The organism is Streptomyces sp. NPDC045967 (assembly GCF_056430495.1).
The window spans coordinates 113179-170140 of sequence record NZ_JBWKLE010000003.1; the positions used below are offsets into that span (position 1 = coordinate 113179).

Below are 56962 nucleotides of genomic sequence, written 5' to 3' on the forward strand. Positions count from 1 at the left end.
GCCTTCGTCACGTTCCGCGGGGAACAGCCGCCGCTCGTCGATCTCCTTGATCAGGTCCTGGAACTCCGATCTGATCCAGTCGCGCGTCGCCACCTCGCCCAGGCCCATCCGCAGCGCCGCGATCTCGCGCGTCAGGTACTCCGTGTCGGCGATGGACCGCTCGTTCTGCTTGCGGTCCTGCTCCAGGTTGACCCGGTCCCGGTCGTCCTGCCGGTTCTGCGCGAGCAGGATCAGCGGGGCCGCGTAGGAGGCCTGGAGCGACAGCATCAGCGTCAGGAAGATGAACGGGTACTCGTCCCAGCGCAGGTCCGGCGGCGCGAAGATGTTCCACAGCACCCAGACGATGATGACGACCGTCATCCAGACGATGAACCGGCCGGTGCCGAGGAACCGCGCCACCCGCTCCGACAGCCGCCCGAACGCCTCCGGGTCGTACACCGGGAGCAGCCGCCGCCGGTCGGCCCGCGGCTGGTCCAGCCGCGCCCGCCCCGACCGCGTCAGCGCGCTCGACCCGGTGGCGGAGGCGGCCGACCGGGCCCGCAGCCGCTCGGCGACCTCTTCCTCACGCCCCGACAGCCCGTGCTCGCGCGCGGTCTCGCGGCTGTGCTCGCGGGCCAGCTCGCGCCGCACGCGGCTCTGTTCCCGGCGCTGGTCGCGCTCCGGGTCCCGCCGCCGCTCAGCGGCCATCGGAGACCTCCTCGGAGTGGAAGTCCGTCTCCCGCCAGTCGTCCGGGAGCAGGTGGTCCAGTACGTCGTCCACGGTCACCGCGCCCAGCAGCGAGCCGCTCTCGTCGACGACGGGCACCGCCACCATGTTGTAGGCGGCCAGGTAGCTGGTCACCACCGGGAGCGAGGAGTCCGGCCGCAGCGGCGGCAGGTCCGTGTCCACGATGGAGCTGACGAGCGTGAACGGCGGGTCGCGCAGCAGCCGCTGGAAGTGCACGGTGCCCAGGTACTTGCCGGTCGGCGTCTCGTCCGGCGGCCGGCACACGTACACCTGCGCGGCCAGCGCCGGCGACAGGTCCGCCTGCCGCACGCGGGCCAGCGCGTCCGCGACGGTGGCGTCCGGCCGCAGCACGATCGGCTCGGTGGTCATCAGGCCGCCCGCGGTGTTCTCCTCGTAGGACATCAGGCGCCGCACGTCGGCCGCGTCGTCGGGCCGCATCAGCGTCAGCAGCCGCTCCTTGTCGTCCTCCGGCAGCTCGGAGAGCAGGTCGGCCGCGTCGTCGGGGTCCATCGCCTCCAGTACGTCGGCGGCCCGCTCCTCCTTCAGCTTGCCGAGGATCTCCACCTGCTCGTCCTCGGGCAGCTCCTCCATGACGTCCGCGAGCCGGTCGTCGTCGAGGGCGCTCGCCACCTCGGCGCGCCGCTTCGGCGACAGGTGGTGCAGGACGTTCGCCACGTCCGCCGGGCGCATCTGCTCGAAGGTGGCGACCAGGTTCTCGGCGCCCTGACCCTCCTCCTCCAGGGAGAAGCCGGTCACCGCCGACCACTCCACCGTCAGCGTCTCGCCGCGCCGGCGCAGCGCCCCGGCCTTGCCCTTCCGTACGAAGATCTTGTCGATCTCCCAGTCCCGGCGGGCCGGCAGCTGCTGGATGGCCACGTCCAGGACGGTGGCCTCCTCGCCGGTGGCGGTCAGCCGGACCCGCCGGTCCAGCAGCTCGCCGAGGACCAGCCGCTCGGTGGGCCGCTGCTCGAAGCGCCGCATGTTGACCACGCCGGTGGTGATGACCTGACCGGACTCCACGCCCGTGACCCGGGTCATCGGCAGGAAGATCCGGCGCCGGCTGACCACCTCGACCACCAGGCCCAGCAACCGCGGCGGGCGGCCGCCGACGCGCAGCATCGCGACGAGGTCGCGGACGCGGCCGACCTGGTCGCCGTTGGGGTCGAAGACGGGCACACCCGACAGATGCGAAACGAAGATCCGCGGGGCGCCTGCAGCCATCCGAGCGCCTCCTAGAACGTGAACCGACAGTCGTGCCGCCCCTCAGGCTAGCCCGTGCCCCGCGACACCGTCCTGGTGGGGCGGTCCGCACGGGTCCCGGGGGGTGGCGGCGGCCCGGCCACGGCCGGGTACGCTGCCTGCTGCTGCCCCCGCCACCGCTGGGCTGGGGTGCCCCCGGCCGAAGACGACGAGAGGCACGCGCACGTGACCGCCTACTTCCCTGCCGCGCGGCTGCGCCGGGCCGCCCTCATCGGTGCGTTGTGCGCGGGCCTCGCCGTCACCGGTACGGGCTGCGGGGAGGACCCCGACGAGGGGACCAACGGGGTCGGCAAGCTGTCCGCCGACAAGATCGAGGCGAAGGCGAAGGCGGCGGCCACCGAGGCCGACTCCGTCCACCTGTCCGGCACGCTCGTGACCGGCGGCAAGTCCTTCACCCTCGACATGCGGCTGAAGTCCGACGGCGGCTCCGGCGAGGTGAAGTCCGCGGACGACACCTTCCAGCTGCTGCGCGTGGGGGAGCAGCTCTACCTGAAGGCGAGCGCGGCGTTCTGGGGCCAGTCCGACTCGGCCGGGAAGCTCGGCGACAAGTACGTGAAGGTCCCCGAGGGCGACCCGTCCTACAAGCAGTTCCGCGGGTTCACCGACATGGACGTCCTGCTGGACGGCCTGCTGGGCCTGGAGGGCAAGCTCGCCAAGGGCTCCTACACGAAGGTCGGGCACACCCGCGCGGTCCAGGTCACCGCCGACGCGGGCAAGGGCGGCAAGCTCACCGTCTCCCTGGAGGGCACCCCGTACCCGCTGCTCCTGGAGCGCGCCGGGGGCGCCGGCCGGGTCGAACTGGCGGAGTGGGGCCAGACCTTCCCACTCGATCCGCCCGCCCAGGACCAGACCGTGGACTACGGCTCCCAGCTGCCGACGACCAAGGACAGCGAGAGCAAGGGCGCCGGGCAGGGCTCGAACCCCGCCAAGCCGTAGCCCGGCCCGCCCGTCGCGCCTCGTCGGCGGCGGCGCTCCCGCCTGGTCTGCTGGAGACCCCGGTCCGGCGAGCCGGCTTCCGCATACCGGCGGTGGGCAGGGGCAGGCGTTGACCGATCGGTGAACAGCACGACGAGGCGATGGGCTGCTGCATGCGAAGCGTGGGCGTGGAGGAAGAACTGCTGCTGGCGGACGCGGAGACCGGGGAGCCGCGAGCCGTGGCGGGAGCCGTTCTCGCCGCGGCCGACCGGGCCGGAGCCGGCCCGGACCGGGCCGCGGAAGAGGGGAAGGAGCCGAGCCACACCTTCGAGGCGGAGCTCCAGGAAGAGCAGGTGGAGTTCGCCACGAAGCCGGTGACGGAGATGGGCGAGCTCCACGAGGAGATCGTCCGGTGGCGCGCGGAGGCCGCCAAGCACGCGGCGACGGCCGGCGCGGTCGTGGCGGCGCTCGGCACCTCCCCGCTGGCCGTCCGGCCGTCCCTCTCCCCGGGCCACCGCTACGACTGGGTGTCGCGGCAGTTCGGCATGACCGCCCAGGAGCAGCTGACCTGCGGCTGCCACGTCCACGTGTCGGTGGAGTCGGACGAGGAGGGCGTCGCCGTACTGGACCGCATCCGCCCCTGGCTCGCCGTACTGACGGCGATGAGCGCGAACTCCCCCTTCTGGCAGGGCGAGGACACCCGCTACGGGAGCTACCGCAGCCGGGTGTGGAACAGGCTGCCCGCCGCCGGCCCCGTGGACGTCTTCGGTTCCGCGGACCGCTACCACGCCGAGGTGAAGGCCATGGTGGACTCCGGTGTGCTGCGCGACAAGGGCATGATCTGGTTCGACGCACGGCTCTCCGCCTCCTACCCCACGGTGGAGGTCAGGGTGGCGGACGTCTGCCTCGACGCGTCCACGCCGGTCCTGCTGGCCGCTCTCGTACGGGGTCTGGTGGAGACCGCGGCGAGGTCCTGGAAAGCCGGCGAGCCCGCGCCGCGGGTGAGTACGGGACTGCTCCGGCTCGCCTCCTGGCAGGCCGGCCGCTCGGGCCTCGACGGCCCGCTGCTGCATCCCGAGACCATGCGGGAGACCGCGCCCGCGACCGCCGTCGAGGCGCTGTACCGGCACGTCGGCGACGCGCTGGCCGACGCCGGTGACGAGGAGTTCGTACGGGCCGGCATCGCGGGCCTCCTGGAGCGCGGCAACGGAGCGCGCGTCCAGCGGGCCCTGCTCGGCTCGGAGGGGGACCTGGCCTCGGTCGTCCGGCACTGTGCACGGCGGACCACGCAGGGGTGACCCGCGCCGGGCGGGACTTCGACGGCAGGGCCTAGCGGGACGAGGACTTCTTCCGCCTCAGCAGCAGCTTCGGCAGGTGCGCCGGGATCGGCTCGCGGGTGATCGCCGGGGACGCCGGCGGGGCGGCGGCCAGGGAACCGGTGGGCAGGGCGGTGTGCACCTCCGCCGGCTCCAGCCGCAGCAGCCGGCACTCCCGCGCCCACCGCCGCGTCATCTCCTCGGAGTCCGGCGCGTTCAGCCGCTTGCCCTTGAGCTCGGCGACCGCGGACGTCCACTCCTCGCCGCCCGGCGCGAGTTCCCGTACGGTCGCGGTCCAGGCCACGAGCCGGCCGCCCTTGTCCTTGCTGCGCACGGTCACTTCGGCGCTCTCGCCGTCGGCGAGCCCCGGGAACGGCTGTTCGCCGGGCCCGTCGCCCAGGACGTGCGCCGCGCCGTCCACCCAGGCGTGCCACAGGGCGCGGTCGGCGCCCGTCCCGCGGACCCAGATCAGGCCGGACTTCTTGGTGGCCTCCTCGACGAGGGCCAGGTCGAGCGCGCTGAGAGTCATGCGCACCAGAGTAGGGGAGGCCCCCGCGGGCCTCAGAGCCAGCCGTGGCGGCGCAGCGTCCGGTGGATGGTGAAGCAGGTGCCGACGATCGAGGCCATCACCATCGGGTAGCCGTACTGCCACCGGAGCTCGGGCATGTGCTCGAAGTTCATGCCGTAGACCCCGCAGATCATCGTCGGTACGGCGATGATCGCCGCCCAGGAGGTGATCTTGCGCATGTCCTCGTTCTGGGCGACCGTCGCCTGCGCCAGGTTGGCCTGGAGGATCGAGTTCAGCAGCTCGTCGAAGCCCACCACCTGCTCGTGCACCCGCGCCAGGTGGTCGGCGACGTCCCGGAAGTACTTCTGGATGTCCGGGTCCACCAGCCGCATCGGCCGCTCGCTCAGCAGCTCCATGGGACGCAGCAGCGGGGAGACGGCCCGCTTGAACTCCATCACCTCGCGCTTGAGCTGGTAGATGCGCCCCGCGTCACCGCCGCGCGCGGCGCCCTTCTCGGGGGCGGCGAACACCTCGCTCTCCACCTCGTCGATGTCGTCCTGGACGGCCGCCGCGACCGCGATGTACCCGTCCACGACGTGGTCGGCAATGGAGTGGAGGACCGAGGAGGGGCCCTTGGCGAGCAGGTCGGGATCGTCCTGGAGGCGGTGGCGCAGCCCCTTGAGGGAGCCCTGGCCGCCGTGCCGGACGGTGATGACGAAGTCCGGGCCGGTGAAGCACATCACCTCGCCGGTCTCCACCACCTCGCTGGTGGCGGTCAGTTGGGCGTGCTCGACGTAGTGGATGGTCTTGAAGACGGTGAAGAGCGTGTCGTCGTACCGCTCCAGCTTCGGCCGCTGGTGCGCGTGCACGGCGTCCTCGACCGCCAGCGGGTGCAGGCCGAACACGGCCGCGATCTCCGCGAACTCCTCCGCGGTCGGCTCGTGCAGACCGATCCAGACGAAGCCGCCGACGAAGCCGCCGTCCTCGCGGACCCCGCGGATCGCCTCACGGGGCGTCAGGCGCACCGGCCCCAGCACGCGCCGGCCTTCGCGGTACACGGCGCAGTCGACCACCGCGCTGCTCACCGACGGGTCGCGGGTGGTGTCGTACCCGGACTGGGCCGGCGTGGACTTGCGCAGGGACGGGCGGACGGCCGCACGCAGGTAGGGCAGCATCGACATGGCAGGCTCCTTCGCACGCACGGCTGCGGGCCGTGCGGGTGGGAGACCCTCACCGCTGCGGCGGGGCGGGCAGGCCCGGGCAGGGGGGAGGGAACAGGACGGGAGGACAGACGTTCTGCCGTCGCTCTTCTACTGATCAGGAGATCAAAGGGGGCGGAATGCGCCCGTCACAGAAGCGGAAGAGCGATTGGTACTGCACGATCGACTTCGATCCATCGCAGCCCCACCTCCTCCGGCCGGTCCCCCGTGAGGGACGTCCTGTCGCCGGGGCGCGCCCTCAGCGCTTCGTCAGCGCGGCCCCGACCAGCTGTCAACACTATCAGCCGACGGATGGTCAAGACGCGTCCTTTACCCGCCTGATACGAGTTCTATGCTCGCCCCATGGCAGAAATTCTGGCCCTCGTGGAGGCTCGGCTGCGCACCGCGTTCGGCGTACCCGACGCACGCGCCGCCGTCACCTTCCTGGGCACCGACCGCATCGAAGTACTCCGATTCACCGAGGGCGACCTCGTGCGGTACGCGACCCTCGGCATGTCCGCGCACCCGATGACCGATCCGACGGCCGTGGTCGCCGACCCCGTACGCGGACCGCGCGCCGAGCTGGTCCTCACCGTACGGGCGGGACGCGCGCCCACCGACAAACTGCTCAGGCCCCTCGCGGTCCTGGCCGCCTCTCCGCAGGTCGAGGGGCTGATCGTGGCCCCCGGCGCCTCGCTGGACGTCGGCGAACCCCTCTGGGACGGGGCTCCGTTCAGCTCCGTCCTGGTCGCGGAGCCGGGCGGCCTGGTGCAGGACCTGGAGCTGGACGAGCCCATGGAACCGGTGCGGTTCCTGCCGCTGCTGCCGATGACGGCCAACGAGGCCGCGTGGAAGCGGGTCCACGGGGCAGCCGCCCTCCAGGAACGCTGGCTCGCGCGCGGCACGGATCTGCGGGATCCTCTGCGTACCGCAGTCGCACTGGACTGAGCCCGGACGGGTGATCGCGTCTTGACGGCGCGCCGGGCGGGGAGGAGCGTGGCTTCTTATGAGGGGCGAACCGAGTTGCCCGAAGTGCGGTGGCCGGGTGAGAGCGCCCGGTCTCTTCTCCGACTCCTGGCAGTGCACGGTCCACGGCGCCGTCTACCCCCTGCAACCCGTGATCCCGCCCAGCGTCGAGGGGCTGAGCGTGGTCGCGCACCGCACGCGGGTGCCGGTGTGGATGCCGTGGCCGCTGCCCGTGGGGTGGCTGTTCACCGGCGTCGCCTCCGCCGGCGACGACCGCAGCGGGGGACGGGCGACGGCCGTGGCCTGCTCAGGCCCCGGGCCGCTGGGCGGAATGGGTGAGCTGCTGCTGGTCGCGGAGGAACTGGGCGTCGGGCTCGGCGCGCGGTTCGCGGGCATCGACGGCCCCGACCCCGGCTCGCACCTCGACATCTCGGCGCCGCCGCACGCCAAGGTGGTCGCGGCCGGCCGGCCGACCCCGCTGTGGCACCTGGGCGGGGCCCCCGACGACCGGGCCGTCTTCGCGGGCGAGGCCCGCGGCCTGTGGCTCTGGGCGATCGTCTGGCCGGAGCAGTCCGGGCTGCTGATGTACGACGAACTCGTGCTCACCGATCTCCGCGACGCGGGCGCCGAGATCGAACTCCTGCCGTGCGGGGCCCTGAGCCCGCGCATCCTCGGGTCGGGTTAGAGCGCGGGATCCCACTGGCGCGCGGGAGCTTCGGCCCGGTTATCCTGGACTGTCCCCTTTCCCGTACCACCACCCTGGAGCCCGGCTGTGCGCATCGACCTGCACACCCACTCCACGGCTTCCGACGGTACGGACACTCCCGCCGAGCTGGTGCGCCGGGCCGCCGCGGCGGGGCTGGACGTGGTCGCGCTGACCGACCACGACACCGTGGGCGGGTACGCCGAGGCCGTGGCCGCGCTGCCCGCCGGGCTGACGCTGGTGACCGGGGCCGAGCTGTCCTGCCGGCTCGACGGGATCGGGATGCACATGCTCGCGTACCTGTTCGACCCCGAGGAGCCCGAGCTTGCCCGGGAGCGCGAACTGGTACGGGACGACCGCACCCCCCGCGCCCAGGCCATGGTCGGCAAGCTGCGGGCACTCGGTGTGGACGTCACCTGGGACCAGGTGGCCCGGATCGCCGGTGAGGGCTCCGTGGGGCGGCCGCACATCGGAGCCGCCCTGGTCGAGCTGGGTGTCGTGCCCACCGTCTCGGACGCCTTCACCCCCGACTGGCTCGCCGACGGCGGCCGCGCGTACGCCGAGAAGCACGAGCTCGACCCCTTCGACGCGATCCGCCTGGTCAAGGCGGCCGGCGGGGTCACCGTCTTCGCCCACCCCGCCGCCGTCAAGCGCGGCCGCTGCGTGCCCGAGTCCGCGATAGCGGAGCTGGCGACGGCGGGCCTGGACGGCATCGAGGTGGACCACATGGACCACGACGCCGGCACGCGCGCGCGGCTGCGCGGCCTCGCGGCCGACCTTGGACTGCTGACCACCGGTTCCAGCGACTACCACGGCAGCCGCAAGACCTGCCGTCTCGGGGAGTACACGACCGACCCCGAGATCTACGGCGAGATCACCCGCCGCGCGACGGGGGCCTTCCCGGTGCCGGGCGCCGGCGGACAGGTGCGCTAGCGGGCCCCCGGCTCCGCTCCACCCGTCCCTCCCCCCTTTTCGCGCGTTCCCTTCGCGACGCCCCTCTCTCCTGCAAGGCATCACTGTGTTCGACTTCGCCGTCTTCGGATCCCTTTTTCTCACCCTTTTTGTGATTATGGACCCGCCGGGGATCACGCCGATCTTCCTCGCCCTGACCTCCGGGCGCCCCGCCAAGGTGCAGCGCAAGATGGCCTGGCAGGCCGTCTGCGTGGCCTTCGGCGTCATCGCGGTCTTCGGTCTCTGTGGCCAGCAGATCCTGGACTACCTGCACGTGTCCGTGCCGGCGCTGATGATCGCCGGCGGTCTGCTGCTCCTGCTCATCGCGCTCGACCTGCTCACGGGCAAGACCGACGAGCCGAAGCAGACCAAGGACGTCAACGTCGCCCTCGTCCCGCTGGGCATGCCGCTGCTGGCCGGTCCCGGCGCGATCGTGTCCGTGATCCTGGCCGTGCAGAAGGCCGACGGCATCGGCGGTCAGGTGTCGGTGTGGTGCGCGATCACCGCCATGCACGTGGTGCTGTGGCTGACCATGCGCTACTCGCTGGTGATCATCCGGATCATCAGGGACGGCGGCGTCGTCCTGGTGACCAGGCTCGCCGGCATGATGCTCTCCGCGATCGCCGTCCAGCAGATCATCAACGGCGTGCTCCAGGTGGTACAGGGGGCCTGACCCGCCCGGCAGCCCGCGGCCCCGCGGGCCGCGGGGCCGCAGCCCCCGCACCACGCGGACATGCGGACGCCCCCGGCACCGACTCGGGTGTGGGGGCGTCGACGTCCGTACGGTGGTCTGGGCGTCAGCAGGACGCCGTCGCAGCCGGTCGGATCAGGATGCGCTGGCCTACGGCCGCGGCCTGCTGCACGATCCGGTTGACGGAGGCCGCGTCCACGACGGTGCTGTCCACGGCGGATCCGTCGACGTCGTCCAGGCGCAGAATCTCGAAGCGCATGGGGCTTCTCCCTTCGTCGGTGTTTCTCCTTGCGTAGGTATAACGAAGTGTAGACGGCAAACATTCCCTACGCTAACGAAATTTTTTCACTGGCTAACGATCAGCGGTGGAGGCCGCCCAGAAGGCGGCCAGTGCGGCCGCCGTGACCTGCGGGTTCTCCGCGTTCGGAGAGTGCTCGGCGCCCTCCACGACCACGCGCGAGGCGCCCAAGCGCTCCGCCATCTCGTCCATCAGCGGCACCGGCCAGGCGTAGTCCACCGTTCCGGACAGCACCAGCTTCGGCAGCGGGACGGCCGCCAGCTCCGCGACCCGGTCCGGCTCGGCGATCAGCACCCGGCCCGTGCCGATCAGCTGCTCGGGGACGGTGGCCAGCCACCGCTCGCGGAGGAACCCCAGCAGTTCGGGCGCGTCCACGAGGATGTCCTGCGGGTCCTGGGCGCGCATCGCCTCCCACACCGCCGGCATGTCGTCCCGCATCGCCTCCAACGCGGCCACCAGCAGCTTCGTTCGGGCCTGCTGCTCCTCGGCGATCGCGGCCGGGCCGCTGCTCATCAGCGTGAGCGAGTGGAACGGCGCCGCGTCGCGCAGCACGGCCGCGCGCGAGACCAGCCCGCCAAGGGAGTGCCCGACGAGATGGACCGGGCCGGCGTCGAGCGCCGCGGCCTGCGCCAGCACGTCGCGCGCCAGCTCCTCCAGGGCGTACGCGGACTCCTCGCGCGGACCCGGGCTCTGGTACTGGCCGCGCCCGTCGACGGCGACGACGCGGTACCCCGCGCCGGCCAGCGGCTCCAGCAGGCCGATGAAGTCCTCCTTGCTGCCCGTGAACCCGGGGACCAGCAGGGCGGTTCCCCGGACGGGCGCACCGGCCTCGTGGACGGCGAACGGGCCACGGGCGGTGTCGAGGAGGTACGCGCGGGCGCGCGGGGGCAGGGTGAGGCGCGGCGGCTTGCTCATACGGCTCACGTTACTGGCCGGTCCGCTTCGCGGTCCCGCAGGACGGCGGTACGGGCGGCGCAGCCGGGCGGCGTCACCGGCGACGCCGATGGCCCGGCCCCCCTGGACGGGGAGCCGGGCCATCGGAGCGGTGCTTACGCCTCGGGCGCGGCCGCGGCCTTGCGGGTGCGGGTCCGCTTCGGCTTGGCCGGGGCCTCCTCGGACACCGCGGGGGCCGGGGCGTCGACGGCCTTGCGGGTCCGGGTCCGGGCCGGGCGGGCCTTGACCGGCTCGACCGGCGGGGCCATCTGGAAGTCCGGCTCCGGCGCGGCCTCGACGGGCTTGCGGGTCCGGGCCCGCACGGGGCGGGCCGCGACGGGCTCGACCGGCGCGACCGTCTGGAAGTCCGGCTCCGGTGCGGCCTCGACGGCCTTGCGGGTGCGGGTCCGCTTCGGCTTGACCGGGGCCTCTTCGGCCGGGGCCTCGACCACGGCCGCCTCGGCGACCGCGGCGACGGCCTTGCGGGTACGGGTGCGCTTCGGCTTGGCCGGAGCCTCCTCCGCGACGGCGGCAGCGGCCTCGGTGACCGGAGCCGCCTGGACGGCGACCGGAGCGGCCTGGGCGACCGGAGCCGCCTCCACGACCGCCACGGTCTCGACCGCCTGGGCCGGCACCGAACCCACCCGGGTGCGGCGGCGGCGCGGCCTGCGGGCCTCGTCGGCGGCCGGAGCCTGCGCGTCCTGCGGGGCCTCGGCGGCCGGAGCGGCGGCGGTGCCGGAGCCCAGCTCGGAGCCGCCACGGGTGCGGCGGCGCTGGCGCGGCGTACGGGTGCGCGCGGGGCGCTCCTCCGTCACCACGGCGGCGGCGGCCGGACCGCGGCCGCCACGGCCCCCGCGACCGCCGGTCTCGCCCAGGTCCTCGACGTCCTCGGCCTTCAGGCCGGCCCGCGTGCGCTCGGCGCGCGGCAGGATGCCCTTGGTGCCGGCCGGGATGTCGAGCTCCTCGAACAGGTGCGGGGACGTGGAGTACGTCTCGACCGGGTCGTGGAAGTCCAGCTCCAGCGCCTTGTTGATCAGCTGCCAGCGCGGGATGTCGTCCCAGTCGACCAGGGTGACGGCGATGCCCTTGTTGCCCGCGCGGCCGGTGCGGCCCACGCGGTGCAGGAAGGTCTTCTCGTCCTCCGGCGTCTGGTAGTTGATGACGTGGGTCACGCCCTCGACGTCGATACCGCGCGCGGCGACGTCGGTGCACACCAGCACGTCGACCTTGCCGTTGCGGAACGCGCGCAGCGCCTGCTCGCGCGCACCCTGGCCGAGGTCGCCGTGGACGGCACCCGAGGCGAAGCCGCGCTTCTCCAGCTGCTCGGCGATGTCGGCCGCCGTGCGCTTGGTGCGGCAGAAGATCATGGCCAGGCCACGGCCCTCCGCCTGGAGGATGCGGGAGACCAGCTCCGGCTTGTCCATGTTGTGCGCACGGAAGACGTGCTGCTTGATGTTGGCGACGGTCACGCCCTCGCCCTCGGGCGAGGTGGCGCGGATGTGCGTCGGCTGCGTCATGTACCGGCGGGCCAGTCCGATGACCGCACCCGGCATGGTCGCCGAGAACAGCATGGTCTGGCGCTTCGGCGGCAGGTAGTTGATGATCTTCTCGACGTCGGGCAGGAAGCCCAGGTCGAGCATCTCGTCGGCCTCGTCGAGGACCAGGGCGCGGACGTGCGACAGGTCCAGCTTCCGCTGGCCGGCCAGGTCGAGCAGGCGGCCCGGGGTGCCGACGATGATGTCGACGCCCTTCTTGAGCGCCTCGACCTGGGGCTCGTACGCGCGCCCGCCGTATATGGCGAGGACGCGGACGTTGCGGACCTTGCCCGCGGTCAGGAGGTCGTTGGTGACCTGGGTGCACAGCTCGCGGGTCGGAACCACCACGAGGGCCTGCGGGGCGTCGGTCAGCTGCTCGGGCGTCGCCCGGCCCGCCTCGACGTCCGCGGGGACGGTCACCCGCTCCAGCAGGGGAAGGCCGAAACCGAGCGTCTTGCCGGTGCCGGTCTTGGCCTGGCCGATGACGTCCGTGCCGGAGAGGGCGACGGGGAGGGTCATCTCCTGGATCGGGAAGGGGGACACGATGCCGACGGCCTCGAGGGCTTCGGCGGTCTCGGGGAGAATCCCGAGGTCTCGGAAGGTAGTCAGGGTGCTGCCTCTTCTGTGAGACGCGGCCCGAGGCGGCGAAGGGGGTCGTACCGTGCCTGGCTGTGCGTACTGCTACGTACGGAGCTGCGCGGGACCACTGCCGTCGCTCAAGCGCTCTTGCCGCTGAGGGGGCCCCTCGTGTGGGGCGGTACGCGTCCGCGCACACACCGGACCACTGAGGGCGGTCGGTTTGGAGCCGATCGGGCCACCGACCGGGCATCCTCATTGGGATCGCCCGCCGAGTATCCGGCAGGCGCATTACCACTGTACCCCGGAATCGCGCAGCTGTGTCGGGCGAATTCATCACCGCGGCCCGTTCGGGGAGACCGGCGGTGATCGGCCGCAGTGACTTGAGGCGCCTTTCGGCGGGCTATTGTGCGGAGCATGTCGACCGTAGAAAACGCCACGCCCGCCGACGACGGCGCTTCCGCCGGAGCCGTGGGCATCGCCGCGCAGGACTGGGCGGCCGCCTCCGCCTCGCCGCAGTACCGGGCCGCCGTCGTGGACCTGCTCGGCGCGCTCGCGTACGGAGAGCTCGCGGCCTTCGAACGCCTCGCGGAGGACGCGAAGCTCGCGCCCACCCTCGACGACAAGGCCGAGCTCGCCGCCATGGCCTCCGCCGAGTTCCACCACTTCGAGCGGCTGCGCAACCGGCTGGCGGCGATCGACGCCGAGCCCACCGCCGCCATGGAGCCCTTCGCCAAGGGCGTGGACGACTTCCACCGCCAGACCGCTCCCTCGGACTGGCTGGAGGGCCTGGTCAAGGCATACGTCGGCGACTCCATCGCCAGCGACTTCTACCGCGAGGTCGCCACCCACCTCGACGCCGACACCCGGGCCCTGGTCCTCGGGGTGCTCGACGACACCGGCCACGGCAACTTCGCCGTGGAGAAGGTCCGCGCCGCCATCGAGGCCGACCCGCGCTGCGGCGGACGCCTCGCGCTGTGGGCCCGCCGGCTGATGGGCGAGGCCCTCTCGCAGGCCCAGCGCGTGGTCGCCGAGCGCGACGCGCTGTCCACCATGCTCGTGGGCGGGGTCGACGGGATGGCCGCCGGTTTCGACCTCGCCGCCGTCGGCGAGATGTTCACCCGGATCACCAAGGCGCACACCAAGCGGATGGCGGCCCTCGGCCTCGCCGCTTAGGCGCTGTCCCTCGGATCCCGCCGCCGGGACCCCGGAGCCGGGATCCGGCGGGGGCATGCGACGGCCCCGGCACGGAACCATCCGTGCCGGGGCCGTCGTGCGTCAGGGATCAGCCCCGGGTCGGGAGCGAAAACGGAGTCCGGTGCGAGGGCCTGCGGGGACCGGAGCCCGGACGGAGCAGCAGGGACAGCACCACCGCCGACACGAGCACGGCCCCCACGAAGGTGGCGGTCAGGGTGTTGTGCCCCGGGCCGAGCGCGAAGTGCGTCAAATAGGCCCCGAACAGCGCCCCGAGCACCCCGCTGACCAGCACCACCCTCACGGCGGGCAGCCTGCCGGCGAGCATGCGAGCGGCTGTCGCGGACAGGGCGAGGCCCAGCAGGGCGGAGCCGAGCACTTCCATCAGCAGCATGAAATCCCTCCCACACATCGGGCAAACCCCGTCACAGCCGTCCTACCCGAAGCGGAAGACACGGAAACGGCCCGGCGGAGTCAACCACCGGGCCGTTTCGGACAGTTCTCGGCACGTCAGGTGCCGAAGCGTCAGAGCGCTCCGAAGCCGACCTTGCGCGTGGTCGGCTCGCCCAGGTCGACGTACGACAGGCGGTCCGACGGCACCAGGACCTTGCGGCCCTTGGCGTCGGTGAGGCTGAGCAGCGGCGCCTTGCCGGACAGGGCGGCGGCGACGATGCTCTCCAGCTCCTCGGCGCTCAGGTCGCTCTCCAGCACGATCTCCCGGGGTGCGTGCTGCACGCCGATCTTGACCTCCACGGCTTTGTCCCTCCGACGGTCCGGTTCGCGCGATCAGCCGCGCCGTACGCGGTCCACATTAGCCCGAGCGGGGACGCGAACCGCTCGCGGCGGGCACGCTGGCAGCGAACAGTGCGGCCCGCGCGGTGCGGGAGCGCCGGGAGGACGCCGCCGGGATCACCGCGAAGAGCGTGGCGAGGACTGGGCGGCGAACCGAGGCGGCCGAAGAACGCGGCGCGAGAACGCGGGAGGAGCGGGTCGGCGGCGGCGGGCGCGGCTCAGCCGTCGGCCGGCTCGCCGCCCTGCTCGCTGCCGTGCAGCGGGAAGCCGGCGATACCGCGCCAGGCCAGCGAGGTCAGCAGGCCGACCGCGGTGTCCCGGGCGACCGGGCTCTCGCTGGACAGCCAGTAGCGCGCCACCACCTGCGAGACCCCGCCCAGGCCGACGGCCAGCAGCATCGACTCGTCCTCGGACAGGCCGGTGTCCTCCGCGATGACCTCGGAGATGGCCTCGGCGCACTGGAGCGAGACCCGGTCGACGCGCTCGCGCACGGCCGGCTCGTTCGTCAGGTCGGACTCGAAGACCAGCCGGAAGGCGCCGCCCTCGTCCTCGACGTAGGCGAAGTAGGCGTCCATCGTCGCGGCCACGCGCAGCTTGTTGTCCGTGGTGGACGCCAGCGCCGTGCGCACGGCGAGCAGCAGGGCCTCGCAGTGCTGGTCGAGCAGCGCCAGATACAGGTCGAGTTTGCCGGGGAAGTGCTGGTAGAGCACCGGCTTGCTGACCCCGGCGCGCTCCGCGATGTCGTCCATGGCCGCGGCGTGGTAGCCCTGCGCGACGAAGACCTCCTGAGCCGCGCCCAGCAGCTGGTTGCGCCGGGCCCGGCGCGGCAGTCGCGTGCCCCGCGGACGCGCTGCCTCGGTCTGCTCGATGGCTGTCACGCCGCCTCCCACTTTCTCTAAGAACACAGTGCGCTCTGCGCCGCGCCGCCATCGTACTTTTCGGTAACCGAATCTGGTGGGTTCAGGCCGAGTTTTCTCGCGGTACGGACCGGTCGGAGGCGCTGGTCAGCGGTAGTCGTCGTCGTCCAGGGGCACCACCCTGGCCTGCTCCACGGCGTCGCCGTCGTTGGCCTCGCCGCGATCCACACCGGTCACCCGGTCGTCGTCCCGGGGCGGCTCCGCCTCGGTCAGCTGCTCGGCCAGGTCGGCTTCGGGCGCCTCGGGGTCGACGGCTTCCGGGAAGGGCTCCCGGAAGGTGTCCGGCTCCGCAGGGTCGACTGTCATACCGGTCCCCTCCGTTCCTTTGGTGTCACTACGAGCCTAGGAGGCTTGCGGTTACCCCGCTATACGGACCGGCAAGCCTCTGTGACGGCGAACACAAGGAGTCCGGCGTGATCGTCTCGTAACATTGCCGCATGTCTTCGACCGAGCTGCCGGGTGTCCGCGCCACCGCCGACTCCGCACCGGCGGGAGCGCCCCGGGTGGCCGACGGGGAGCAGATGCGCACCGTCGCCCTGCCCGGGCTGGAGCTGGCCGTGCGGGTGCGCCCGCCCGCCCGTCCCGACCTGCCGCCCGCGCTGTTCGTCCACGGGCTGGGCGGTTCCTCGCAGAACTGGTCCGCGCTCATGGAGCGGCTCGAGCAGACCGTCGACGGCGAGGCCCTCGACCTGCCCGGTTTCGGCTGGTCCCCGCCGCCCGGTGACCGGGACTACTCACTGAAGGCCTTCGCCCGCACGGTCGTCCGCTACCTCGACGCCACCGGGCGCGGCCCGGTCCACCTGTTCGGCAACTCCCTCGGCGGCGCCGTCGCCACCCGCGTCGCGGCCGCCCGGCCCGACCTGGTCCGCTCCCTCACGCTGGTCTCGCCCGCCCTGCCCGAACTGCGCGTGCAGCGGGGGGCCGTGCCCACCGCACTGCTCGCCGTGCCCGGGATGGCCGCCCTGCTGGGCCGGATCGCCCAGGGGCTGACCGCCGAGCAGCGCACCCTGGGGGTGACGGAGCTCTGCTACGGGGACCCCGGGCGGGTGACACCGGAAGGGTTCCGCGCCGCGGTCGAGGAGATGGAGCGGCGGATGGCCCTGCCGTACTTCTGGGAGGCCCTGTCCCGTTCCTCCCGCGGCATCGTCGACGCCTACACCCTCGGCGGGCAGCACGGGCTGTGGCGGCAGGCCCAGCGGGTACTCGCACCGACCCTGCTGGTCTACGGTGGCAAGGACCAGTTGGTCTCGTACCGTATGGCGCGCAAGGCCGCCGCAGCCTTCCAAGGCTCGCGGCTGCTGTGCCTGCCGCGGGCCGGGCACGTGGCGATGATGGAGTACCCCGAGGTGGTGGCCGCCGCCTTCCGGGAGCTGCTGCAGGACACCCGAGACGGCAGAGGCTGAGGACGAGGACGTGGGACGACATAGTCGCAAGGACCCCGCGCCCGCCCCGGCGCCCGCGCCCCAGCCGTACGAGCGGCCTGCCGCGCAGTCCTGGGAGCGGTCCTCGGACCAGGTGCACGACCGGCCGCCGGTCCCCGAGGAACGCAGCCGGCCGTGGCCGGAGGCCACCGTCACCCACCGCGGACACGTGCCCGAGGCGCGATCCGTCGCCGGCGGCCACCCCCAGCAGTTCGAGCACGGCGCGGCCTGGGGAGCCCGTCCCGACTCCGTGTACGGAGACTGGCGCGGGGTGCCGCGCCCCCGGGCCGCGACCGCGCTGCTCGACACCGATACCCCGGCCTACGGCACCCCCGCGGCCGGCTTCCCGCAGGTCACGCCGGCGCAGCCCGCAGCCGGCCCGGCCCGCCGTCCCGCAGCCGCACCGGAGCGCGACTCCGTCACCTCCACCGGTTCGCACCGCCGGGTGCCCGGACCGCGCAAGCCCGCCGCGGCCGCCGCCGACACGGTCGCCGTCGCCGACGTCGACGTGGACCCGGCCCCCGAACGGCCCGGCTCCGGCCGCGGTCTGAAGGTCCGCACCTACACCGGCATGGCGGCCGCGGCCGTCACCACCGTCCTCGCCGTCGTCGTCGCCGGCCAGGTCGCCACCGACGGCGAGAGTGCCCCGCACGGCACGCTCAGCGCCACCGGCGACGGCCGGGCCGCCGAGGCAGCCTCCCGTTCCGACGGCCGTCCGGTGCCGCAGGCTCCCGCGCAGGCCCCGGCGCCGGTCCCGGTCCCCGCGCCGGAGCTGACCTACGAGCAGAGGATGGCCGAGCGGCTGCCGATCGACGAGAAGCTGACGGGCCCGGGCCTCTTCGACACCGTGCCGGGCGTGGCCAAGGCCCCCGGCAAGGGCAGGCTCGTGCGCTACCGGGTCGACGTGGAGCAGGGCCTGGGGCTGGACGCGCAGCTGTTCGCCGAGGCCGTGCACCGCACCCTCAACGACGACCGCAGCTGGGCCCACGGCGGCGCCAGGACCTTCGAGCGGGTGCCGGGGGGCGAGAGCGACTTCGTGATCACCCTGGCCAGCCCGGGGACCACCGGGAAGTGGTGCGCCAAGTCCGGCCTGGACACCACGGTGGACAACGTCTCCTGCGACTCCGCCGCCACCGAGCGCGTGATGATCAACGCGTTCCGCTGGGCCCAGGGCGCCGCCACCTTCGGGCCGGACCAGATGCTCGCCTACCGCCAGATGCTCATCAACCACGAGGTGGGCCACCGGCTCGGCAACGGCCACGTGAACTGCCGCACGCCCGGCGCACTCGCCCCGATCATGCAGCAGCAGACCAAGTCGCTCGACATCGACGGCGTCCAGTGCAAGCCCAACCCGTGGGTTTTCCCCGGAAGTTGAGCGGGCACGACCGCACCGCGGGCGGCAACTGCGGCGCGTAGCGCGCTCGAACGCGAACCGTACGGGAAAGTTACGACTCTTCACCCCTTCCGGTGGCGCGACGGACAACCGTCCGCCGCGTCCTCGGCCCATCCGCTTGAGTTCTTCCGCGGCGGGTCGCCGGACCGACGGCGACCGCCTGGACGGGAGATCGGGGGTGCCACTCGTGCGGATCGGACTGCTCACGGAAGGTGGTTATCCGTATGCCACGGGAGAAGCGAGGCTGTGGTGCGACCGGCTCGTGCGCGGGCTCCCGCAGCACGAGTTCGAGCTCTACGCACTGAGCCGCAGCGCCGAGCAGGAACGCGCCAGGGTCGCCCTGCCCGGCCACGTCACCCGGGTCCGGACCGCCCCGCTGTGGGCGCCGGCCGACGACGGGCGGACGTACTCCCGGCGTGAGCGCCGCCGGTTCGCCGACTGCTTCCGGGAGCTGGTCCACGGGATCTGCGCCGGGGAGGCACCGGCTTTCGAGGCGGGGCTGTACGGGCTCGCCGGGCTCGCCCGCGAGCAGGGCGGCCTGTGCGCGGCGCTGCGTTGCGAGTCGGCGGTACGGCTCCTGGAGTCCGCCTGCCGGGCACCGGGCGCCGGGCGGACCGTGCAGGCGGCGCAGGTGCCGGACCTGCTGGAGTTCGCGGACGAGCTGGAGCGGATGCTGCGCCCGCTGTCCCTCGACTGGTACGAGGAGGACACCCGGCTCGGCAGCCTCGGCTCGGTCGACGTCTGCCATGCCGCGGCGGGCGGGGTCGCGGCGCTGCCCGGGCTGCTGGCCAAACGCTTCTTCGGGGTTCCGCTGCTGGTCACCGAGTACGGCGTCCAGCTGCGGGCCCACTACCTGGAGCAGAGCCCGCACGCCCGCCCCGCCGTACGGGCCCTCCTGGCGGCCTTCCACACCCGGCTGGCAGGCGAGATCTACGCCCGGGCGGACCTGCTCACCCCCGGGAACGCGCACGCCCGGCGCTGGCAGGAGCGGTGCGGTGCCACCCGGGACAGGCTGCGGACGGTCTACCCCGGGATGGAGGCGGACCGATTCGCCGCCGTCGGGGAATCCGCGGACGGGGGAGACTCCGACACCCTCGTCTGGGTCGGGCGCGTGGAGCCCGCCAAAGACCTCATCGCCCTGCTGCACGCCTTCGCGGAGGTCCGCAAGGCCGCCCCGCAGACCCGCCTGCGGGTCTTCGCCACCGCGGCGACCCCCGGGTACCTGGCCGACTGCCGCTCCCTGGCCGCCCAGCTCTTTCCCGATGAGGCGGCCGACGCCGTCACCGCCGGGGAGAACCCGGTGACCTTCGAGGAGATCGGCGGACCCGAGGCGCCGACCCCGGCCGAGGCGTACGCCGCCGGGCGGGTCGTCGTGCTCTCCTCGGTGATCGAGGGCTTCCCGGTCACCCTCGCCGAGGCGATGCTGTGCGGCCGCGCCACGGTCTCCACCGACGTCGGCGCGGTCTGCGAGGTGATCGGCGGCACGGGCCTCGTCGTCCCGCCGCGCAATCCGCGGGCCCTCGCCGACGCCTGCCTCGCCCTGCTGCGGGACCCCGAACGGGCGCACCGGCTCGGCGCGGCCGCGCGGGCCCGGGCCCTGGAGCTGTTCACCGTCGAGCAGAACGTGGCGGCCTTTCAGGAGATCTACCTGATGCTGCTCGCCGCCGGCTCCGACGCGTCCGCGGGCCCCGGCCTCCTCGCCGGCTCGCCGGGCCCCGGCGGGACCGACGGCGGGACGCCCTTCGCCCGGCCCGCCGAGGCGCGGGTGCCGGGCCACTGGACCAGCCCGACGTGGGCGGCACCCGTACCGGAGGCGACCGCATGACCACCATGGATACGCCCGCCGGCGCCGCGGCGCCGCCGGGGCTGCGCGCACCGGCCCCCGGCGCGACCGAGGCGTTACCCGCCGGTGCGGCGGCGCCGCCGGGGCCCCGAACCTCCCACGCCGGTGCGGCCGCCCCCGGGCGGCGGCGGGGCGGGGATCCCGTCAAGGCCCTGCTGCACCGGCACCGCGAGCTGTGCGAGCGGGCGGTGGACCCACTGGAGATCGCCGCCGGGCTCGAGGCCCACGGGGTCACCGACCGCACCGCCGGGCACTTCCGGCACCGGGACGTCTTCTCGCTCGCCGAGGAGCTCTACGCCCGCACCCCGCACGGGCAGGCACCCGCCGCCGAGGGCACCCGGGCGACCGCGCGACCCGCCGCGGTCCTGGGCGCCGGCTGCGCGCTGCTGCCCGGGGCCCTCGCGCTCGCGGCCGCCGCGGCCGCGCCCGCCTTGGCCGGACCCGTCGCCGCGGCCGTGACCGTCGCCGCGCTGGTGTGGCCCGGCCGGGCGGCCGGCGGCCGCTTCCCCGTGACCGCGCACCTGCTTGCCGCGGCCGTCGCCGGCGGGGCCGCCTACCGGTACGGCAGCGCCTGCGCGCTCGCTCTCGCCCTGGCCGCGGCCCCCGCCCACCTGGTCGCCGCCGCCTTCGCCGCCCGGGCCCGGAACCGGCTCGCCGGGAGCCGGGCCCTGGAGGAGTTCGCGGACCGGGTCCGGCCGCTGCTCCTCGGCGCCGTCGCGGTGTTCGCCGCGGCCGCCGCCGGGGCCGCCGCACTCGCCGGGGCCCCGCTCACGGCGGCCGTACCGCTCGCCGTGCTGCTGTTCCTGACCCGGCTGCTGCTGCGCCACGGAGCCCACCGCGGGCCCGTCGCCGCCGCCCTGGCGCTCGCGCTCGTCCCGGTCCCGGCCGCCGCCTCCGCCGCGGCCGCGGGACTCCTCGTACACGCGGTCCTCGCCCTGTCCCGCGCATCCGCCCATGCGCGGCCCCGTCCCTCCACCCGCAAGGAGAAACAGAAGATGACCGGCCAGCCAACCGACCAAGGGGCCACGCGATGAGGGTGCTGCTGATCGGAGCCAACGGATACCTCGGCCGCTACGTCGCCGACCGGCTGCTCGCCGACCCCGCCGTGCAGCTCACCGCGCTCGGCCGCGGCGACGACGCCGATGTCCGGTTCGACCTCGCCACCGGCAGCCCCGGCGCGCTGACCCGCTTCCTCGACGCCGTCCACCCGGGCGTCGTGATCAACTGCGCCGGCGCCACCCGGGGCGGAGCCCGCGAACTCACCCGGCACAACACGGTGGCCGTCGCCACCATCTGCGAATCGCTGCGCCGCAGCGGTTGCGGGGCCCGGCTCGTCCAGCTGGGCTGCGCCGCCGAGTACGGACCCAGCCAGCCCGGCTCCTCGACGGCCGAGGACGCGGTGCCCAGACCGGGCGGGCCGTACGGGGTCAGCAAACTGGCCGCCACCGAGCTGGTGCTCGGCTCCGGCCTGGACGCCGTCGTCCTTCGGGTCTTCTCGCCCGTCGGCCCCGGCACCCCGGCCGGCTCCCCCCTCGGCCGCCTCGCCGAGGCGATGCGGCGCGCCATGCAGTCCGGTGACGGGGAGCTCAAGCTCAGCGGGCTCGGCGTGCAGCGCGACTTCGTGGACGTACGGGACGTGGCCCGGGCCGTGCACGCCGCCTCGCTCTCCGCCGCCCAAGGCGTGGTGAACATCGGCACCGGCCGCGCGGTCCGGCTGCGGGAGGCGGCCGCCGTCCTGGCCCGGGTCGCCGGCTACGGCGGAGCCCTGCACGAGCTGGACGTCCCGCACGGCGGACCCCAGCACGGGCACCCCGGCCGGCCGGCCGGTCTCGCCGCCATCGGCTCGCCCCGCTCCGAGGCCACCGCCGAGCAGCTCGCCGCCGCGGCCCCCCAGCCGTACCCGTACCCCGACGGCTGCGGCGCCTGGCAGCAGGCCGATGTCCGCACCGCCCGCGACCGGCTCGGCTGGCGGCCGCGGATCAACCTGGAGGAGTCCCTCGCGGACATCTGGATGGAGGCGGCGTGCCGCATCTGACCACGCCGCCGGGGGCCGAGGCGGCCGCGACGACCGGGGCCGGCCGCCTCGGCCTGGGCATCCCCGGCTACGCGCACCCGCTGCTCGCCCCCGTCGAATGGGCCGAACTGACCCGCCCCGGGACCCCGCTGCACTGGGCCGTGCTCAACGTCACCGACGGCCCGGGCGGGCGCCCCGACCCGCACTGCACCGAGGCCGCCGCGAAGGTGCGCGGCGCGGGCGGCGGTCCCCGCCTCCTCGGGCACCTCGCGCTGCGGAACGGCCGGCGCTCCTTCGGGGAACTGCTCTCCGACGCGCACCGGTTCCTCGACTGGTACGGCGTGGGCGGCTTCTACCTGGCGGGGGCTCCGTCCGGGAAGGACGACCTCGCCCCGGTGCGCCGGGTCGCGGACGCCCTGCGATGCCTGGGGGAGGACGTGCGGATCGTGCTCGGCCACGGCACGCACCCCTGCGAGGGCTACCTGGAGGCCGCCGACCAGCTGGTCACGTTCTCCGGGGCGTGGGCCGACTACCGCTGGTCGCAGGTGGCGGAGTGGACCGCCGACCATCCGCCGGAGCGGTTCTGCCACCTCGTCCACGGGGTGCCGCGCACCCATCTGGAGGAGGCGATGCGGATCGCCCGCTGGCAGGGCGCGGGCACCATCTGGCTCACCGACCGGCCCGGGCCGGCCGAGCGTGACCCCTGGGCCTCCATGCCCGGGTACTGGGACGAAATCGTCTCGCGCATCGGGACGGGTGTCTTGGAATGAAGACGGGCGTGGCAGTGTTACGGGGAGAACCACCGTTGAGAACGTCACCATCTACGGAGTCCCCGTGTCGCTGCCACCCCTGGTCGAGCCAGCTGCTGAGCTCACCGTTGACGAGGTTCGTCGGTACTCCCGCCACCTGATCATCCCGGATGTCGGGATGGACGGCCAGAAGCGCCTGAAGAACGCCAAGGTGCTGGCCGTGGGCGCGGGCGGCCTGGGCTCGCCCGCCCTGATGTACCTGGCCGCGGCCGGCGTCGGCACGCTGGGCATCGTGGAGTTCGACGAGGTCGACGAGTCGAACCTGCAGCGCCAGATCATCCACAGCCAGGCGGACATCGGCCGTTCCAAGGCCCAGTCGGCCCGCGACAGCGTGCTGGGCATCAACCCGTACGTGAACGTGGTCCTGCACGAAGAGCGGCTCGAAGCCGAGAACGTGATGGAGATCTTCAGCCAGTACGACCTCATCGTCGACGGCACGGACAACTTCGCCACGCGCTACCTGGTCAACGACGCCTGCGTGCTGCTGAACAAGCCGTACGTGTGGGGCTCGATCTACCGCTTCGACGGCCAGGCCTCGGTGTTCTGGTCCGAGCACGGTCCCTGCTACCGCTGCCTGTACCCGGAGCCGCCGCCGCCGGGCATGGTCCCGAGCTGCGCCGAGGGCGGCGTGCTGGGCGTGCTCTGCGCGTCCATCGGGTCCATCCAGGTCAACGAGGCGATCAAGCTCCTCGCGGGCATCGGTGAGCCGCTGGTCGGCCGCCTGATGATCTACGACGCCCTCGAGATGCAGTACCGCCAGGTCAAGGTCCGCAAGGACCCCGACTGCGCGGTCTGCGGCGAGAACCCGACCGTCACCGAGCTCATCGACTACGAGGCCTTCTGCGGCGTCGTGTCGGAGGAGGCCCAGGAGGCGGCCGCCGGTTCGACGATCACTCCCAAGCAGCTCAAGGAGTGGATCGACGACGGCGAGAACATCGAGATCATCGACGTCCGCGAGGTCAACGAGTACGAGATCGTCTCGATCCCCGGCGCGAAGCTGATCCCCAAGGGCGAGTTCCTGATGGGCACCGCCCTGCAGGGCCTGCCGCAGGACAAGCGCATCGTCTTGCACTGCAAGACGGGTGTCCGCAGTGCGGAAGTCCTCGCCGTGCTGAAGGCCGCGGGCTTCTCCGACGCGGTCCACGTCGGCGGCGGCGTCATCGGCTGGGTCCACCAGATCGAGCCGGACAAGCCGATCTACTAGGTCCTGTCGTCAAAGTGGCGGCGGGCCAGGCGCGACTTCGACGACAGGGCCTAGGGGCTCCCGGCAGCCGGGAAGGCCGCCCGGGTCCCACCGAAGGGGCCGTACTCCACGCGGAGCACGGCCCCTTCGGGGCGCCGGGGGAGCGCCGGGCTCAGACGGGGGCGCCGGTCCCGGGGCCGGTCGGGCTTCCGGTCGGATCGTCCTTCGCCGTGCAGACGGTCCCGGCGGCGGGCTTCTCGCCCTCCAGCAGGTACGCGTTCACGACGTCCTGCACGCAGGCGTCGCCGCTGTTGTAGGCGCCGTGCCCCTCGCCCTTGTAGGTGAGCTCCACGCCGACGCCGGGGCCGAGCCGCTCGACCATGCGGCGGGCGCCCTCGTACGGGGTGGCCGGGTCGCCGGTGTTGCCGATGACCAGGATCGGGGCGGAGCCGGGGGCGGACACGTCCGGGGTCTCCCAGGCGCCCGCGACCGGCCAGTCGGTGCAGCTCATCATCGCCCAGCCGAGGAAGTCGCCGAAGACCGGCGAGGCGGAACGGAACGCGGGCAGCTTGGCCTTGGTCTGCGCGAGGGTGTACCGGTCCTTGGAGTCGGCGCAGTTGATCGCGGTGTTCGCGGCGCCGATGTTGCTGTAACGGCCCTGCTGGTCGCGGCCGTTGAGCGCGTCGGAGAGGGCGAGCAGCAGTTGTCCCTGTCCGCCCTCGGCCTCGTCGAGGCCCTGTTCCAGCAGCGGCCACAGCTCCTTGGAGTACAGGGCCTGCGCGATGCCGTTGGTGGCCTGGCTCTCGGTGAGCTGCCGGTCGCCGATGCCGGGGATGGGCTTGGCGGCCAGCTCCTTCTGCAGCTCGATGATGTTGGCCTCGATCTCCTTGACGGTGCTGCCCTGGAGCGTGCACTCGTCGCCGCGGTCCACGCAGTCCCGCGCGAAGTTGTCGAGGGCGAGCTGGAAGCCCTTCGCCTGGCCGAGCGCGCCCTCCTCGGAGGTCTTGGTCGGGTCCACGACGGCGTCGAAGACGGCCCGCCCGACGTTCTTGGGGAAGAGGTGGGCGTAGACCCCGCCGAGCTCGGTCCCGTAGGAGATGCCGAAGTAGTGCAGCTTCTCGTCGCCGAGGGCCTGGCGGATGCGGTCCAGGTCGCGGGCGGCGTTTTCGGTCCCGACGTGGGGCAGCAGTTCGTCGGAGTTCTTCACGCACGCCCGCTGGTAGGCCCGGATGTTGTCGACGAACGCCTGCTCCTGCTGCGGGTTCGCGGGGGTGGAGTCCTGGGCGTAGTACGCGTCCAGCTGCCGGTCGCCCTCGCAGCGGACCGGCGCGCTGCGGCCGACGCCGCGCGGGTCGAAGCTGACCAGGTCGTAACGGGCGCGCAGGGCCTCGTACTCCTTGGCGGCGCCGGGCAGCGTGGTGATCCCGGAGCCGCCGGGGCCGCCGAAGTTGAAGACGAGCGAACCGATGCGGTTCTTCTGGTCGCGGGCCTTGGCGCGGATCAGGGCGATCGGGAGGGTCTCGCCCTCGGGCTTCGCGTAGTCGAGGGGAACGTCGAGCGTGGCGCACTGCCAGTCCTTGGGCGGGGCCTGCCCGCCGCCCTCCAGGGGACTGGGCGCCGGACACTCGCCCCACTTGAGCGGCTTGACCTCCTTGGCCCCGTCGGGCTTGGCGGTCTTCCCCTCACCCCCGTCGGAACACCCGCCGGCCCCGGCCAGCGCGACGGCGAGCACGGCGGCCCCGGCAACCCGCAGAACGTTTCTCGACATGCCCCCATCCTCGGCGCCCCCCGCCCGGCCCGCCCGCGCGCTGACCCGAACGGGTCCCGGGCCGCCCGGCCCGAGGCGACGCAGGCGCCCACGCCAACCCCCTCGTACGCGGCTCCGCACAGGGCGAGACCCGGCAGGCGCGACACGGCCTCGTCCCTCCGGCCTCGCCGGCGTTCGAGGCGCGGGCGCGGAGCGCCGTAGGGGTGACGGGGGCACCACCCCGGGCCGGTACCCGCACGCGGCGCCCCGGACCCGGCAAGCCCGGCCCCCGCCCCGGCCGGGAGGCTAGATGGCTTCCTTGCGGGTCAAGAAGTTGAACGAGATCCACCCCGGCAGCACCGGCAGCCAGAACGTCATCAGGCGGAACAGCAGGACCGCCGAGATCGCGACCTCCTTCTCCAGACCCGCCGCGATCAGCCCCAGCGTCAGCGTGGTCTCCACCGCGCCCATACCGCCCGGCGTCGGCGCCGCCGACCCCAGCGCGTTGCCCGCGAGGAACACCACCGCGATGCTCGCGTAGCTGATGGCCTGGCCACCCCCGAACGCCCGGATCGACGCGTCCAGGCACATCACGAAGCAGCCCGTCAGCAGCAGCATCCCACCGATGCCGGTCACCAGCTTCTGCGGCCGCTGGAGCACGTCCAGCATGCGCGGGACCACCCCGGCGAACAGCGCCCGCACCCGCGTCGCGACGAACTTCCGCATGAACGGGACCGCCGTCACCACCAGGACCAGCACCGCCACCGTCAGCAGACCGGCGATGACCGTCCGGGACGGGGTCATCTCCGGCGTCTTCTCCGTCCCCGTCAGGTAGCCGAACGACAGCAGCAGCAGGATGTGGCTGGCGAGCCCGAACAGCTGCGAGGCGCCCACGCTCGCGACCGCGAGCCCCGGCCGGACCCCCGCCCGCTGCAGGAACCGGGTGTTCAGTGCGACACCGCCCACCGCCGCCGGGGCGACCAGCTTCACGAAGGACCCGGCCACCTGCGCGACCACCGTCCGCAGGAACGGCACCCGCTCGGGCACGAAGCCCAGCAGGCTCATCGCCGCCGCGAAGTAGCTCAGCGCCGAGAAGGCCAGCGCCGCCCCGACCCAGCCCCACTGCGCCTCGCCGATGATCGTCGCGAAGTCCACGTGGGCGAGCTGCGTCAGCAGGAAGTACGCGCCGAACGCGCCCGCGATGAACGACACCAGCGTGCGCGGCCGGATCCGCTCCAGCCGGGCCGGTTCCACCGGCGCCTGCGGGCGGATCAGCAGCACCTGCTGGCGGATCTGGCTCAGCAGGTCCTCCTCCCGGGCCCCGTCCAGCGCGTCGTCCAGCGCCCTCTTCTCGGCCTTGCGGTCCGCGGCCGGGCTGGTGCCGGCATCCGCCCCGCGCGCCGCCTTCGCCGCCCGCGAGGACTCCAGCACGGCCTCCCGCTGCCGGTCCGCCCGCTCCCGGGCCAGCCTGCGCAGCGTGGCCCGGGTGGAACGGCTCAGCGCGATCGGCTGGAGCAGCGGCAGGCAGTCCGCCACCGCGTCCGGGCCGAGCACCGACACCGCCGAGGCCACCGCCCGCTCCGCTCCCACCCGCAGGCCGAGCGTGGTGAGCAGCTGCGCGATGTCCATCCGCAGCACCAGGTCGCCCGCCGCGATCTCGCCGCCGCGCAGGTCGGTGAGGATGACGGTGCCGGAACGATCCACCACCAAGGCGTCCCCGGTCAGCCGCCGGTGGGCGATCCGCCGCGACTGCAGGGCCCGGACCTGCTCCCAGGCGTTGCGGCTCAACTCGTCGGTGATCTCCTCGTCGGGGAGGGAGTCCAGGGTCCGGCCGCCCAGATGCTCGTAGACGAGCATCACGGCGTCCGGTCCGAGCTCCGAGGTGGCGATCAGCTTCGGCGCGTTCGCCCCGGCCGCGATGGCGGCGTACGCGAGCAGTGCCTCCTGCTCCAGCGCCTGCCGCAACGACTGCAGGCTGCGCCGGGTGGTGATGCCGCGCAGGGTGAGCCGGCGCCAGACCCGGTAGAAGAAGCCCTGGGCCTGCTGCTCGCGGTCGACGACGGTGACGTCGAGCGGTGGGCCGTCCTCCAGGGTGACGTGGTAGCGCCGCCCCCGGTCGCTGACCTCGGACGCCTCCGGACCGGGCTCGGTGGCCTCCGCGCGCATCGCGCTGACCGGCCGGAAGCCGACCCGGCGCAGTCCCGCGAGCAGCGTCTGACCGGTGGGGCGCACATTGGGCGAGCCGACCGCGTACAGCGTCCCGTAGGCGACGCTCCAGCCGATCAGCACGGTCAGGATGATCGAGAACGGCGTGGTGTAGCCGCTGACCAGCATCGTGAACGCGTCCATCAGCAGGACCACCCACAGCGCCACGCGCCAGCGCGGCCGGCGGGTCATCCCGACGGCCGTCATGTAGGCGATCACGGGCGCGAGGTAGCCGTGCACCGGATCGGTGAGGGCCCCGCCGGCCCCGGCGGGGCGGGTCAGCGCGTCCTGGATGGTGTCCGGGGCGGCCTGCGACACCCACAGGTCGGTGGCGAGCGTGACGCCGTGCGCGAGCACGGCGGCGAGCACGCCGTCCGCGATGCGCAGGCCGTCGCGTTTGATCAGCCGCTCGATGGCGAAGGCCACCGGCAGCAGCAGCACCGCGATGCTCGACACCAGCGCGGCGACCTTGATCAGCAGGTCGGGCGCCTGGCCGGTGCCCTTGTTGATGTCCTCCTCCAGGCCCACGGTGGTGCCGTGGGCGAAGGCGGCGATGGCGAGGACGACGGCGATGCCGAGGATGCCGACGAGCAGGCGGACGAGGTCGGAGGGGCGGTGCACGCGGGCGGCGAGCAGGGGTTCGTCGACCTCCACCTGGTCGGCCATGGTGGGCGCGTGCCCGTGCGGCCCCTCGGGCTCCGCCCCGTCGGCGGACCCCTCGGCGGACCCGGCGGAGGCTTCGGCGGCGGATCCGGCGGAGGCTTCGGAGACGGAGCGCCCGGGCCCGGCGGAGGGCTCGGAACCGGGTCTGGGCCGGGGCGCGGCGCCGTCGTCTGGGCGCGTCGCGTCGTCGTCCGCCGCCGCGCCGTCCGGAGGGCTCACACCCTGCTCCTTCGTCGTCACATCCGTCTCTTCTTGATCACGTATCACCAGTCACCGCCCGCAAGATGGTGGCACGGACCGACCTTCCGGCGGGGCATCAGGGTGCGCGCCGGTACGGAACCTTGTCTTCCGCCACCCGGCGGCCGGCGTGCTGCACCATGGGCCGAATGAGCGAGGAGCTGCCCGCCTACGCGGAGCACGTGCTGGAGGTGGCCGAGCGTATTCCGCCCGGCCGGGTGATGACGTACGGAGACGTCGCCGAGTGGCTCGGCGAGGGCGGACCGCGCCAAGTCGGGCGCGTCATGGCCCTGTACGGCGGGGCCGTGCCCTGGTGGCGCGTGGTGCGCGCGGACGGCGTGCCGCTGGCCGGCAGCGAGCTGCGCGCCCTGGAGCACTACCGGGCGGAGGCCACCCCGCTGCGCCTGACGGCGGGCGGCGAGCCGCGGCTCGACATGCGCCGGGCCCGCTGGGACGGCGGCGAGGAGCGCGACGGGGACCGCGACGAGGCTCACACCTGACAGCTTCGGCCATGCGGGGCCCGGGCGGGCGGTCGGGCGCCCGGGCGAAGGCCCGTCCGGGGGACGGGCACGGCCTGCGCGGGCCCGGCCGCTTGCCGTAGCGTTGCCTCTTCCGCTCCGGCCGCCGCCGACGCGGTGCCACCCGAAGACCCACCAGGACCGGCAGCTCACGTGATCACCTCTCCTTCCGACCGCACCGAACGGCGGCGTACGCGGATCCCCGACGCGTACCGCCTGGTGCGCACCGGGCCGGAACGGGTGGACCCCCCTGTGCTGGACGCAGCGCAGCGCGCGGTGGTTGATCACACCGCCGGACCCCTGCTCGTCCTGGCCGGACCGGGCACCGGGAAGACGACCACCCTGGTCGAGGCCGTCGCCGCCCGGGTGGAAGCGGGTACGGACCCCGCCCGTGTGCTCATCCTCACCTTCAGCCGCAAGGCGGCCGTGGAACTGCGCGACCGCACCGCCCTGCGGCTTGGCGGCGCACGGGCTCCGCAGGCGACGACTTTCCACTCCTTCTGCTACGGGCTCGTGCGCGCCCACCAGGACACCGACCTCTTCGCCGACCCGCTGCGGCTGCTGTCCGGCCCGGAGCAGGACGTCATGGTCCGCACCCTTCTGGAGGGCCAGCGCCGGATCCGGTCCATCCGCTGGCCGGACGACCTGCGGGCCGCGCTGACCACGCGCGGGTTCGCGGACGAGGTCCGCGCCGTCCTGGCCCGCGCCCGGGAACTGGGCCTCGGGCCGGCGGCGCTCGACTCCTTCGCGACCCGGACCGGCCGCCCGGACTGGAAGGCGGCCGCGGCCTTCCTCTCCGAGTACCTCGACGTCCTGGACATGCAGGGCACGCTGGACTACGCGGAGCTGCTGCACCGGGCCGTGCTCCTGGCGGAGCGCACCCCGTCCCTGGCCTCCGCCTACGACGTGATCTTCGTGGACGAGTACCAGGACACGGACGCCTCCCAGCTGCGGCTGCTGCGGGCCCTGAACGGCACCGGCGGCACGCTGGTCGCCTTCGGCGACCCGGACCAGTCGATCTACGCCTTCCGCGGCGCCGACATCAACAACGTGCTGGACTTCGAGTCCGCCTTCCCGGGCGCGGCGGTCAGGGCCCTGACGGTGGGCCGCCGCTCGGGAGCGGTCCTCCTCGCGGCCACCCGCCTGCTGACGACCCGCATGCCGCTGCCCCGCCTCCCCGCGGCCGCGGTCCGCGAGCACCGGGGCCTGACGGCGACGCGCGAGGGCGGCCGGGTGGAGGTGTACACCTACCCGACGGCCGGGGCGGAGCTGGACAACATCGCCGACATCCTGCGCAGGGCCCACCTGGAGGACGGCGTGCCCTGGCGGGACATGGCCGTACTGGTCCGCGCGGGCGGCCGCACCCTCCCGGGGATGCGGCGCGCCCTGATCACGGCGGGCGTCCCGGTGGAGACGGACGGCACGGACACCCCCCTGCGCCACGAGCCGGCGGTGACGCCCCTCCTGACCGCCCTCCGCACGGCCGCCACCTACGCCTCCACCCCGGCCGCGGACGAGCCGGAGGCCGTCACGGCGGACGGTACGGCCGAGGGGACAGCCTCCGGCACGTCGGACGGGGCAGCCGCACCCGCCTCCGGCGACGCCGGCACCGACGCCGGTACAGGCACTGACGCCGACGCCGCAGGCCGGGACGTACCCGGGACCGCCGACGCCGGCGCCGCGACCGGTGAGGGCGCCGGGGGGATCACCGTGGAGGCGGCCATCGCGCTGCTCGGCTCCCCGCTCGGCGGGATGGACGCCGCCGACCTGCGCCGCCTCGGCCGGGCCCTGCGCGAGGAGGAGCGCGCCGCGGGCGTCAAGGTGCCCGCGCCCTCCGACGTCCTGCTCGCCCGCGCCCTTGCCGAGCCGGAACGGCTCACCGCCCACGACCCCGCCTACGCCCGCGGAGCGCAACGCCTCGGCCTGCTCCTGCGCAAGGCCCGCGAGCTCCTCCAGGGCGGCGGCACCGCCGAAGAGGCCCTGTGGACGCTCTGGGACGGCACCCCCTGGCCCCAGCGGCTGGAGCGCTCCGCCCGCCGCGGCGGCGCCGCCGGGCGCAACGCCGACCGCGACCTCGACGCCGTCTGCGCGCTCTTCGACACCGCGGCCCGCGCCGAGGACCGCACCGGCGGCCGCGGCGCCCTCAACTTCCTCGAACAACTGGAGGCGGAGGACATCGCCGCCGACACGTTGACGACCCGCGCCGTCCGGCCCGACGCGGTCCGGCTGATGACCGCCCACCGCTCCAAGGGCCTGGAGTGGTCCCTGGTCGTCGTGGCCGGCGTACAGGAGGGGCTCTGGCCCGACCTGCGCCGCCGCGGCTCCCTCCTCGAAGCCGACCGCATCGGCCGTGACGGCCTCGCCGAACCCCTCACCCCCGGCGCGCTCCTCGCCGAGGAGCGCCGGCTCTTCTACGTCGCCGCCACCCGCGCCCGCGACCGGCTCGTGGTCACCGCCGTCAAGGCCCCGGCCGAGGACGGGGACCAGCCCTCCCGCTTCCTCACCGAGCTCGGCGTCACCCCCAAGGACGTCACCGGCCGCCCCCGCCGCCCCCTCGCCGTCCCGGCGCTCGTCGCCGAGCTGCGCGCCACCACCGTCGACCCCGACGCCTCGCCCGTCCTGCGCGACGCGGCCGCCCGGCGCCTGGCCCGCCTCGCCGCGCTCACCGACGACGAGGACCGCCCGCTGGTCCCCGCGGCCCATCCGCAGCGCTGGTGGGGGCTGTACGAACCCACCCGCAGCACCGTCCCGCTGCGCGACCGCGACCGGCCCGTCGCCCTCTCCGGCAGCGCCCTGGACCAGCTCGCCAACAGCTGCTCCCTCCAGTGGTTCCTCGGCCGCGAGGTCAAGGCCGACGCCCCCTCCACCGCCGCGCAGGGCTTCGGCAACGTCGTCCACGTCCTCGCCGACGAGGTCGCCTCCGGCCGCACCCCCGCCGACCTGGCCGTCCTCATGGAACGCCTCGACTCCGTCTGGGACGCCCTCGCCTTCGACGCACCCTGGAAGTCGGCCCAGGAGAAGGAGAACGCCCGCGCCGCCCTCGAGCGCTTCCTGCGCTGGCACACCACCGACCGCGGCGGCCGGACGGCCGTGGCCACGGAGCACGAGTTCGACGTCACACTCGAGGCCGGCGACCACACGGTCCGGATCCGGGGCTCAATGGACCGCGTGGAGGCGGACCCGCAGGGGCGCGCGTACGTCGTCGACTTCAAGACCGGCAAGTCCGCGCCGACCAAGGACGAGGTCGCCCGCCACCCCCAGCTCGCCGTCTACCAGCTCGCCGTGCGCGAAGGCGCAGTCGACGGGGTCTTCGACGGCCTGCGCCCCGAACCGGGCGGCGCCGAACTCGTCCAGCTGCGCCAGGGCGCGCCCAAGAAGGAGGGCGGGGACGAGGTGCCCAAGGTGCAGGGCCAGCAGCCGCTCGACGGCGAGTGGGTCGGCGACCTGCTCGCCACCGCCGCCGGCCGGGTGCTGGACGAGCGCTTCGCGCCCGCCGCGGGCAAGCACTGCGACCACTGCTCCTTCCGCAGCTCGTGCAGCGCCCGCCCGGAGGGCCGCCAGACCGTGGAGTGAGGCGGCGGGACGGGAGCGCCGGACGCGCGCCGGACGTGCGCCGGACGGGAGCGCGGGCGGGAGTGTCAGCGGGGGCCGCTAGCCTTTTGAGGTGTCCGCGCGTCCGTCCGTCCTCACCGACCCCGAGCAGCTCAAGGAGCTCCTCGGCATCCCCTTCACGCCCGAACAGCTGGCCTGCGTCACCGCACCGCCCGCTCCGCAGGTGATCGTCGCGGGGGCGGGATCGGGCAAGACCACCGTCATGGCCGCCCGCGTGGTCTGGCTGGTCGGCACCGGCGCGGTCGCGCCCGAGCAGGTCCTCGGCCTGACCTTCACCAACAAGGCCGCGGGCGAGCTGTCCGAGCGGGTGCGCACGGCCCTCGCCCGGGCCGGCATCACCGACCCGGACCCCTCACCGGCCGAGACCGGCGGGCTCGGCGGTTTCGGCGGTTTCGACGGCTTCGGTGTGGCCGACGCGGTCGGCGGCGAGCCGCGCATCTCGACGTACCACGCCTTCGCCGGGCAGCTCCTGAAGGACCACGGCCTGCGCATCGGCCTGGAACCCAGCTCCCGCCTCCTCGCCGACGCGACCCGCTTCCAGCTCGCCGCCAAGGTGCTGCGCGAGGCCCCCGGCCCCTACCCCTCGCTCACCAAGTCCCTCCCCGACCTGGTCAGCGACCTGCTCGCGCTCGACGCGGAGCTCTCCGAGCACCTGGTCGAGCCGGCGGCCCTGCGGGCGTACGACACGGAGCTGCTGACCACGCTCGCCGGTGTCCGGCTCACCAACGACGACCTGCGCAAGGTCCCCGAGGCCGTGCGCGGCCGCCTGGAGCTGCTGGAGCTCGTCGTCCGCTACCGCGCCGCCAAACGCTCCCGCGACCTCTTCGACTTCAGCGACCAGATAGCCCTCTCCGCGCAGCTCGCCACCACCCGGCCCGAGGTCGGGGCGCTGCTGCGCGAGGAGTTCCGGGTGGTCCTGCTCGACGAGTACCAGGACACGTCCGTCGCACAGCGGCTGCTGCTGTCCGGACTGTTCGGCTCCGGGTCCGGCGAGGACGCAGTCCGAGGCGGCGGGGCCGGGCACGCGGTCACCGCCGTCGGGGACCCCTGCCAGGCCATCTACGGCTGGCGCGGCGCCTCCGTGGCCAACCTCGACGACTTCCCCGACCACTTCCGGCAGGCCGACGGAGCCCCCGCCACCCGCCTCTCGCTCAGCGAGAACAGGCGCAGCGGCGGCCGCCTGCTCGACCTGGCCAACGACCTGGCGGCGCCGCTGCGCGCCCTGCACGAAGGGGTGGAGGCGCTGCGCGCGGCGCCCGGAGCCGAAGGCGCGGGCTTCGTGCGGTGCGCCCTGCTGGAGACCCACGCCGAGGAGCTCGAGTGGCTCGGGGACTCCGTCGCGCACCTGGTCCGCACCGGGACGGAGCCGGGCGAGATCGCCGTGCTGTGCCGCTCCGCCGGGGACTTCGCCCGGATCCAGGCCGTCCTGGTGGCGCGGGACGTACCGGTGGAGGTCGTCGGCCTGTCCGGGCTCCTGCACCTGCCGGAGGTCGCGGACCTCGTCGCCGTCTGCGAAGTCCTCCAGGACCCGGGCGCCAACGCCTCCCTGGTCCGGCTGCTCATCGGGCCGCGATGGCGGATCGGCGCGCGCGACCTGGCCCTGCTGGGCCGCCGGGCGCGCCTGCTGGTGGGCCGCTCGCCGTCCGGTGCGGACGCGGCGGACCCGGACGAGCGGCTGGCGGCGGCCGTCGAGGGGGTGGACCCGGCGGAGGTCGTGTCGCTGGCCGACGCGCTGGAGACCTTCCTGGACGGCGGCGGCCGGTCCGACGACGGGCTGCCGTTCTCCGCCGAGGCCCGGGTCCGTTTCGCACACCTCGCGCAGGAACTGCGCGACCTGCGGCGCTCCCTCGCCGATCCGCTGATGGACGTCCTGCACCGGGTCCTGGCCACGACCGGCCTGGAGGTGGAGCTCTCGGCGTCGCCGCACGCGCTGGCGGCCCGCCGCCGCGAGACCCTGTCGAACTTCATGGACGTGGCCGCCGGCTTCGCCGCCCTGGACGGCGAGGCCACCCTGCTGGCCTTCCTCGCCTTCCTGCGGACGGCCGCCCAGTACGAGAAGGGCCTCGACCACGCGCTGCCGGGCGGCGAGAACACGGTGAAGGTGCTCACCGCGCACAAGTCCAAGGGCCTGGAGTGGGACGTGGTCGTCGTCCCCGACCTGTGCGCCGGGGCCTTCCCCAAGGAGCGGGCGCCGGAGGCCTGGACCTCGTACGCGAAGGTGCTCCCGTACGCCCTGCGCGGTGACGCGCCCACCCTTCCGGCGGACCCGGCCTGGACCTCGGCCGGCCTCAAGTCGTTCAAGGCGGCGCTGAAGGAGCACAAGTCGGTGGAGGAGCTCCGCCTCGGCTACGTCACCTTCACCCGCCCCCGCTCGCTCCTGCTGGCCTCCGGCCACTGGTGGGGTCCGACGCAGAAGAAGCGCCGCGGCCCGTCGCCGTTCCTGGAGGCGCTGTACGAGCACTGCGCGGCCGGCTTCGGCGAGATCGAGGCGTGGGCGCAGGAGCCGGAGCCGGACGCGGAGAACCCGGCGCTGACCGCCGAAGCGGCCCAGGACCACTCCTGGCCGCTCCCGCTCGACCCGCGGTCCCTCGCCCTGCGGCGCGCGGCGGCCGGTCTGGTCGAGTCGTACCTGGCCGCCCCGCCGCCTGCGGCACGGGACGAGGACGCCTACCTCTGGCCCCCGGACTGCGAGGACCCGGCCTACGACGACGAGCCGTGGCCCGACGACGAGCCGTGGCCCGCGCCGGAACCCGCCCCCGCGCCGGAACCCGACGCCGAGCCGGGCCCCCCGGGCCGGGTCGGCGACCTCTGGCCGGAGGACGACCTGTGGGGGCCCGCCCCTGTGGGCACCACACCCCACCGGTCGGGCGCCGCCGTCGCCCCGGAGCCCGACCTCCGGGCCGGCGCACACCTCCCGCGCCAGGCGCGCACCGCGCCCGGTGTGCCCGCCGGGCCTGCCGCGTCCGGCGTGCCCGCCGTGCCCGCGTCCGGCGTGGGGCTCACGCCCGAGGAGGCCCGGGCCGTCGCCTCCTGGGACCGGGACCTCGACGCCCTGGAGGGCGAGCTCCGCCGCGCCCGCGCGGCCGTCCGCGACGTAGAACTCCCCGCCGCCCTCTCCGCCGGCCAGCTGCTCCGGCTCGCCGCCGACGAGCAGGGCTTCGCGCGCGACCTGGCCCGCCCCATGCCCAAGCCCCCCCAGCCCGCCGCCCGCCAGGGCACCCGCTTCCACGCCTGGGTCGAGTCCCGGTTCGACGAGCTGCCGCTCCCGCTCCTCGACGTGCTCGATCCCGCCACCGAGCTGCCCGGCTCCGACCAGGAGGTCGCCGACGAGGCCGACCTGGACGCCCTCAAGGCCGCCTTCGAGCGCAGCGAGTACGCCGACCGCCCGCCCCACCGCATGGAGGCGCCGGTCCAGCTCACCCTCGCCGGCCGCGTGATCCGCGGCCGGATCGACGCCGTCTACCGCACGGACACCGGCTTCGAGATCGTCGACTGGAAGACCGGCCGCACCACCGACGCCGATCCCCTCCAGCTCGCCGTCTACCGCCTGGCCTGGGCGGAAGCCACCGGCACACCGCTGGAGCGGGTCACGGCCGCCTTCCTGCACGTCCGCAGCGGCCGCGTGATCCGGCCGCGCAACCTGCCCGGCCGCGCCCGCCTTGAGCGGATCCTCCAAGGCGAATCGGACACCGACGGTGACCGTCAGGCGGACGGTTAGGCTCAGGGCCATGAGCGACACCCCGCCGGACAGCGTCGTCCGCACGTACATCGACACCCACCGCGCCGCCTTCCTCGAGGACCTCGCCGAGTGGCTCCGCATCCCCTCCGTCTCGGCGCAGCCCGAGCACGCGGGCGACGTGCGGCGCAGCGCCGAATGGCTCACGGCGAAGCTCAAGGAGACCGGATTCCCGATCGCCGAGGTCTGGGAGACCGACGGCGCACCCGCGGTGTTCGCGCACTGGCCGAGCGAGGACCCGGGCGCGCCCACCGTCCTGGTGTACGGGCACCACGACGTGCAGCCCGCCGCCCTCGCCGACGGCTGGCACACCGAGCCGTTCGAGCCGGTGGTCCGCGACGGCCGCATGTACGGACGCGGCGCCGCCGACGACAAGGGGCAGGTGTTCTTCCACACCCTGGGGGTCCGGGCGCACCTGGCGGCCACCGGCGCCACCGCCCCCGCCGTGAACCTCAAGCTGCTCGTCGAGGGCGAGGAGGAGTCCGGCTCCGTCCACTTCCGTGCCCTCGTCGAAGCCCGCGCCGCCGAGCTCGCCGCCGACGTCGTGATCGTCTCCGACACCGGCATGTGGTCCGAGACCACCCCGACCGTCTGCACCGGCATGCGCGGCGTCGCCGACTGCGAGATCACCTTCCACGGCCCGGACCAGGACATCCACTCCGGGGCCTTCGGCGGCGCCGTGCCGAACCCGGCCACGGCCGTCGCCCGCCTGGTCGCGGCCCTGCACGACGACGACGGACGGGTCACGATCCCCGGCTTCTACGAAGGCGTCGCCGAGCTCACCGACGCCGAGCGCGCGCTCATCGCCGAGCTGCCCTTCGACGAGTCCGAGTGGCTCCGTACGGCGAAGTCCCACGCGGCCGCCGGCGAGGCCGGCTACTCCACCCTCGAGCGCGTCTGGGCGCGCCCGACGGCCGAGGTCAACGGGATCGGCGGCGGCTACCAGGGCCCCGGCGGGAAGACGATCGTGCCCGCCTCCGCCCACTGCAAGCTTTCGTTCCGGCTGGTCGCGGGGCAGGACCCCTACGAGGTCGAGGCGGCCGTCAGGGACTGGGTCGCGGCGCGCGTCCCGGCCGGCATCCGCCACTGCATCGTCTTCGGCGCCCCCACCCGCCCCTGCCTGACCCCGCTGGACCACCCGGCGCTGCAGTCGGTGGTGCGGGCCATGGGCCGCGCCTTCGGCCAGAAGGTCCGCTTCACCCGCGAAGGCGGTTCGGGGCCCGCGGCCGACCTCCAGGACGTCCTGGGCGCGCCCGTGCTGTTCCTCGGCATCTCGGTGCCGTCCGACGGCTGGCACGCGCCGAACGAGAAGGTCGAGCTGGACCTGCTCCTCAAGGGCGTCGAGACGACCGCCTACCTGTGGGGCGATCTGGCCGCGTCCCACCGCACACCCGCCTGACCCCACCTGCCTGTCCCACACACCCGGGGGAGTTGGAAGTACCCGTGAGCATCCATACCGAGCGTCCGATCTCGCTGACCGCGCCCAGCGGCATCGACCGTGTCGCACACCACCGCCTCGACGAGGCATGGCTGGCCGCCGCCTGGAGCCACCCGACGACGCGCGTCTTCGTCGTCTCCGGCGGCCAGGTCCTGATCGACGACACCCCCGACGGGGGCACGGCCATCGTGATGACCCCGGCCTTCGAGGCCCCGGTCACCGAGACGCACCGCTACTTCCTGGGGACCGACGAGGACGGCGTGCGGTACTTCGCGCTCCAGAAGGACGCGCTGCCGGGCCGCATGGACCAGTCGGCCCGCGCGGCCGGCCTACGCGAGGCCGGACTGCTGCTGTCGCCGCGCGACGCGGGGCTGATGGTGCACGCGGTGGCCCTGGAGAACTGGCAGCGGCTGCACCGCTTCTGCTCCCGGTGCGGCGAGCGCACCGTGGTGGCGGCCGCGGGCCACATCCGCCGCTGCCCGGGCTGCGGCGCCGAGCACTACCCGCGCACCGACCCGGCCGTGATCATGCTGGTCACCGACGACCAGGACCGCGCGCTGCTGGGCCGCCAGGTGCACTGGCCGGAGGGGCGCTTCTCCACCCTGGCCGGCTTCGTGGAGCCGGGCGAGTCGATCGAGCAGTCCGTCGTGCGCGAGGTGTGGGAGGAGGCGGGCGTCAGGGTCGGCGAGGTCGAGTACGTGGCCAGCCAGCCGTGGCCGTTCCCGTACAGCCTGATGCTGGGCTTCACCGCCCGCGCCACCAGCTCCGAGATCACCGTGGACGGCGAGGAGATCGAGGAGGCCCGCTGGTTCTCCCGCGAGGACCTGCGCGCGGCGATCGAATCGGGCGAGGTCGTCCCGCCGGCGGGAGGCATCTCCATCGCCGCCCGCCTGGTGGAGCTCTGGTACGGCAAGCCCCTGCCGAAGCCCGGCGCCACCGCCTGACGCCCGGGCCGAGGTCCGGCATCGCAGAGAGGCCCCCGCCGCGGCGGGGGCCTCTCTGCGATGCCCGAAGATCAGACGGCGAGGGCCTGCTTGACCTGGGCCAGGCTCGGGTTCGTCATGACGGACTCGTTGCCCGCGGGGGACTTCACCAGGACCGTGGGGACCGTCTGGTTGCCGCCGTTGGCCTTCTCCACGAACGCGGCGGACGCCGGGTCGAGCTCGATGTTGATCTCGTTGTACGCGATGCCTTCCCGGTCCAGCTGGCTCTTCAGCCGGCGGCAGTAGCCGCACCAGGTGGTGCTGTACATCGTGACGGTGCCCGTGTCCTGCATGCTGCGCTCTCCTCGGTGGGGGCTCGGTGGTCCGAATACTCGAACGCACGGGACCGCGTGTGCATTCCCACAGGCCCGTCCCGTCCCGAGGCCGCGCGCCCACCCGTCCGGTCCGTCCGTCCGCCCGCCGCCCGCTCGTCAGTCCGCCCGCCCGCTCGCCCGCCCGCTCGCCCGCCCGCCCGCCCAGTCCGCCCGCCCGCCGCGTCCGGTACTACGGATGCCCGCCGCCTGTGGACGGTTTTCCCGCCCGCCCCAGGAGACCTGGCAGCATGGCGGGGTGACACCAGCAACGCACTCCCCCTCCTTCACCGCCTCCGCCGCTGCCACCGACTCGGCCGACGCGGTGCTCCTGGGCCTGGACCCGGAGCAGCGCGAGGTCGCGACGACCCTGCGCGGGCCCCTGTGCGTGCTGGCCGGCGCCGGTACCGGCAAGACCCGGGCGATCACCCACCGCATCGCCTACGGCGTCCGGTCCGGCCAGCTGATGCCGGCCAGTGTGCTGGCCGTCACCTTCACCAACCGCGCCGCGGGGGAGATGCGCGGCCGCCTGCGCGCCCTCGGCGCGGAGGGGGTCCAGGCCCGCACCTTCCATTCCGCCGCCCTGCGCCAGCTCCAGTACTTCTGGCCCAAGGCGATCGGCGGGGAGGTGCCCCGACTGCTGGAACGCAAGATCCAGTTCGTGGCCGAGGCCGGCGCACGCTGCCGCATCCGCCTGGACCGCGGCGAGCTGCGCGACGTCACCGGCGAGATCGAGTGGGCCAAGGTCACCCAGACCGTGCCCGCCGACTATCCGGCGGCCGCCCTCAAGGCGGGCCGCGAGGCTCCGCGCGATCTGGCCGAGATCGCCCAGATCTACGGGACGTACGAGCAGCTCAAGCGGGACCGCGGCATGATCGACTTCGAGGACGTGCTGCTGCTGACCGTCGGCATCCTCCAGGACCGCCACGACATCGCCGAGCAGATCCGCACCCAGTACCAGCACTTCGTCGTCGACGAGTACCAGGACGTCAGCCCGCTCCAGCAGCGGCTGCTGGACCTGTGGCTCGGCGAGCGGGACAGCCTGTGCGTCGTCGGCGACGCCAGCCAGACCATCTACTCCTTCACCGGCGCCACCCCCGACCACCTGCTGAACTTCCGCACCCGCCACCCGCAGGCCACCGTGGTCAAGCTGATCCGGGACTACCGCTCCACCCCCCAGGTGGTCCACCTCGCCAACGGGATCCTGAACCAGGCGCGGGGCCGGGCCGCGGAGCACCGCCTCGAGCTGGTCTCGCAGCGCGAGCCCGGTCCCGCCCCGGCGTACGCGGAGTACCCGGACGAGCCCGCCGAAGCCGAGGGCGTCGCCCGCCGGATCCGCGACCTGATCACGGCCGGCGTCCCCGCCGGCGAGATCGCCGTGCTCTACCGGATCAACGCCCAGTCCGAGGTCTACGAGCAGGCCCTCGCCGACGCCGGGGTGCCCTACCAGCTGCGCGGGGCCGAGCGGTTCTTCGAGCGGCAGGAGGTGCAGAGGGCGATCCTCGCGCTGCGCGGCGCCGCGCGGTCCGGCGGGAACGACCCGCTGCTCGACGACGTCGTCGAGCTCGGTTCCCAGGTCCGCGCCGTGCTCAGCTCCACCGGCTGGACCGCCGAGCCGCCGGCCGGTTCCGGCGCCGTCCGCGACCAGTGGGAGTCGGTGGCCGCGCTGGTCCGGCTCGCCGAGGACTTCGCCCGTGCCCGGCCCGGCGCCACTCTGGCGGACCTCACGGTCGAGCTGGAGGAGCGCAAGGCCGCCCAGCACGCCCCGACCGTCCAGGGCGTCACCCTGGCCTCGCTGCACGCGGCCAAGGGCCTGGAGTGGGACGCCGTGTTCCTCGTCGGCCTCACCGACGGCATGATGCCGATCACCTACGCCAAGACCGACGAGCAGGTCGAGGAGGAGCGCCGGCTGCTCTACGTCGGCGTCACCCGGGCCCGGCTGCACCTGTGCCTGTCCTGGGCGCTCTCCCGGGCTCCGGGGGGCCGGCCCTCCCGGCGTCCCAGCCGCTTCCTGAACGGCCTGCGGCCGGGCTCCGCGGCGCCCGGAGGCGGGGCGGGCGCCACCGCCGAGCGCGCGGTGGCCCGCAAGCGGGGCCGCCGGGGGCCGACCCGCTGCCGGGTCTGCGGCAGGACCTTGACCGAGGCCGGCGAACTGAAGCTGATGCGCTGCGAGGACTGCCCGTCCGACATGGACGAAGGGCTGTACGAGCGGCTGCGCGCCTGGCGCGAGGTCCGGTCCAGGCAGCAGGGACTGCCCGCGTACTGCGTCTTCACGGACAAGACGCTGATGGCGATCGCGGAGGCCGCGCCGGCCGAGGGCGGCGAGCTCTCGATGATCTCCGGCGTGGGTGGACGCAAGCTCGAGCGGTACGGGGCCGACGTGCTCGCCATCTGCGCAGGTCAGGACCCTGACAGCGGGGATTCTGACGACGCGTAGAAACTCGTCGGAAAAATAGTTTGCACATGCCCGGCGAAGCCCCATAGGTTCTTAGCAACGGAAACGGTGGCTTCTCCGAAGCCCGGGATCCGTGCTGTACTTATCCGAATACACATGGGACAGGCCCCCGGGCCCCCGTCCCCGAGACGCCGAGAGGAGGCGAGACCAGTGGCCGGCTTCATGAACTTCACCAAACTGACCGATCGCTCGGTCGACGCTTCCTGCCTGCTCGGTTCCGTCTCCGTCCGGGGTACCGGTGCGTCCGCGACGTCCGCGGCCAAGCCCGCCCCGCTGGCGACCCTTCCGGTCAGCGAGCGCATTGAGCGACCGACCCAGGCACCGGTGGCAGTACTGGCAGCCGAAGCCCAGGCGCATGGCGCCTATGGTTTCGCCGCCGCGGCGGCCGGTGCCGCCAGTGCCGGATTCAAGCGCCAGACGAAGCAGACGAAGCAGCAGCACCACCTGATGTGGGCCTTCCGTGGGCTCGAACCCTGGAGTGATCCAGCCTGATCGCATGATCAGGCCGGCGCCTTCAGGGCCGCGGAACCCCACCCGGGATCCGCGGCCCTTCTGTTTGTCCCCGAACGGGGGCGGACGGTGAAGGCGTCCCGGGACTGGCAGAGCCAGTCGGTGTGAGGACAGCCCAGCCGAACCCGGCCGACCGGCCGGAACGACTAGCCGAACAAGACGAGGAAGAAACCACCGTGCAACTCGAAGCGCACGCCCCGTCCGTACCGCAGACCCGAACGATCTCCCCGCCCGCAGTCCCGGAGGACCCCGCCTTGACCCCGCTCACCGCGCTGACCGCGCTCGACGACGCCATCGAGAACCTCGGCGTCCCCGTTCCCTGCCGCACCTTCGACCCCGAGGTCTTCTTCGCCGAGTCCCCGGCCGACGTCGAGTACGCCAAGTCCCTGTGCCGGACCTGCCCGCTGGTCGAGGCCTGCCTCGCCGGGGCGGTCGAGCGCCGCGAGCCCTGGGGTGTCTGGGGTGGCGAGCTCTTCGTCCAGGGTGTCGTCGTCGCCCGGAAGCGTCCCCGTGGCCGCCCGCGCAAGAACCCGGTTGTCACGGCATGACCGCCAACGGAACCATCGACCGCCCCCTCACGCACGACCCCCTGAAGCAGGCCCTCATGACCGCCCACCCCACGAGCGAGCAGCCGCACGGCGCCGCCCACGCAGACTTCATCACCGCAGGCGCGATCACCTCGCGTCAGAACAGGACCCGCGAAATGCAACTCATCCCAGAAGCCCTGGCTCGTGCCCATATGGACGACCGCATGCGTGAGGCCGACGCCGAGCGTCACGCCCTGCGCCTGGTCGCCGCCCGCCGCATGCAGCGGCGAGCCGAGCGCGTCTCGCTGCGCGCCCGCCGCGCACTGGCCATGGCCGTCATGCAGTAACCAGCTGTCCTGCGACAACGGGTGCCGGAGAACGGCACGCGGCAGGAGCAGGCAACAGTCCCGGGGGGGCCGGTCCGAAGGGACCGGTCCCCCCGGTGCGTTGCGAGGGGCTGTCGATCCCGCCCGGCGGTATCGTCGGGAGGTGGACCAGCCGACTCCCCGCCCCGCCCGGTCGGACCCCGACCCGCCACCCGTCGTCTGCGCGCGCTGCGGTGTGCGGTCTCCCGACGGCGCCCCGATCACCTGGACCTGCTCGGTGGAGAACGGGACCAGACAGTACTTCTGCGTCGACTGCGCACGCGCCCACCTCCGGTCGATCGAGGGCAGGCTCGACTCCTCCTGGTGGTAGCGGACCCGGCCGACACCGCGGCCGGGCACTCGCCGAAGGCGGCCGCCGCCCGTCACTCCCCGGGCGCGAACCCCGGCAGCCAGGTGTCCAGTTCGTCGCGCAACCGCACCGTCGCACCCAGCTGGCACAGCACCCCGATGGTGCTGAGCGTCACCCGGTGGATCAGCAGGTACGAGGGCGGCAGGTTGATCTGGCGGCCCAACTGGTGCGCGGGGGACCGCGGATCGGCGATCCGTGCCGCCTGCCCGCGCAGCCAGGGACGGGTGAAGGTGAACTCCTCGGCCTCGGCGGGCTCGATGATCGGCTTCAGGTAGTCCAGCACCGCGCCGGGTTCCAGTTCTATGGACTCCTTCACGAACCCCTCGGCGCGCAGGTGCCCGTAGACCCCCTCGGCGTCGCCGTCGAGCGTCATCCGCAGCGACCTGCCGATGGGCTTGGGCCAGCCCCCGGGCAGCCGGTCCACGGTGCCGAAGTCCAGGACGCCCAGCCGCATCCGGCCGTCCGGGCCCGATACCAGCCGGAAGTTGCCCGGGTGCGGGTCCGCGTGCAGCAGCCCCGTGCGGGCCGGACCGGAGAAGAGGAACCGGGCCAGCAGCTGCCCGGCGCGGTCGCGCTGCTCCTGCGTGCCGTCGGCTATCACCGCCGACAGCGGCGTCCCCTCCAGCCACTCGGTCACCAGCACCTGGTCGCCCTGGTGCACCACGTCCGGCACGACGACATCGGGATCGTCGAGGAACGCGTCCGCGTGCGTCCGCTGGGCCTCCGCCTCCAGTTCGTAGTCGAGCTCCTCCGCGACCCGGTCGCGCAGCTCCTTGATCAGCGGCTTGATCTCCATGCCCGGAACCAGCGGGCCCAGCAGCCCGGCGAACCGGCTCAGTTGCTTGAGGTCCGACAGGAGCGCCTCACCGGCGCCCGGATACTGGACCTTGACCGCCACCGGCCGGCCGTCGTGCCACACCGCCCGGTGCACCTGCCCGATCGAGGCCGCCGCGGCCGGTTTGTCCTCGAACTCCCGGAACAACTCCCGCCAATCCGCGCCCAGCCGGTCGGCGAGCACCTGGTGCACGGTTCCCGCGGGCAGTGGCGGGGCGGCCTCCTGGAGCTTGGTCAGCGCGGCCCGGTAGGGCCCCGCCACCTCCTCGGGCAGGGCCGACTCGAAGACCGACAGGGCCTGCCCGAACTTCATGGCACCGCCCTTCAGCTCCCCGAGCGTGCGGAACAACTGCTCGGCGGTGCGCTGCTGGAGCTCACGCGCGACGATCTCCGCCGACTTGCCGCCGATCCGCTTGCCCAGCCCCCACGTGGCCCGACCCGCCATACCCAGCGGCAGCGCGGCCAGCTTGACGGTACGCGTGACCGCCTTCCGGGGAAGATCAGACATATGCCCCTCCATGTCCCAGACTGCAGCGCCGCAAGCGGCGGTCAGGGAGTGCCCCCTCCGACCCGGGCATCCTGTCATGGCCCTCCCTGGTGGTCCGCTCCCGATCCCCCGGCTCCCTGCACCGCCGCGGGGCGGCCGCCGGCAGCCGCCCCGCAAGGGCAGCCGGGATGGGGAGGTACGCCGGTGTGCTCCCAGGACAGGCCCGGCAGTGCGGCCTCCCAGCGGGAAGCGGTGGAGGCGGGCAGTTCGCCGTCGAGGAAGGACAGGGCATGGGCCGCGGCCAGCCCGGCCACCGCGGTGGACAGCCCCAGATCGCAGGCGGGGCCCGCGCGGCGGCGACGGGCCGACCGCCACTGCACCAGCATCCTCGGCCAGGCGGGATCCCGGTCCACCCGCTCACGCTCCATGCACCCCGCGCAGGCCGTCGCCCCGGGCAGCACCAGCGGCCCCACCACCCCGGTGCCCTCCAGCACCCCCGCGTACAGATGCGGGATGCCGGTGGCGACCCAGGCGGCCGCGGTGTCCGGATCCGGCGCCCAGGCGTGCAGCCCGTCGCGCGGCGCGACCACCACCAGCGCCAGCCCGGGCTGGGGGCCCCCGTCCTCCCCGGCGCGGGGGGCCCGCCCCGGGGCCGACTCCCGGACCAGCCCGGCGGCGGCCTCGGCCCGCAGCCGGCCCACGCTGCCGGAGCCGAGGCCGCCCGGGGCCACGTCCCCCGGCTCCACCCGGCCCCCGTCCAGCACCTGCACCCCGCCCACGCCGGCGCCCGCCAGCACCGAAGCGATCAGCGCGCCCACCCGGCCGCTGCCGCGCACCTGCACCCGTATCGCCCGGCGCGCGGCGATGCCCCGCAAGTCCCCGCCCGGTTCGCGGTGCACCAAGGACAGAGAGCCCAGATCGGGCCCCAGCCGCTCCAGGGCCTCCGGCCGATCGCGCACGGCCTGGGCCCGCGGACCGCCCGCCGTGGCGTCGTCGAGGAGCCCCGCGCCCGCCAGCCGCCGGACCAGCTCGTCCGCCCGGCCTTCCGGCAGGCCCATCCCCGCCGCCTCGGCCCGCAGGAGCTCCATCCGCCGTGTCCCGTCGATCCGGTCGAGGAACGCCCCCGTCGCCGTGTCGACCGGACCGAGCACCACCGCATGCGCCGGTGTCACCCCGAACTGCACCGTCTGCAGATCCCGCCACGCCCGTGCCAGCGCCGGCTTCACCTTCGGATACACGGCCGCCCCCCTCGTAGGTCACGGCGGCGCTGTCGCCGCCCTCCTGCTCCGTCCTCCGCCACAGTGCCCGCCCTCCGCGTTCCGTGCGGAACGTTGTCCACAGGTGAGGGCTATAAGGCATATGAGATGAACCATGGGTGCGTCCGGGATACCGGCCGCGCATCGATCACGCCCGAAGCCAGGCCGTGCGGGACTTCCACGACGGGTTGCGGGTACCGTCGTGGCGTGTCCGCCGACCCACCGCAGCGCGCCGTCGAAGTCCGCCGGAGCGCGCGCCGCCGCAGGACCGTATCCGCCTACCGCGAGGGTGACCGTACGGTCGTCCTGATCCCTGCCCGCATGTCGGAGGCGGAGGAGAAGCGCTGGGTGGGCGTCATGCTCGACAAACTGGCCGCGCAGGAGGGCAAGCGCACCCTCGGGGACGCGGAACTGACCGCGCGCGCCGAACGGCTGTCCGAGCAGTTCTTCGACGGCCGGGCCCGCCCCCGCTCCGTGCGCTGGGTCACCAACCAGAACACCCGCTGGGGCTCCTGCACCCCGGCCGAGGGCAGCATCCGGCTCTCGCACCGCCTCCAGGGAATGCCGGAGTACGTCGTGGACTACGTGCTCCTGCACGAGCTGGCGCACCTCCTCGTGCCCGGCCACGGCCCGCGCTTCTGGGCGCTGCTGGAGGCGTACCCCCGTACCGAGCGGGCCCGCGGGTACCTCGAGGGAGTCGTCGCCGCCGAGCGCCTCCCCGCGGCTCCCGGCCCCCGGGACGCGTAGGCGCGTCCCCGCCCGCGCCCCTGCCCCTCCGTCACACACGGTGATATGTACCGGGTCGGTACCGACTTGGCCGGATGTCGGCCGTTGCCGCTAGCCTGTGCGGCACGCAAGCACAGTCGGGATGGGGGACGGTCGTTACGTATGGCAAGGGAATTCCAACGGGGCCACAAGGCCAAGGTCAGTGATCTGACGGCGGGCACCGATCTGTACGTGGGCGTCCAGATCGCCGGGCCCGGGCTCGCCTTCGACATCAGCTGCTTCGGCCTCGACGCGAACGAACAGCTCTCGGACGACCGCTACTTCGTCTTCTTCAACCAGCCGAAGTCGCCCGAGGAGTCCATCCAGCAGCTCGGCGCGCAGGCCGGTGACACGGAATCCTTCCGGGTGACCCTGGACCGGGTGCCGGCGTCCATCCACAAGCTGTCCTTCACCGCCACCATCGACGGCGCCGGGCAGATGTCGCAGATCGGCCCCGGCTACATCCGGATCGTGGCGGGCGGCGAAGAGGTCGTCCGGTACGCGTTCAACGGCTCGGAGTTCACCACCGAGCGGGCCGTGATGCTCGGCGACTTCTACCTCAAGGACGTGTGGCGCTTCGCCGCCGTCGGCCAGGGCTTCGACGGCGGCCTCGACGCGCTGCTCAGGAACTTCGGCGGCGAGGTCGCCGAGGAGCAGCCGCAGCAGCAGGCGCCCGCCGCCCCGGCGGGGAACGCCTCGCCCGGATTCGCGCCGCCGCCGCAGGCCGCCGCTCCGGCCCCGTCGTTCGGCGCCCCGGCCCCGCAGAGCCCGGCTCCGCAGGTCCCCGCCCCGCAGCCGCCGGCCCCCGCGCCCTCCTTCGGCGCACCCGTACCGGCCGCCGCGCCCGCCCCGCAACCGCCGGCGTACCCGCAGCACACCGCGCCCACCATGGCCGCGCCGCTCGCCCCGCCGGCCCCCGCGCCCTACGGCCAGCCACCCCAGCAACCGTCCTTCGGCCAGGTCCCGCCGCCCGCCCAGGCCCCCGCCCCCTACGGCCAGCAGCCCGGATACGGCCAGCCGCCGGGGTACGGCCAGCAGCCCGGATACGGTCAGCCGCCCGGCCAGGTCCCGGGCCACGGCCAGGTCCCGGGCCAGCAGCCCCCCGCCTTCGGGCAGGTCCCGGGGCAGCAGCCGGGGTACGCCCCGCAGGCCGCCGCCCCCGCCGGATCGGGTCTCGCCGCCGCCCTCCAGCCGTACAAGGAAGCCCCCACGGGCGCCCGCTGGACCCCGCAGAACCAGCAGCTCATGCGGGTCGACCTGTCGATGGGCGGCCAGGCCGTCCTCGCCCGCCAGGGCAGCATGGTCCTCTACCAGGGCAAGGTCGACTTCAGCTACAAGGGAGCCGGCTTCGCGGGCCGCATCGTCGGCAACGCCACCGGCCAGGAGATGCAGCTCATGCGCTGCACCGGCCGCGGCCAGGTCTTCCTCGCCGAGAACGGCGCCCACCTGCACGCCATCGAGCTCCAGGGCGACGGGATCTGCGTCTCTGCCGAGAGCGTCCTCGCCTTCGACGAGTCGCTCCAGCACGAGGTCCGCCGCATCGAGGGCCACGGCATTCCCGGCGGCGCCCTGTTCACCATGCAGTTCCAGGGCACCGGCACGGTGATCGTCAAGACGCACGGGGTCCCGGTCGTCCTGCCCGTCACCCCGACCACCTTCGCGGACAGCAACGCCATCGTGGCGTGGTCCTCCGCCTCCCAGGTGATCATCTCCAGCCAGGTCCGGATCCGGCGCAACGCCTATCCCGGTCACAGCGGGGAGACCGTGAACCTCCAGTTCCGCGGTGCTCCCGGCAACTTCATCGTCGTCCAGCCGTACGAGGTCTGAGGGAGCCCGACATGAACGCAATGAACCAGCAGCTCGCGGGCTACGCCCCGACGCCCGTCACGGCCCGCATGGAGAACCACGGCCGGGCCATGCTCAAGGTCGCCATGCAGAGCGGCCAGGACCTCTTCGCCCGCACCGGCTCGATGGTGGCCTACGAGGGCTTCGTCCAGTACGAGCCCAACCCGCCGGCCGTCCGCCAGATGGCCTCGCAGTGGCTCACCGGCGAAGGCGCCCCGCTGATGAAGTGCACCGGCGACGGCCTGCTCTACCTCGCGGACTACGGCGCGGACGTCGTCGTCATCAATCTCAACAACGACTCGCTCTCCGTCAACGGCACCAACCTGCTCGCCTTCGACGCCCACCTCCAGTGGGGCGTCGAGCGGGTCAAGGGCATGGCCAAGTTCGCCGGGCAGGGCCTGTTCAACGTCCAGATCGCCGGCACCGGCTGGGTCGCGCTCACCTCGCGCGGCACGCCGATCGTCGTGGACTGCGGCCGCGGAGACGACGAGACCTACGTCGACCCGGACGCGCTCGTCGCCTGGTCGCCGAATCTCAAGGTCAAGGGCAAGCGCAGCTTCAAGGCCTCGTCGATGATCGGCCGGGGCAGCGGGGAGGCCTACCAGATGGCCTTCTCCGGCCAGGGCATCGTCGTCGTACAGCCCAGCGAGGACAGCACCGACCGGCTCCGGGCCCGGGGCTGAGGGGGAGCGGACACATCATGCAGAGCGCACTTTTCGCCTACGCCGAGGCGCAGTCCCAGGACCGGTACACCGTCCAGAACCCGCAGCTGCTGCGGGTCTCGCTGACCGGCTCCGACGACATCCTCGCCCGCAAGGGCGCCATGGTCGCCTACCAGGGGATCATCGACTTCGACGGCGAGTACCAGAGCAGCGGGCAGCGGGGCGCCCGCCGCCGCACCGGCGAGGGCCTCGACCTCATGCGCTGCTCCGGGCAGGGCACGGTCTACCTGGCCAACCTCGCCCAGTACGTGCACGTCGTCGATGTCGACCAGGACGGGCTGACCGTCGACAGCAGCTACGTGCTGGCCCTGGACTCCACCCTGCACACCGAGGTCATCGCGGTGGACAGCCAGTACGGCATCTCCGGTTCCGGCAAGTACCAGCTCAACATCAGCGGCCGCGGCAAGGTCGCCCTGATGACCTCGGGGCAGCCGCTGATGATGCAGGTCACGCCCGACAAGTACGTCAACGCCGACGCGGACGCGATCGTCGCCTGGTCCACCTCGCTGCGGGTGCAGATGCAGGCCCAGACGCACTCCACCGGGGTGTGGCGGCGGCGCGGCAACACCGGCGAGGGCTGGGAGCTGAGCTTCCTCGGCACCGGCTACGCCCTGGTGCAGCCCAGCGAGGTGCTGCCGCCGCAGAACGCGCAGATCGGCCAGGGCGCCGCCGCGCAGTTCGGCATGGGCCAGCAGGGAGCGCACGCCCAGAACCAGAACAACGCCTGGAACTAGCCCCGGGCGATGTGGAGAGCACGGCGAAGGGGCGGCCCCACCGGGACCGCCCCTTCGTCATGCCCGGTCCGGCCGGCTCACAGCCGCGCCAGGGTCGCCTCCAGCAGCCGTACGACCGAGGTGTCGGCCACCGACGGCACCTCGGCGTACGGGAACCAGCGCAGGTCCAGCGATTCCTCGCTGATCTCCGCGACCGCCCCGGCCGGCGCCAGCGCCGCGTACTGCACGTCCAGGTGCCAGTGGCAGGGCGCCGGGATCGGATGCCGGTCCAGGCGCACCGGGCCGCCGGGCAGCAGGCTCAGCCCGGCGGCGATGCCCGACTCCTCACGGGCCTCGCGCAGCGCCACCCCGGCGAGGGTGGTGTCACCCGGCTCGCAGTGGCCGCCCATCTGCAGCCACATGCCGAGCTTCTTGTGCAGGGTCAGCAGGACCCGCCCGCGCTCCGGGTCGACCACCAGGGCGCTGCCCGTGACGTGCCCGGCACCGCACGGCTTGTAGACGCCGTCCGGATGGGCGGCCAGGTGCTCCAGGTAGAGGTCGCGCAGCTCGGGCTGGTCCTCATAGCCCTTCAGTACGAGGACCGCGTCGTCGTGCAGGCTCACTTCTGCTCGTCACCGTTCTCGTCGCGCTTGCGGGCGGCCTCGCCGAGCATCTTGTCGATCTCGGAGAAGTCCAGCTGCTCGCGGTGGACGAAGCCGTCCGGGTCGTCCAGGTCCGAGGCGGTCGGCAGCATGTCCGGGTGCTCCCACAGCCCGTCGCGGCCGTCCACACCGCGCGCGTCGGTGAGCGAGGCCCACAGCCGCGAGGCGTCCCGCAGCCGGCGCGGCCGCAGCTCCAGCCCGATCAGCGTCGCGAAGGTCTGCTCCGCCGGACCGCCGGAGGCACGGCGCCGGCGCATGGTCTCGCGCATCGCGTCCGCCGAGGTCAGCCGGGGTGTCGCGGCCGCGTGGACCACCGCGTCGACCCAGCCCTCGACCAGTGCGAGCGCCGTCTCCAGGCGGGCCAGGGCGGCCTTCTGCTCGGGGGTGTCCTGCGGCTGGAACATGCCGCCCTGCAGCGCTTCCTGCAGCTGCTCCGGGTTGGACGGGTCCAGCTGGCCCATCACGTCCTCCAGCTTGGAGGTGTCCACCTTGATGCCGCGGGCGTAACCCTCGACCGCGCCGAACAGGTGCGAGCGCAGCCACGGGACGTGCGCGAAGAGCCGGGCGTGGGCCGCCTCGCGCAGGGCCAGGTAGAGGCGCACTTCGTCCGAGGGCACGCTGAGGTCCTTGCCGAAGCTCTCGACGTTCAGCGGCAGCAGGGCGGCCTTGCCGGCCGGGCCCAGCGGCAGCCCGATGTCCGTGGAACCGACGACCTCACCCGCGAGCACGCCCACGGCCTGGCCGATCTGCTGGCCGAACATGGCCCCGCCCATGGAGCGCATCATCCCCAGCAGCGGGCCCGCCATGGCCTGCATCTCCTCGGGGAGCACCCCGCCCATGGCCGCGCCGACCCGCTCGGCGACCGGGTCGACGAGCTCCTTCCACACCGGGAGGGTCGCCTCGACCCACTCGGCGCGGCTCCAGGCCACGGCGGTGGTGGCGCCCGAGGGCAGCGAGGTCACGCCGTCCAGCCAGTGGTCGGCGAGGCGCACGGCCTCCTCGACGGCGGACTTCTCGGCGACGCCGACGCTGGCGTCCTTCACGCCGTCCGCCGTGCCCTGCGCGACGGTCTGGCGGGCGATGTCCTTGGCCATGTCCCAGTTGACGGGACCGCCCTCGTAGCTGAGCATCTGGCCGATCTGCTGGAAGGCCGCGCCCAGGTCGTTCGGGTTCATCGCTCCGAACATCGCGGCGAACGGATTGTCCGCGCCGCCCGGGCCGCCGGCGCCGCCCGGCAGGCCCATGCCGGGGAACCCGAACGGATTCGGGCCGCCCTGACCGCCCTCGTTGCCCTTCTTCTTGCCCTCGTCGCCGTTCTCCGGCTCCTCCGGCGGAAGGCCGAATCCGAATGGGGTGTCACTCACGGGTTTCCTCGGCTCGTAGGGCCGCCGGCGGGAGCCGACGGGCAATGGTCCCGACAACACCACCCAGCCTAGACACCAGGCCCCGCTTCGGGGCTCGGTGCTCCGCCGGCTCCCGGGCTGCGGCAGGATGGACGTCACCTGGTGGGTACGCGTCTCGGCGCGTCCCTACTGAAGACAACCGCTGGAGACGCCTGGTGAGTTCCCCGGATCCGCACGCTTTGGGCAAAGACGGCTCGGACACGCACGGCCGCGCGCCGCACGACGCGGAAATCCGCGCCGAGCACGGCGAGGAGCCTCCCGGTGTTCGCCAGCCGCGAAACCAGGACGGCCTGCCGCGGCGCAGCCCCGTGATCGCCGTCACCGGCGCCGCGTCGGGCGTCGGCGCGGCGCTGGTGGACCGGCTCGCCGCCTCCGACGAGGTCAAGCAGGTCGTTGCGATCGACGAGCGGCGCGGCGACTGCGCGGCCGCGCACTGGCACGTCCTGGACGTGCGGGACCCGGCCATCGCCGAGAAGCTCCGCGGCGCCGACGTGGTCGTGCACCTCGCCCTGGACCTGGACCTGGAGACCGATCCGGCGGCCCGGACGGCGTACAACGTGCGCGGCACCCAGACCGTGCTGACCGCCGCCGCGGCGGCCGGGGTCCACCGGGTCGTGCTGTGCACCTCCGCGATGGTCTACGGCGCCCTGCCCGAGAACGACATCCCGCTCTCCGAGGACTCCGAGCTGCGGGCGACCGCGGAGGCGACCGGCGTCGGCGACCTGCTGGAGATCGAGCGCCTGGGCCGCCGGGCGCCGCGCGCGCACCCCGGCCTGAACGTCACCGTGCTCCGGCCGGCCGTGCTGGTCGGCGGGACGGACACCGCGCTCACCCGGTACTTCGAGTCCCCGCGCCTGCTGGTGGTCGCCGGCTCCCGCCCCACCTGGCAGTTCTGCCACGTCGAGGACCTGGTCAGTGCGCTGGAGTACGCGGCCCTGGAGAAGGTCGAGGGCGAGCTCGCGGTGGGCTGCGAGGGCTGGCTGGAGCAGGAGGAGGTGGAGGAGCTGAGCGGCATCCGCCGGATGGAGCTCCCCTCCGCGGTGGCGCTGGGGGCCGCGGCCCGGCTGCACCGCATCGGCCTGACACCGTCCCCGGCCGGGGACCTCGCCTACACGATGCACCCCTGGGTGGTCAGCGGCAGCGGACTGCACGCGGCGGGGTGGCGGCCGCGCTGGACCAACGAGGAGGTGCTGGCGGAGCTCCTGCAGGAAGTCGCGGGCCGGCACACGGTCGCGGGGCGCCGGCTGGGGCGCAAGGACGCGGCGACCGCCGCTGGTGCCGCGGGGGCGACGGTGGCCCTGCTGGGCGCCGCCGCCGCGGTCCGGCGCGCCCGCAAGCGGCGCGGGATCTGACCGCCGCCGGCCGGCTCCGGCCGGGACGCGGCGCGGGGCTGCGGCGTGTCCGCCGGCCCCGCCGCCGTGCCCCCGCCGCCGTGTGCCACCTGGTCGGCGCGCCGGAGAACCGGGGTTTGCGGCAGGGCGGAGGGGGCCGTCACCAGCTGTTCCTGTAGGAGACTCCCAAGGGGGGCGGCCCGGGACGGGCGAATCAGCTATTTCGCGGTGTCGGCGGCTAGGGCACGATGAAGGCATGGCACCGCACTTCGATCATCCCGGCGAGCAGGCCGCGCAGGACCCGGTCCGGCTGCTCGCGATCCGTGAGACCCCGCTCTCGATCGACGAGGTCTTCCAGGCCGTCGGCGACGACGCGACGGGCGGTACGACGCTCTTCGTCGGCACGGTGCGCAACCACGACGGCGGCGCGGACGTCGACTCCCTCGGCTACTCCTGCCACCCCACGGCCGAGGCCGAGATGCGCCGGATCGCCGAGCGGGTCGTGGCCAAGTACCCGGTCCGGGCCCTGGCGGCCGTGCACCGCGTGGGGGACCTGTCCGTCGGCGACCTGGCGGTGGTCGTCGCCGTGTCCTGCCCGCACCGCGGCGAGGCCTTCGAGGCATGCCGGATGCTGATCGACGACCTCAAGCACGAGGTGCCGATCTGGAAGCACCAGACGTTCGCCGACGGTACCGAGGAGTGGGTCGGCGCCTGCTGAACCCCCCGGTCGCGGCGCTTCCCCCGGAAGGCGGTAGCGTCGCACCCGTTCGGCCGCGCAACACGCCCTCGATTTGCGTAACCCCCCTCCGGGCATGAGCGTTGAAGCCACCAACGACATGAACTACGGGGTAGGGAGGCAGGCCCATGGCGTCTCTGGTGTGGTTGCTCATTCCGCTGTTCGCCGCGATCGGCGCGGGCATATGGGGAAGCTGGGCGGCACGCGACCGCACCCAGGGCGACATATCCGAGCTCGCGGGCTACGCACGGTTCCGCGAGGCCATGGGCAGTGCCGAACGGGCCGAGGCCAAGGAGCGGGCGCACTCCGGCTCCGACGCCGTCTGAGACCCGGGAGCTGCGCGTACGGACCCGTACGGACCGGCCCCGGCGGCCGCCCGGCAGGGCCGTCCCGTACTGTCGGATCCATGCCACGCCGCACTGCGACGATGCTCGCCTCCACCCTCGTGCTGTTCGCGCTCCTCTGCGCGGGTGTGTTCATCAAGGTCCCGTACTCGGAGATGAGCCCCGGCCCCACCGTGAACACCCTCGGGGACTCGCACGGCGAGCCCGTCCTGAACATCTCGGGGCGCAAGACCTACCCCACCAGCGGTCACCTGAACATGACGACGGTCCGCGTCACCGGCGCCGACTACGACATGAACCTGCTGGAAGCGGTGTACGGGTGGCTGGCCGACGACAACATCGTCGTGCCGCACGAGAACCTCTACCCGAACGGCAAGACGGAAGAGCAGTCCACCCAGGAGAACGCCGAGGAGTTCAGCCAGTCGCAGCAGAGCGCCAAGGTGGCCGCCCTGCGACAGCTCGGCATCCCCGTCTCCGCCCGGGTCATCGTCGCCTCGGTGGTCAAGGCGAGCCCCTCGGAGGGCAAGCTGCACGCCGGTGACGTCATCAAGGCGGTGGACGGCGCCCCCGTCACCGCCCCCGCGGACGTGGCGAAGCTCGTCACCAAGCACCAGCCCGGGGAGCCGGTGGTGTTCACCCTCGTGCCCGCCGCCGAGGCGGCCGAGGCGGCGAAGGCCAACCGCGAGCCCGCCGGCACGAGCGAGGTCACCATCACGGCGGGCAAGGCGCAGGACGACGGCCACGCCATCGTCGGCATCCGGGCCGGGACCGACCACACCTTCCCGTTCACGATCGACATCAAGCTCGCCGACGTGGGAGGGCCCAGCGCCGGTCTGATGTTCGCCCTCGGAATCGTCGACAAGCTGTCCCCGGAGGACCTGACCGGCGGCCGGTTCGTCGCGGGCACCGGCACCATCGACGACGCGGGGAAGGTCGGGCCGATCGGCGGCATCCAGATGAAGACCATCGGCGCCCGCCAGGCCGGCGCCGAGTACTTCCTGACGCCCGCCGACAACTGCGCCTCCGCGGCCGTCCACGTGCCCGACGGCCTGACCCTGGTGAAGGTCTCCACGATCGACGACGCCACCCAGGCGCTGCGGAAGATCAGCAAGGGGGACACGGCCGGGCTGCCGCAGTGCGGCGCCACGCCCTGACCCTGCCCCCCTGCGGGCGCCGGGCGTCAGGAGAAGGTCGCCGCCAGTGCCTCCGCCAGCCCCGGCACCAGACCCCCGCCGGTGAGGACCTCCGTCGAGGAGTCCTTCTCGCGCAGCCGTACGGCCGACTCCCGCGAGCCGTCGCGCAGCACCGCCACGGTCAGCCGGACCTCCTGTCGCTCGGGGTGCCCGGCGACCCACTTGGCCAGCTGCTTGTCGCCCAGCCCCTCCGGTACGGAAGCCTCCGCGGAGGGCGGCAGCATCAGCCGCTCCACCGTCAGCGCGCAGCCGACGACCGCGTCGGGCCAGGCGACGGTGCCCAGGAACTTGTCGAGGGGCGTCCCGGGGGGCAGCTCGTCCTGCTCGATCGGGGTGAGGGAGCGCTTGCCGGCGTCGTCCTGGTCGAGACCGAGCTGGCCGGCGAGGCGCGGCTCCTGCCTCTTGAGCCTGGCGGTGTCGACGAGGGCGAACAACCGGGCGGGCTGGTCCCAGCCCAGGCCGGCCGCGTACTCGTCGATCTCGAGACAGGCCCGGGTCAGCGGACTGGCCGCCATCGGAGTGCCGGGGGAAGGGGAAACGTTGGACATGGACAACATCCTGCCTCCTTTCCACCGGATACCGGGAACTGACCAAAGCCTCAGTAAGTTGCATGAGTGGGCTCTACGATCGGGGGCCCGTTGAATACCAGACCTCTCCCCGGACTCCGTCCAGGGAGACCACCAGACTTTCAGAGGTGCGCACCTTGGCTTTCCAGATGCCGGACCGCGGCGGAGGCCCTTCGGGGCCACGGATGAGAGTCGGCCGCCCCTCCCGGCGTGCCCGCACTCTCCTCATGACCTTGGGCGTGCTGGCGGTCCTCGTCATGCTCTTCATCATGTTCGCGGGCTTC

At 73.7% G+C, this 56962-nt stretch carries 52 protein-coding genes (2 of these 52 running past the window's edge); 33 read left to right on the top strand and 19 right to left on the bottom strand.

What is annotated here, in order from left to right:
- Positions 1 to 687 carry the 5' portion of a DUF1003 domain-containing protein gene (locus tag AC07FY_RS07465; RefSeq protein WP_479001911.1) on the bottom strand. Its footprint begins 9 nt before the window's first position, so the window shows 687 of its 696 coding nt (coding positions 1-687); the start codon lies at positions 685 to 687; the stop codon falls past the left edge of the window.
- The gene (locus AC07FY_RS07470) at positions 677 to 1948 is read right to left on the bottom strand and encodes a magnesium transporter MgtE N-terminal domain-containing protein (protein WP_479001914.1); all 1272 of its coding nucleotides are present in this window, start codon (positions 1946 to 1948) and stop codon (positions 677 to 679) included. Before AC07FY_RS07470 ends, AC07FY_RS07465 begins: the two co-directional genes overlap by 11 nt.
- 204 nt (positions 1949 to 2152) lie before the next feature.
- Between AC07FY_RS07470 and AC07FY_RS07475 the strand changes: the two genes are divergently transcribed.
- Together AC07FY_RS07475 and AC07FY_RS07480 are read left to right on the top strand one after the other, a co-directional pair.
- Positions 2153 to 2923, top strand: a complete 771-nt coding sequence (locus AC07FY_RS07475; RefSeq protein WP_479001917.1) for a hypothetical protein — start codon at positions 2153 to 2155, stop codon at positions 2921 to 2923.
- Between the two features lie 152 nt (positions 2924 to 3075).
- A complete protein-coding gene (locus AC07FY_RS07480; RefSeq protein WP_479001920.1) occupies positions 3076 to 4200 on the top strand; it encodes a glutamate--cysteine ligase in 1125 nt (374 codons plus the stop codon).
- A gap of 31 nt (positions 4201 to 4231) precedes the next feature.
- Here the strand turns inward: AC07FY_RS07480 and AC07FY_RS07485 are convergent, their stop codons facing one another.
- Complete coding sequence (locus AC07FY_RS07485; RefSeq protein WP_479001923.1) at positions 4232 to 4747, bottom strand: hypothetical protein; 516 nt, start codon at positions 4745 to 4747, stop codon at positions 4232 to 4234.
- A 32-nt stretch (positions 4748 to 4779) separates the two neighbouring features.
- Positions 4780 to 5907, bottom strand: a complete 1128-nt coding sequence (locus tag AC07FY_RS07490; RefSeq protein WP_479001926.1) for a magnesium and cobalt transport protein CorA — start codon at positions 5905 to 5907, stop codon at positions 4780 to 4782.
- Between the two features lie 381 nt (positions 5908 to 6288).
- Here AC07FY_RS07490 and AC07FY_RS07495 point away from each other — a divergent pair, with 381 nt between their 5' ends.
- From AC07FY_RS07495 to AC07FY_RS07510, 4 genes are all read left to right on the top strand, one after another.
- Positions 6289 to 6873, top strand: a complete 585-nt coding sequence (locus tag AC07FY_RS07495) for a suppressor of fused domain protein (RefSeq protein WP_479001929.1) — start codon at positions 6289 to 6291, stop codon at positions 6871 to 6873.
- A gap of 58 nt (positions 6874 to 6931) precedes the next feature.
- Positions 6932 to 7576 carry a DUF6758 family protein gene (locus AC07FY_RS07500; RefSeq protein WP_479001932.1) on the top strand — a complete coding sequence of 215 codons (645 nt, stop codon included), beginning with the start codon at positions 6932 to 6934 and terminating at the stop codon, positions 7574 to 7576.
- Positions 7577 to 7663: 87 nt separating this feature from the next.
- Entirely contained in the window at positions 7664 to 8527 is an 864-nt protein-coding gene (locus AC07FY_RS07505; RefSeq protein ID WP_479001935.1) for a PHP domain-containing protein, read from the top strand.
- An 85-nt stretch (positions 8528 to 8612) separates the two neighbouring features.
- Entirely contained in the window at positions 8613 to 9218 is a 606-nt protein-coding gene (locus AC07FY_RS07510) for a MarC family protein (RefSeq protein ID WP_479001940.1), read from the top strand.
- 124 nt (positions 9219 to 9342) lie between these two features.
- On the opposite strand, the gene AC07FY_RS07515 is transcribed toward AC07FY_RS07510, so the two are convergent.
- The 3 genes from AC07FY_RS07515 to AC07FY_RS07525 form a co-directional block, all read right to left on the bottom strand.
- Positions 9343 to 9495, bottom strand: coding sequence for a hypothetical protein (locus AC07FY_RS07515; RefSeq protein WP_479001943.1), 153 nt, complete (start codon positions 9493 to 9495; stop codon positions 9343 to 9345).
- A gap of 93 nt (positions 9496 to 9588) precedes the next feature.
- Positions 9589 to 10449 (bottom strand): alpha/beta fold hydrolase, encoded by an 861-nt coding sequence (locus AC07FY_RS07520; protein ID WP_479001946.1) that lies wholly within the window; start codon positions 10447 to 10449, stop codon positions 9589 to 9591.
- Positions 10450 to 10583: 134 nt separating this feature from the next.
- A complete protein-coding gene (locus tag AC07FY_RS07525) occupies positions 10584 to 12545 on the bottom strand; it encodes a DEAD/DEAH box helicase (RefSeq protein WP_479001949.1) in 1962 nt (653 codons plus the stop codon).
- Between the two features lie 450 nt (positions 12546 to 12995).
- Here AC07FY_RS07525 and AC07FY_RS07530 point away from each other — a divergent pair, with 450 nt between their 5' ends.
- The gene (locus AC07FY_RS07530) at positions 12996 to 13754 is read left to right on the top strand and encodes a ferritin-like fold-containing protein (RefSeq protein WP_479001952.1); all 759 of its coding nucleotides are present in this window, start codon (positions 12996 to 12998) and stop codon (positions 13752 to 13754) included.
- A 109-nt stretch (positions 13755 to 13863) separates the two neighbouring features.
- Here AC07FY_RS07530 and AC07FY_RS07535 read toward each other — a convergent pair whose 3' ends face one another.
- The 4 genes from AC07FY_RS07535 to AC07FY_RS07550 form a co-directional block, all read right to left on the bottom strand.
- A complete protein-coding gene (locus AC07FY_RS07535) occupies positions 13864 to 14166 on the bottom strand; it encodes a hypothetical protein (RefSeq protein ID WP_479001955.1) in 303 nt (100 codons plus the stop codon).
- A 131-nt stretch (positions 14167 to 14297) separates the two neighbouring features.
- Complete coding sequence (locus AC07FY_RS07540) at positions 14298 to 14525, bottom strand: DUF3107 domain-containing protein (protein WP_479001958.1); 228 nt, start codon at positions 14523 to 14525, stop codon at positions 14298 to 14300.
- A gap of 257 nt (positions 14526 to 14782) precedes the next feature.
- Positions 14783 to 15442: a TetR/AcrR family transcriptional regulator gene (locus AC07FY_RS07545; protein WP_479001961.1), complete on the bottom strand. Its 660-nt coding sequence runs from the start codon at positions 15440 to 15442 to the stop codon at positions 14783 to 14785.
- A gap of 126 nt (positions 15443 to 15568) precedes the next feature.
- On the bottom strand, positions 15569 to 15787 hold the full coding sequence (locus AC07FY_RS07550) for a hypothetical protein (RefSeq protein WP_479001964.1): 219 nt from the start codon (positions 15785 to 15787) through the stop codon (positions 15569 to 15571).
- Between the two features lie 131 nt (positions 15788 to 15918).
- Between AC07FY_RS07550 and AC07FY_RS07555 the strand changes: the two genes are divergently transcribed.
- From AC07FY_RS07555 to moeZ, 7 genes are all read left to right on the top strand, one after another.
- Positions 15919 to 16884, top strand: a complete 966-nt coding sequence (locus tag AC07FY_RS07555) for an alpha/beta fold hydrolase (RefSeq protein ID WP_479001967.1) — start codon at positions 15919 to 15921, stop codon at positions 16882 to 16884.
- A gap of 10 nt (positions 16885 to 16894) precedes the next feature.
- Positions 16895 to 18277 carry a DUF3152 domain-containing protein gene (locus tag AC07FY_RS07560; RefSeq protein WP_479001970.1) on the top strand — a complete coding sequence of 461 codons (1383 nt, stop codon included), beginning with the start codon at positions 16895 to 16897 and terminating at the stop codon, positions 18275 to 18277.
- Between the two features lie 205 nt (positions 18278 to 18482).
- Positions 18483 to 20120, top strand: coding sequence for a DUF3492 domain-containing protein (locus tag AC07FY_RS07565; protein ID WP_479003131.1), 1638 nt, complete (start codon positions 18483 to 18485; stop codon positions 20118 to 20120).
- On the top strand, positions 20117 to 21172 hold the full coding sequence (locus AC07FY_RS07570; RefSeq protein WP_479001972.1) for a hypothetical protein: 1056 nt from the start codon (positions 20117 to 20119) through the stop codon (positions 21170 to 21172). The genes AC07FY_RS07565 and AC07FY_RS07570 overlap by 4 nt, the downstream gene beginning before the upstream one ends.
- Positions 21169 to 22173 carry an NAD-dependent epimerase/dehydratase gene (locus AC07FY_RS07575; RefSeq protein WP_479001975.1) on the top strand — a complete coding sequence of 335 codons (1005 nt, stop codon included), beginning with the start codon at positions 21169 to 21171 and terminating at the stop codon, positions 22171 to 22173. Before AC07FY_RS07570 ends, AC07FY_RS07575 begins: the two co-directional genes overlap by 4 nt.
- On the top strand, positions 22161 to 22922 hold the full coding sequence (locus tag AC07FY_RS07580) for a spherulation-specific family 4 protein (RefSeq protein ID WP_479001978.1): 762 nt from the start codon (positions 22161 to 22163) through the stop codon (positions 22920 to 22922). The genes AC07FY_RS07575 and AC07FY_RS07580 overlap by 13 nt, the downstream gene beginning before the upstream one ends.
- A gap of 64 nt (positions 22923 to 22986) precedes the next feature.
- Positions 22987 to 24165 carry an adenylyltransferase/sulfurtransferase MoeZ gene (gene moeZ / locus AC07FY_RS07585; RefSeq protein ID WP_479001981.1) on the top strand — a complete coding sequence of 393 codons (1179 nt, stop codon included), beginning with the start codon at positions 22987 to 22989 and terminating at the stop codon, positions 24163 to 24165.
- Between the two features lie 151 nt (positions 24166 to 24316).
- On the opposite strand, the gene AC07FY_RS07590 is transcribed toward moeZ, so the two are convergent.
- Positions 24317 to 25912, bottom strand: coding sequence for an alpha/beta hydrolase (locus AC07FY_RS07590; RefSeq protein WP_479001983.1), 1596 nt, complete (start codon positions 25910 to 25912; stop codon positions 24317 to 24319).
- Positions 25913 to 26197: 285 nt separating this feature from the next.
- The gene (locus AC07FY_RS07595; RefSeq protein WP_479001986.1) at positions 26198 to 29026 is read right to left on the bottom strand and encodes a lysylphosphatidylglycerol synthase transmembrane domain-containing protein; all 2829 of its coding nucleotides are present in this window, start codon (positions 29024 to 29026) and stop codon (positions 26198 to 26200) included.
- 110 nt (positions 29027 to 29136) lie between these two features.
- Between AC07FY_RS07595 and AC07FY_RS07600 the strand changes: the two genes are divergently transcribed.
- The 5 genes from AC07FY_RS07600 to nudC all read left to right on the top strand — a co-directional run bounded on the left by AC07FY_RS07600 (position 29137) and on the right by nudC (position 39244).
- Positions 29137 to 29496: an MGMT family protein gene (locus tag AC07FY_RS07600; protein WP_479001989.1), complete on the top strand. Its 360-nt coding sequence runs from the start codon at positions 29137 to 29139 to the stop codon at positions 29494 to 29496.
- A 237-nt stretch (positions 29497 to 29733) separates the two neighbouring features.
- Positions 29734 to 33087 carry an ATP-dependent helicase gene (locus tag AC07FY_RS07605; protein ID WP_479003133.1) on the top strand — a complete coding sequence of 1118 codons (3354 nt, stop codon included), beginning with the start codon at positions 29734 to 29736 and terminating at the stop codon, positions 33085 to 33087.
- A gap of 91 nt (positions 33088 to 33178) precedes the next feature.
- A complete protein-coding gene (locus AC07FY_RS07610; RefSeq protein ID WP_479001992.1) occupies positions 33179 to 36844 on the top strand; it encodes an ATP-dependent DNA helicase in 3666 nt (1221 codons plus the stop codon).
- Between the two features lie 10 nt (positions 36845 to 36854).
- Positions 36855 to 38261, top strand: coding sequence for a dipeptidase (locus AC07FY_RS07615; RefSeq protein WP_479001995.1), 1407 nt, complete (start codon positions 36855 to 36857; stop codon positions 38259 to 38261).
- Positions 38262 to 38293: 32 nt separating this feature from the next.
- Positions 38294 to 39244 carry an NAD(+) diphosphatase gene (gene nudC, locus AC07FY_RS07620; protein ID WP_479001998.1) on the top strand — a complete coding sequence of 317 codons (951 nt, stop codon included), beginning with the start codon at positions 38294 to 38296 and terminating at the stop codon, positions 39242 to 39244.
- A 71-nt stretch (positions 39245 to 39315) separates the two neighbouring features.
- On the opposite strand, the gene AC07FY_RS07625 is transcribed toward nudC, so the two are convergent.
- On the bottom strand, positions 39316 to 39576 hold the full coding sequence (locus AC07FY_RS07625) for a mycoredoxin (protein ID WP_479002001.1): 261 nt from the start codon (positions 39574 to 39576) through the stop codon (positions 39316 to 39318).
- Positions 39577 to 39793: 217 nt separating this feature from the next.
- Between AC07FY_RS07625 and AC07FY_RS07630 the strand changes: the two genes are divergently transcribed.
- The 5 genes from AC07FY_RS07630 (at position 39794) to AC07FY_RS07650 (ending at position 43782) form a co-directional block, all read left to right on the top strand.
- Positions 39794 to 42031: an ATP-dependent DNA helicase UvrD2 gene (locus tag AC07FY_RS07630; protein WP_479002004.1), complete on the top strand. Its 2238-nt coding sequence runs from the start codon at positions 39794 to 39796 to the stop codon at positions 42029 to 42031.
- Between the two features lie 168 nt (positions 42032 to 42199).
- A complete protein-coding gene (locus AC07FY_RS07635; RefSeq protein ID WP_479002007.1) occupies positions 42200 to 42541 on the top strand; it encodes a hypothetical protein in 342 nt (113 codons plus the stop codon).
- 194 nt (positions 42542 to 42735) lie between these two features.
- Positions 42736 to 43107, top strand: coding sequence for a WhiB family transcriptional regulator (locus AC07FY_RS07640; protein ID WP_479002009.1), 372 nt, complete (start codon positions 42736 to 42738; stop codon positions 43105 to 43107).
- Entirely contained in the window at positions 43104 to 43433 is a 330-nt protein-coding gene (locus AC07FY_RS07645) for a hypothetical protein (protein ID WP_479002012.1), read from the top strand. Before AC07FY_RS07640 ends, AC07FY_RS07645 begins: the two co-directional genes overlap by 4 nt.
- Before the next feature lie 142 nt (positions 43434 to 43575).
- Positions 43576 to 43782: a hypothetical protein gene (locus AC07FY_RS07650; protein WP_479002015.1), complete on the top strand. Its 207-nt coding sequence runs from the start codon at positions 43576 to 43578 to the stop codon at positions 43780 to 43782.
- 52 nt (positions 43783 to 43834) lie between these two features.
- On the opposite strand, the gene AC07FY_RS07655 is transcribed toward AC07FY_RS07650, so the two are convergent.
- Positions 43835 to 45163, bottom strand: coding sequence for an ABC1 kinase family protein (locus AC07FY_RS07655; protein ID WP_479002018.1), 1329 nt, complete (start codon positions 45161 to 45163; stop codon positions 43835 to 43837).
- 74 nt (positions 45164 to 45237) lie between these two features.
- Entirely contained in the window at positions 45238 to 46380 is a 1143-nt protein-coding gene (locus AC07FY_RS07660; RefSeq protein WP_479002021.1) for a TOMM precursor leader peptide-binding protein, read from the bottom strand.
- Positions 46381 to 46506: 126 nt separating this feature from the next.
- Between AC07FY_RS07660 and AC07FY_RS07665 the strand changes: the two genes are divergently transcribed.
- The 4 genes from AC07FY_RS07665 (at position 46507) to AC07FY_RS07680 (ending at position 50464) form a co-directional block, all read left to right on the top strand.
- A complete protein-coding gene (locus AC07FY_RS07665) occupies positions 46507 to 47145 on the top strand; it encodes a M48 metallopeptidase family protein (protein ID WP_479002024.1) in 639 nt (212 codons plus the stop codon).
- 141 nt (positions 47146 to 47286) lie between these two features.
- Entirely contained in the window at positions 47287 to 48990 is a 1704-nt protein-coding gene (locus AC07FY_RS07670) for a TerD family protein (RefSeq protein WP_479002027.1), read from the top strand.
- 20 nt (positions 48991 to 49010) lie between these two features.
- A complete protein-coding gene (locus AC07FY_RS07675; RefSeq protein ID WP_479003136.1) occupies positions 49011 to 49691 on the top strand; it encodes an AIM24 family protein in 681 nt (226 codons plus the stop codon).
- Positions 49692 to 49708: 17 nt separating this feature from the next.
- The gene (locus AC07FY_RS07680; RefSeq protein WP_479002030.1) at positions 49709 to 50464 is read left to right on the top strand and encodes an AIM24 family protein; all 756 of its coding nucleotides are present in this window, start codon (positions 49709 to 49711) and stop codon (positions 50462 to 50464) included.
- A 77-nt stretch (positions 50465 to 50541) separates the two neighbouring features.
- On the opposite strand, the gene AC07FY_RS07685 is transcribed toward AC07FY_RS07680, so the two are convergent.
- On the bottom strand, positions 50542 to 51066 hold the full coding sequence (locus AC07FY_RS07685; protein WP_479002033.1) for an NUDIX hydrolase: 525 nt from the start codon (positions 51064 to 51066) through the stop codon (positions 50542 to 50544).
- On the bottom strand, positions 51063 to 52469 hold the full coding sequence (locus AC07FY_RS07690) for a zinc-dependent metalloprotease (RefSeq protein ID WP_479002035.1): 1407 nt from the start codon (positions 52467 to 52469) through the stop codon (positions 51063 to 51065). Before AC07FY_RS07690 ends, AC07FY_RS07685 begins: the two co-directional genes overlap by 4 nt.
- A 329-nt stretch (positions 52470 to 52798) precedes the next feature.
- On the opposite strand from AC07FY_RS07690, the gene AC07FY_RS07695 reads away from it, so the two are divergent.
- The 4 genes from AC07FY_RS07695 to AC07FY_RS07710 all read left to right on the top strand — a co-directional run bounded on the left by AC07FY_RS07695 (position 52799) and on the right by AC07FY_RS07710 (position 56073).
- Positions 52799 to 53860, top strand: coding sequence for an SDR family oxidoreductase (locus AC07FY_RS07695; protein ID WP_479003139.1), 1062 nt, complete (start codon positions 52799 to 52801; stop codon positions 53858 to 53860).
- 235 nt (positions 53861 to 54095) lie between these two features.
- Positions 54096 to 54557, top strand: a complete 462-nt coding sequence (locus AC07FY_RS07700) for a molybdenum cofactor biosynthesis protein MoaE (protein WP_479002038.1) — start codon at positions 54096 to 54098, stop codon at positions 54555 to 54557.
- Between the two features lie 146 nt (positions 54558 to 54703).
- Entirely contained in the window at positions 54704 to 54901 is a 198-nt protein-coding gene (locus tag AC07FY_RS07705; RefSeq protein ID WP_479002040.1) for a hypothetical protein, read from the top strand.
- An 80-nt stretch (positions 54902 to 54981) separates the two neighbouring features.
- Positions 54982 to 56073 (top strand): YlbL family protein, encoded by a 1092-nt coding sequence (locus tag AC07FY_RS07710; RefSeq protein ID WP_479002043.1) that lies wholly within the window; start codon positions 54982 to 54984, stop codon positions 56071 to 56073.
- Between the two features lie 26 nt (positions 56074 to 56099).
- Here AC07FY_RS07710 and AC07FY_RS07715 read toward each other — a convergent pair whose 3' ends face one another.
- Positions 56100 to 56669: a PPA1309 family protein gene (locus tag AC07FY_RS07715; protein ID WP_479002046.1), complete on the bottom strand. Its 570-nt coding sequence runs from the start codon at positions 56667 to 56669 to the stop codon at positions 56100 to 56102.
- A 158-nt stretch (positions 56670 to 56827) separates the two neighbouring features.
- On the opposite strand from AC07FY_RS07715, the gene AC07FY_RS07720 reads away from it, so the two are divergent.
- On the top strand, positions 56828 to 56962 hold the start of the coding sequence (locus AC07FY_RS07720) for a UPF0182 family membrane protein (RefSeq protein ID WP_479003142.1). Its footprint extends 2748 nt past the window's final position; only the first 135 of its 2883 coding nucleotides appear in the window; the start codon lies at positions 56828 to 56830; the stop codon falls past the right edge of the window.

Bases quoted from the DNA above. Each gene is read 5' to 3' on its own strand.
- AC07FY_RS07495 (WP_479001929.1), top strand. From the start codon at position 6,289: ATGGCAGAAATTCTGGCCCTCGTGGAGGCTCGGCTGCGCACCGCGTTC.
- AC07FY_RS07600 (WP_479001989.1), top strand. From the start codon at position 29,137: ATGGGCCGAATGAGCGAGGAGCTGCCCGCCTACGCGGAGCACGTGCTG.
- AC07FY_RS07535 (WP_479001955.1), bottom strand. From the start codon at position 14,166: ATGCTGCTGATGGAAGTGCTCGGCTCCGCCCTGCTGGGCCTCGCCCTG.
- AC07FY_RS07575 (WP_479001975.1), top strand. From the start codon at position 21,169: ATGAGGGTGCTGCTGATCGGAGCCAACGGATACCTCGGCCGCTACGTC.
- AC07FY_RS07630 (WP_479002004.1), top strand. From the start codon at position 39,794: ATGCCCGCCGCCTGTGGACGGTTTTCCCGCCCGCCCCAGGAGACCTGG.
- AC07FY_RS07490 (WP_479001926.1), bottom strand. From the start codon at position 5,907: ATGTCGATGCTGCCCTACCTGCGTGCGGCCGTCCGCCCGTCCCTGCGC.
- AC07FY_RS07670 (WP_479002027.1), top strand. From the start codon at position 47,287: ATGGCAAGGGAATTCCAACGGGGCCACAAGGCCAAGGTCAGTGATCTG.
- AC07FY_RS07530 (WP_479001952.1), top strand. From the start codon at position 12,996: ATGTCGACCGTAGAAAACGCCACGCCCGCCGACGACGGCGCTTCCGCC.
- AC07FY_RS07470 (WP_479001914.1), bottom strand. From the start codon at position 1,948: ATGGCTGCAGGCGCCCCGCGGATCTTCGTTTCGCATCTGTCGGGTGTG.
- AC07FY_RS07645 (WP_479002012.1), top strand. From the start codon at position 43,104: ATGACCGCCAACGGAACCATCGACCGCCCCCTCACGCACGACCCCCTG.
- AC07FY_RS07485 (WP_479001923.1), bottom strand. From the start codon at position 4,747: ATGACTCTCAGCGCGCTCGACCTGGCCCTCGTCGAGGAGGCCACCAAG.
- AC07FY_RS07615 (WP_479001995.1), top strand. From the start codon at position 36,855: ATGAGCGACACCCCGCCGGACAGCGTCGTCCGCACGTACATCGACACC.
- AC07FY_RS07515 (WP_479001943.1), bottom strand. From the start codon at position 9,495: ATGCGCTTCGAGATTCTGCGCCTGGACGACGTCGACGGATCCGCCGTG.
- AC07FY_RS07555 (WP_479001967.1), top strand. From the start codon at position 15,919: ATGTCTTCGACCGAGCTGCCGGGTGTCCGCGCCACCGCCGACTCCGCA.
- AC07FY_RS07570 (WP_479001972.1), top strand. From the start codon at position 20,117: ATGACCACCATGGATACGCCCGCCGGCGCCGCGGCGCCGCCGGGGCTG.
- AC07FY_RS07550 (WP_479001964.1), bottom strand. From the start codon at position 15,787: ATGACAGTCGACCCTGCGGAGCCGGACACCTTCCGGGAGCCCTTCCCG.
- AC07FY_RS07715 (WP_479002046.1), bottom strand. From the start codon at position 56,669: ATGTTGTCCATGTCCAACGTTTCCCCTTCCCCCGGCACTCCGATGGCG.
- AC07FY_RS07480 (WP_479001920.1), top strand. From the start codon at position 3,076: ATGCGAAGCGTGGGCGTGGAGGAAGAACTGCTGCTGGCGGACGCGGAG.
- AC07FY_RS07675 (WP_479003136.1), top strand. From the start codon at position 49,011: ATGAACCAGCAGCTCGCGGGCTACGCCCCGACGCCCGTCACGGCCCGC.
- AC07FY_RS07625 (WP_479002001.1), bottom strand. From the start codon at position 39,576: ATGCAGGACACGGGCACCGTCACGATGTACAGCACCACCTGGTGCGGC.
- AC07FY_RS07665 (WP_479002024.1), top strand. From the start codon at position 46,507: ATGAACCATGGGTGCGTCCGGGATACCGGCCGCGCATCGATCACGCCC.
- AC07FY_RS07705 (WP_479002040.1), top strand. From the start codon at position 54,704: ATGGCGTCTCTGGTGTGGTTGCTCATTCCGCTGTTCGCCGCGATCGGC.
- AC07FY_RS07680 (WP_479002030.1), top strand. From the start codon at position 49,709: ATGCAGAGCGCACTTTTCGCCTACGCCGAGGCGCAGTCCCAGGACCGG.
- AC07FY_RS07655 (WP_479002018.1), bottom strand. From the start codon at position 45,163: ATGTCTGATCTTCCCCGGAAGGCGGTCACGCGTACCGTCAAGCTGGCC.
- AC07FY_RS07500 (WP_479001932.1), top strand. From the start codon at position 6,932: ATGAGGGGCGAACCGAGTTGCCCGAAGTGCGGTGGCCGGGTGAGAGCG.
- AC07FY_RS07710 (WP_479002043.1), top strand. From the start codon at position 54,982: ATGCCACGCCGCACTGCGACGATGCTCGCCTCCACCCTCGTGCTGTTC.
- AC07FY_RS07590 (WP_479001983.1), bottom strand. From the start codon at position 25,912: ATGTCGAGAAACGTTCTGCGGGTTGCCGGGGCCGCCGTGCTCGCCGTC.
- AC07FY_RS07520 (WP_479001946.1), bottom strand. From the start codon at position 10,449: ATGAGCAAGCCGCCGCGCCTCACCCTGCCCCCGCGCGCCCGCGCGTAC.
- AC07FY_RS07700 (WP_479002038.1), top strand. From the start codon at position 54,096: ATGGCACCGCACTTCGATCATCCCGGCGAGCAGGCCGCGCAGGACCCG.